Genomic DNA, 57334 nt, shown 5'->3' with positions numbered 1-57334 from the left:
GCGGATCAGGGCCTGATTTCCGAACGCTCGCGGCGATTGCTCGCCTCCGTCGCCCCAAATAGCCCCCAGGCGCAGAGCATAATCGACCTTTCGGGCGACGCAATTGCGCAGGACCCGCTTGTCCTGGTCGATGAAGCCCATTCGATTGGCCTTTTCGACGGGCCTTCCCGCGAAATCCGGGTTATGCTCGGTAGCAAATCCATTTTGCCCGCGCTCGAAATGATCGAGCGCTCCCCGCCTGCGTCAAGCACCATCGTACTCATCGCTGGCGAACTGAAGCGCGACGCCCAGATACGCAAATGGATTGAGAAGCAGCCTTTTGCGGCCTCGATCGAATGTTCGCCCGACGACGCCCGGGATATCCAGCGCCTGCTGGATGCCGAGCTAAAGCGGACGAACCTCACCATCGAGCCCGAGGCGCGGGAGATCCTGTCCGAAATACTGGGCGATGATCGGCTGTCGACCAGATCAGAGATCGACAAGCTGCTGCTCTACGCCAAGGATCAGAGCTCGGTCACCGTCGAACATGTCCATGACATTCTCCTCGACGCCACCGCGGTGAATCTCGACACGCTTCTCTCCGGAACCTTTTCCGGCCGCCCCGAGCGGATTATCGAGGCGTCGAGCAAATTGTCGCTCGCGGATATCGACGTAAACAGGCTTTTCGCGGCGGCATTACGCTATGCGCTCGCCGTTCATCGCGCCCGAACTGAGATCGATGGCGGCGCCTCGCCGGACGAGGCTCTTCAGATTCTGCTCCGTCTCATCAATGGTTTCAAAAGGAAATCAGAGGTGGCGGCTGAACTCCGGCAAGCGCAATCGGCAAAAACAGCCGACTTCGTCAATGCGATTTACGCCGCGATCAAAGACCTTCGTCAGAATAATATTCTCGGCGATGAGCGCTTTTCGCGCCTTATGCTTGCCATGGCCCGCTCGATGCAGAATGCGAACAAAAAAAGAGCCTGATCTGTTTCCAGCCTATGGCAAGTTTAATAAATCGTTAACCCTGCAGGCGTTTGCATAACAAGTCCAATTGCTCCATCGACTTGTAATGAATACGAACATCCCCGGCGTCATTTTTATGCGAAATCTTGACGCCGAGCCCGAGCAGGTCGCTCAATAACTTTTCCAGCGCCCGCGTATCCGAATCCTGTTCAGCCCTCGCCCTCGGCTTTTTCGGCGCTTCCCCAGCGTCATCCTGCGCGAGGCGCTCGACGTCCCGAACGGTAAGTCCTTCCTCAACGATCCGGGCCGCGACTTTCTCAGGATGTGAAACCGACAACAAGGCGCGCGCGTGGCCCGCTGAAATCTGTCCATTGACGAGATAGCCCTTAGCCTCTTCGGGCAGTTTGAGCAGTCGCAACGTATTCGCGACATGGCTCCGGCTCTTGCCGATGATCTTGGCGAGATCCTGCTGGCTATAGGAAAATTCCTCCGTCAGCCGTTCATAGCCTCGAGCTTCCTCCAAGGCGTTGAGATCGGCGCGCTGAACGTTTTCGACAATGGCGATTTCAAGTGATTGCTGATCATCGGCCTCGATGATGACGATCGGAACCTCATGCAACCCCGCCCGCTGCGCGGCGCGCCACCGTCGTTCGCCAGCGATAATCTCATATACATTGATGAGACCCTGAATCGTCCGGACAAGAATTGGCTGAACAATTCCGCGCTCACGGATCGAATCCGCCAGTTCCTGAAGATCGCCTTCATTGAAACTCTGGCGAGGATTTCGAGGGTTCGGCCGCAAGAATTCAATCGGCGCCTTGGCCGGTTTCTGCTGCTCTGCGATTTCGGCGTCAGTCGCTCCGACATCACCAATCAAGGCGGCCAAGCCACGGCCCAAACGCGATCTTGCTTCTTCAGCCATACAAACCCCCAACGAATTCTGCGCCCGATAACCAACGCCCTTACGCTGCCCGCAAATTCCGCTCGCGCTGAATGACCTCTGAAGCCAGCTTCAAATAGGCTTGCGACCCGCTGCATTTCAAATCGTAAAGCAGCACAGGCTTGCCATGAGACGGCGCTTCGGAAACGCGGACATTCCGCGGAATAACCGTCTCGTAGACCTTATCGCCGAGAAAGGCCCGCACGTCGGCGACGACCTGCGCCGCGAGATTATTCCTGGAATCGAACATTGTCAGGACGATCCCATGAATCGACAACTGGGGATTCAACCCTTTCTTGACCTGCTCGACAGTTGACAGGAGCTGCGACAAACCCTCGAGCGCAAAAAACTCACATTGCAACGGCACGAGAACCGCGTCGCTCGCCGCCAATGCGTTGATGGTCAGCAAATTCAGAGAGGGCGGGCAGTCGACCAGGACATAGGTAATCCGATCGCCATTGGGCAATGCGCCCCGGCCGGCCAAGGCCCGCAACGCATTTCGTAGCCTGAAATTGCGCTCTTTCTGATCTGCGATAGCAAGTTCGACGCCCAAGAGGTCCAAAGTCGAAGGCGCGACATATAGGCGCGGAACCGAAGTCGGCCGAATAGCGGCGTCCAGCGCACGCTCTCCCATCATCACATCGAAAGTCGAAATGGTCCGCTGTTTCCTGTCAATGCCGAGGCCGGTAGACGCATTGCCTTGCGGATCGAGATCAATGATCAGAACGGTTTCGCCGATGGCCGCCAGCGCCGTACCGAGATTAATGGCCGTCGTGGTCTTGCCGACCCCGCCTTTTTGATTGGCCAGTACAAGGACGCGCATCTGATCGTGATTTTCCATAGCCACACCCTTAAACGCGAATCGTTCGAGAGTCATGCGCCCGAACAACAACAATACTACCACCTGGTTCGGTGCGGCTTGCGACAATCTGGATATCCAAACTATTATTCGGGGGAAGTTCGGTCAATTCAGCCGACAGCGCTCTCCCCTTTAAAAACAACCCCGTCGCGCCTTTAACCAGCGCTGGCCGCGCATATTCGACAAGAAGGGGCAAGGGCGCCAAAGCCCGCGCGGAAATAACGTCGAAATCCACCTGTTCGCAAAGCTTTGGAAGGACGGATTCGATCCGGCCGACATGGATTTCAACTTCCGTCCCTGTTTCACGTGAAACTTCACGCAGGAAGGCGGCTTTTCGTTTGTCCGATTCGACGAGGTGAACCCGACCCGCGCTCGTCTTCGTCAGGGCAATCACGAGGCCCGGAAAACCACCGCCGGCCCCCAAATCAACCCATTCGGTCCATGCGCCCGCGAGTTCGGCCAGTTGATAGGAATCCTCGAAATGACGGGTCCACAGGTGGGGCAATGTAGAAGGACTAATCAGATTGATCTTAGCCTGCCACTTGCCGATCAAGGCGGCGTAGATATCGAGCTTGGATTTCATCTCTGGCGCAAGCAGAGCCAAGCCATTGGAGAGTGAAGCGGTCATGGCGTCAACCCGCAAGGACGGTCCCTGGCTGACCGCGCTTCCGCAGCCATGCCAGGATCAAGGTCAGCGCCGCAGGGGTAATCCCCTCAATTCTGGCCGCATGACCAAGACTTTCCGGCATTCCCGCCTTCAACTTCGCGCGCGCCTCGTTCGACAGCCCGACGACCGCATCATAGTCAATATCAGGCCCCAGCCGCACAGCCTCATCGCGCTTGAGCGCGGTGACGGCCGACGACTGTCGGTCGAGATAGACCGCGTATTTTGCGTCAGTCTCGACCTGTTCACGCACCTTCGGTCCATATTCACTCAGCTCCGGCCAGACCCGAATGAGGTGATCGAAGGTGACGTCGGGATAGGAAAGAATCGCGAAAGCGGCCCGGCGTACCCCGTCTCGATTCAATTTGACGCCATATTTCTCGGCATCAGTTGGCGACAGATCAAGAGACTTTAACTTGCCCGTCAGAGCCTCGAGTTCGCTCAGGCGCTTCCCAAAAAGGCTACGGCGAGCGGAACCGACGCAGCCGATATCCGCGCCTTTCGTCGTCAGCCGCAGATCCGCGTTATCGCAACGCAACGACAAGCGGAATTCCGCGCGCGAGGTAAACATGCGGTAGGGCTCGGATACGCCCTGCGTGACCAGATCGTCGATCATGACGCCAAGATAAGCTTCGGTGCGATCAAATATGACTTCTCTAGAGCCTGCCGCTAGGGCGGCCGCGTTGAGTCCGGCTACCAGTCCTTGTGCCGCAGCTTCTTCATATCCCGTCGTGCCGTTGATCTGGCCCGCCAGAAAGAGCCCCGGGAATTTTTTGACTTCGAGTGTCGATTTCAGTTCCCGCGGATCAACATAATCATATTCCACGGCATAGCCCGGCCGAATCACATCGACATTCTCAAGCCCTGGAATGGTCCGAAGAAATTCCGCCTGAACATCTACGGGGAGCGAGGTTGAAATGCCGTTCGGATAGATGGTGTCGTCATCGAGGCCCTCGGGTTCGAGAAAAATCTGATGGCTTTCCCGTTCTCCGAATCGAACGATCTTATCCTCGATCGATGGGCAATAACGCGGCCCACGCCCCGAAATTTGTCCGGAATAAATCGGCGCCCGATCGAGATTCCGGCGGATCACATCGTGGCCCGCCTGCGTGGTGTGGGTTATGGCGCAGCTGACCTGGCGATTTCGGCAAGATGTCGTGAAGGCAGAGAAGAATTCCGGATTAGGGTCGCCTTCTTGTTGCTCCAGATCATTCCATCGAATCGAACTGCGCTGCAATCGCGGCGGCGTGCCAGTCTTTAGGCGCCCTAGACGAATGCCCCGAGCGGCGAGGCCTTCGCTCAGATGCAAGGCCGGAGCATCCCCGATGCGTCCTGATGGCCTCGTCTCCGGCCCAATATGAATGCATCCGTTCAGGAAGGTTCCACTCGCGATCACGACGGCCTTTGTGAGAATTGTCTTTCCACCTTCCAGATGCAATTTGATCCATCCGGCGCTTCCCACCTCCTCAATCCCGATCGCAGCCCCTTCGGCTAGATCAAGATTGTCCGTCGCCTTAAGCAGGCGGCCGATAGCGGCTTTATAAAGTTTTCGATCAGCCTGGGCGCGGGGCCCGCGAACTGCCGGACCCTTCGACCGGTTCAGCAGCCGGAACTGAATGCCTGCTTCATCCGCTGCGCGCCCCATGATTCCGTCAAGCGCGTCGACCTCGCGAACAAGGTGGCCCTTCCCCAGACCCCCAATCGCCGGATTGCAGGACATTTCGCCAATGGTCGATAATTTATGCGTCAACAACAAGGTGTGAGCGCCGCAACGCGCGGCCGCCGCCGCCGCTTCGCATCCGGCGTGACCACCGCCGATAACGACGACATCATAATGCGAAGCATCGTGGATCATGACCACACTCATTCATTTTCCGATACAAAAGCGGGCGAATAAGCTGTCCAGTATATCTTCGACACCGACCTTGCCGATCAGTTCCTCAAGTGCAAAACACGCGCGCCGCAGATCCTCAGCAAGGATCTCGAGGGGCAAATTCTTCCGCTCGGCATCCGCCAAGGCGTCCAGTGCGCCATCGATCGCGTTCCTCTGCCTTGCATTCGCCACGACAAGGGAGCTGGCGACCGTCATATTTTCATTGGCGAAATCTTGCAAGCGATCCATCAGGAATTCAAGATTAAGGCCGGTCTTCACCGAGAGTTCTAATGACTTCTCGTCTCCCCCGCGCGCCGATTCGCATCCGACATGCCCCGACGACAAGTCCGCCTTGGTCCCAATGCGCCACAAGGGACGCCGTAACAATTCCTCGGGCGGCCCGCTCTCTTGCGAGCCCAGAGGAACCAACCAAAGCACGAGATCCGCGCTTCCGGATTTGGTCAGCGCGCGATGAATCCCCTCGCGTTCGATGGGATCTTCGCTTTCTCGAATGCCCGCCGTGTCAATAACATTGACCGGAAAGCCGCCGAGATCGAGTTTGACTTCGATCAGGTCACGCGTCGTTCCCGCATATTCCGACACAATGGCGGCTTCACGTCGTGCCAGAGCATTGAGCAAACTGGATTTTCCCGCATTAGGCGGACCAGCGATCAAGACCGAAAGCCCTTCCCGGATCAGCTCCGCGCGTTCGTGGCTGGATCTGAGTGATTCTAGCTCATGTTGGATTTCAGGAATACGACGCTGAATCTGGCGAGCAATGTCGTGGGGGGCATCGCCTTCATCAGAGAAATCCAGTTCCGTTTCAACGAGAGCCATGAGATCGAGCACCTGGGCACGCAACTGGCCGACTGTCTTCTGCAATGCTCCGGAGGCGGCGATTGTCGCCAGACGGCGCTGCTGCTCTGTCTCGGCGTCGATCAGGTCGGCCAAGGCCTCGACGCTTACCAGATCCAGCTTGCCATTCGCCAAGGCGCGGCGAGCAAATTCACCGGGCAGCGCCATCCTCGTTTCCGTAAATGTCGCCAAAACATCAAGAATGGCCCGCACCACCGCTCTGGAGCCGTGAATTTGCAATTCGGCACAATCTTCGCCCGTGAAACTCCGCGGCGCAGGAAACCAAAGAACCACGCCGCGATCTAGAATCTCCGCCGTCTTCGGATTTCGGATCGCAAGTAATGTCGCGACCCGCGCCGCAGGCAACGCTCCCGCGACGGAACGGAGGATAATGGAAGCCTTGGGACCAGAAATGCGAATGATGGCGACAGCCGATTTGCCTGCGCCTGACGCCAGAGCGTAAATGGTGGCGCCACCTTCGCATCCCGGATTCATAAAGAACCTCCAAAATCAAATCGACCATGTTTCACGTGAAACATGGTCGATCCAGTTCTTAATAGCGAAGTGGTCGCCTCAGGTATTCATCGACTCGAAGAAAGTCGTGTTGCCCTTCGGCGTTTCGCGCAACTTCCCGAGCAAGAACTCGATAGCGTCGACCGTACCCATCGGATTCAAGATGCGGCGCAGGACATACATCTTCTTGAGAATGTCGGCCGGCACCAGGAGCTCTTCCTTGCGCGTGCCGGACCGGGTGATGTCAATCGCCGGGAAGACGCGCTTATCGGCGACCTTGCGATCGAGAATGATCTCGGAATTGCCGGTGCCTTTGAATTCTTCGAAGATCACTTCGTCCATGCGCGATCCCGTCTCGATCAGAGCAGTCGCGATGATCGTCAGCGAACCGCCCTCTTCGATATTTCGGGCCGCGCCGAAAAACCGCTTCGGCCTCTGCAGGGCATTGGCGTCGACGCCGCCCGTCAGGACTTTGCCGGATGACGGGACAACGGTGTTGTAGGCACGGCCAAGACGCGTGATCGAATCGAGCAGGATCACAACGTCGCGCCCATGCTCCACCAGGCGCTTCGCCTTCTCGATCACCATTTCGGCAACCTGCACATGGCGAACCGCAGGCTCGTCGAAAGTAGACGATACCACCTCGCCCTTGACGGAACGCTGCATGTCGGTGACTTCCTCGGGGCGCTCATCGATCAACAGGACGATCAAATAGCATTCCGGATGATTGGTCGTGATCGACTGCGCAATATTCTGCAGAATAACCGTCTTACCGGTGCGTGGCGGAGCGACGATGAGCGCGCGCTGCCCCTTGCCGATGGGCGCGACAATATCAATGACCCGAGCGGAGAAATCCCTTTTCGTCGGATCCTCGATTTCAAGCTTCAAGCGCTGATTCGGATAGAGCGGCGTCAGGTTGTCGAAATGAACCTTGTGCCGAACCTTTTCCGGATCTTCAAAATTGATCAAGTTCACCTTGAGCAGAGCAAAATAGCGCTCGCCCTCCTTCGGACTGCGAATGAGTCCTTCGACGGTGTCGCCTGTGCGCAAACCGAACCTGCGGATTTGTGACGGCGAGACGTAAATATCGTCCGGCCCCGCCAGGTAATTGGCATCCGGCGCCCGTAAGAAGCCAAAGCCGTCTTGCAGGACTTCGACCACGCCCTCGCCGACGATCTCGATTTCCCGAGATGCAAGCTGCTTCAAAATGGCAAACATCAATTCCTGCTTGCGCATGATCGAAGCATTCTCGACCTCATGCTCTTCGGCAAAGGCGAGCAAATCCGTCGGGGATTTCGCTTTCAGATCCTGCAGCTTGATCTCACGCTTCCGGCTTTCGGCGCCGGTTTTTTCAATATCTGTCATGGCGCGATGCGCTCTTCTGATCGTGTTGGGAATATTCAATCATCGACGCGATCCGCGCCCCTTGTCATCGCGCTAATCGTGCGCTGCCGGACAAGTGATTGTTTTGAGGAGAGGAGGCAAGCCTATCCACTTTAGCCGTCCTCGTAAAGTCTATCTTCGAAACAATCCGAAAATATCCCTCGACTCCGGCGCCAAACCTTAGCCGGGGCCAGATACGTTCGGACGCCGAGAGGATTGGGTCAGTCTTTAGATTTCAGTACCAGGGGCAATCCGGCGGCGACGAAGGTGACTTGATCGCAAGCGGCCGCCAGAGTTTGATTCATGCGCCCATGACTGTCCCGGAACGCACGACCGAGCGATGTCTCGGGAACCAGACCCATTCCCAGCTCATTCGAAATGAAGACCAGCGGAAATGGCTTTTCTCTGACCCAAGCAGCGAGTCTCGCCACTTCGCTCGCATGATCCATTTCTTTCAGAAGCAAATTGGACAGCCAAATCGTCAGGCAATCGACCACAACAATGCGATCGGGTCTAGCAATCTCATCGAGGACAGCGGCAAGATCGATGGGCTCTTCCCAGACCCGCCAGGCTTCGTCACGCTCCGCGCGATGAAGTGCAATCCGTTGTTTCATTTCCGGATCAAAGGCTTCAGCGGTGGCGACCATGCATTTTTCGAGGTGGGAATCGCTTGCCAGCTTCAAGCCATAGGCCGTTTTGCCGGATCTTGCGCCGCCGAGCACCAGATGCGTTCGCCCTTCGATGGTGGTCTCAGCCATTGAGCGCAACTCTATGACGCGATTATCCGGACGTTTCAGTCGCTCAGCAGGCGCTTCAACAGTTCCAGTTCCTGATTAAGGCCGGAATCCTTCGAAACCAAATCCTCGATTTTGCGCACGGCATGCAGGACGGTTGTGTGATCGCGACCGCCAAAACGACGGCCGATCTCGGGCAAGGATCGCAGGGTCATGGTCTTGGCCAGATACATCGCAATTTGTCGGGGACGCACAACATTCGCCGTGCGCCGTGACGAGAGGATATCGGCGCGGCTGACATTAAAATGCGTCGCCACAAGTTTCTGAATATCCTCGATCTTGACGCGCTTGGGTTCGCGGACCCGTATCAGGTCGCGGATCGCCGCTTCAGCGGCCTCAATTGTCAAGGAGGCGCCCGCGAGAATCGTATGGGCAAGTAGGCGATTGACGGCGCCATCAAGGTCGCGGCCATTGGTGTCAATGGAACGCGCCACCATCGCCACGACGGCGTTTGTGACCTCAAATCCGGGTTGTGCCGTGCGCGCATTTTCGATCCGCGCTTCCAGAATGCGCATCCGCAAGCCTTCGTCGAGAGCCTGCATTTCGACGCAGAGGCCGCCCGAAAAGCGCGACCGCACGCGCTCGTCAAGATTTTCCAACTCGTTCGGCGCCCGATCGCCGGCGATGACGACCTGCTTGCCGGAATCAATCAGCGCGTTCAGCGTATGGCAGAATTCATGCTGGATGGTCTTCCCCTGTAGGAACTGAACGTCATCGATCACCAGCAGATCGATTGACCGCAACTTTTCCTTAAAGCCTATTGAATTTTGGGATTTCAGCGCCGACACGAAGCCATACATGAACTTCTCGGCGGTCAGGTAGATCACCCTGCGGCCCGCTTCCAAGCCAGCATGTCCGATCGCCTGGATTAAATGAGTTTTTCCAAGTCCCACGTTTGAAAAGATGTAGAGCGGGTTGAACATGGCGCCCACGCCCGGATTAATGGTCGCGACCTGTTGCGCCGCCGCATAAGCCAGCTGGTTCGAAGGACCCACCAGGAAATTCGCGAAATTAAGCCGACGATCGAGACTGGAGCCCTCGATCCCTTCGACGCCCCTGCGAACAGCACTCAACCCATCCGGTCGCGCATCGCCGGTTGAATTTTCCTGCCCAGCTCCCGCACGGGCGCCTTCGAGAGCCTGACGCTCGCTTGCGGCGCGCGTAGCGTTCCGCGCCGCCGCCCTCAGGTTCAGGACAATATCGCGAACGTCAGGAACTTCCTGGACCACGATAGCGCGCAATTTTTCGAGATAATGGGCGTGAATCCAGCTCTTCAGGAATTTGGTCGGGACCGACAGATAGGCGACGCCGTTCACGACCTCATCAAGCTCAAGGCATTTGAACCAAGAGGAATAGACGGCGTCGCCGACCTCCGATTTAAAGCGGGCGCAAAATCTAACCCAAATTTCTGACGTTGGCTTGGCATTCCGCTCTTCGGGGATGTTCGTCTGAATTTGGGCCTTCGACATTTTTTCTCTTCTTCAGGCAAAGATTCGCCCTTTCGCGCTGGTGCGAAAGACGCGACGTCCGATATGGCTGGATGTATTGAATGAGCGAAGTGATATTGATTCTAACCGAACATCAAGCGACCCGGAGGCGCTGCTCGATCAAGAATAATGGTCACCATTCTTTGAGGCGCCTAACTGCAGTTATAACGCGCTGGGAGTGTCACACTGACGAAAAGTTGAATCTGAAATATCATCACGCCCCCCATTCCGGTCGATTTCCTGCGTGTCGCGTAATAAGATGATAGAATATCTACATCCATCACTGAATATAGATTCCATTATTACTTAATACTAATAACGCTTATTTCATTATTTGCTATCTCAGATCCAGTTATACTTTATGCCAGATCATTTATTATGCTTTCGACATCAAGTTTTCCGTGACAGCCAGGAAACCATACACAGGGCGTCCGAGCTAGGCAATGCCTCCAGCGCCAGATTCATGATTCCAAATCGACCTCTCGCCGAGCCCGCGGCCACGGAAAACGCGTTTCGCTTGAGAACAAGGCGAGTCCGAGCAAAGCTGTGCATGCGATGCAAAATCCACCCGAAAAAAACCATTATCAAATTCGCGATTCGGACCAAATGCTACGGCTTGTCAAGATCGCGCTGAGGCGGCGTTGCGACGGCTTTGCAAATAACCTTTTGTTTTTTTTAAAGCTTCTCTGACCGGCCCGGAAACTGTCATAAATTTTTATCGTTCGGTTTCCACGGCCGCCAAAGTTGCACCGCTTTGCCGAACCTTCGCCATCATTCGCGATAACGTCGCCAAATTGGGTTCGCGCCCAGGCTCTCGACCAGGGTCAAATGGCTCAGCACGCCGCGCTCCGTCACGCCGGACGGCAATGGGCGCGGTCTCTCCGTCATGGCGCCCGTGAACACGGTTTTTCGGATCTCTTTTCGAACCTGCAAGGACAAGGAGGTCTGGCGGCCGCCGCGGAGTTCAATATAGACCTCGGCAAGAATCTCGGCGTCGATGAGCGCGCCATGTTTGACTCGGCGGCTCCGGTCGACGCCATAGCGCGTGCAAAGCGCATCCAGAGAATTCGACGCCCCGGGATGTTTTTTCCGCGCGAGAGCCAAAGTGTCGATGACCCTCTCGCCCGAGATTGGCGGACGGCCGATTTTCTGCAATTCGCAATTAATGAACTTCAGGTCGAATTCCGCATTATGGGCGACGATCGGGTCGTCGCCGACGAAATCGATGAATTGGTCGACGATTCCCGCAAATATCGGCTTATCAGCGACCATATCAAAAGATATGCCATGAACTCGGAAGGCTGAATCGGGAATGTCTCTTTCCGGATTAATGTAACAATGAAAACTATTCGTCGTCATGGAGCCGTTGATGAGCTCAACTGCTGCAATTTCAATTATTCTGTCCCCACCCTGGGCGTCTAGCCCCGTGGTTTCCGTGTCCAAAATGATCTCTCGTGTCATGCCGTTCTGACCATCCTGTGATAAGAACCTTCGATTTTATCGATCTGTCTGCCGAAGAGAAGCAATCAACAGATGCGTCTGCCGTCTCGCCGACTCAATTCCGTCATCCGACTTTATCGTGAAATGCGACCGTCTACGCTTTTCCGCGTCAGGGAGTTGGCGATGCAAGATGGCAGAAAATTTTTCCTCATTCATCGTCGGGCGCGACAGAACGCGGCGCCTTTGTTCATCGAACGAAGCGGAGACGACGACAACCGCGTCCACATCGCGCCACGCCTTCGTTTCAAATAAAAGGGGAATGTCGACCACGACCAGAGCTGAGCCTTTTTCTTGCTCCCGGCGTAGAAAATCGGTCCGGGCGGAAACGACCAGCGGATGGATGATCCGCTCCAAATCCGCCATGGCGTCAGGATCGTTCAGCACGAGGCGGCCAAGAATGTCTCTTTGGATCGCGCCATCGCGGACGGCTTTGGGAAAGCGCGCGCTTACGGCCTCAAAAGCGCCGCTGTGATAGAGCTCGTGCACAGATTGATCGGCATCGAAAACCGCAATGCCCTGTTCGCGAAACAGCTCGGCCGTGGTGGATTTACCCATCCCGATAGAGCCAGTTAGCCCCAGCACAATCATGAATGCGCCTGCTGCAAGTCGTCGATGATCAGATTGCGCAGCTCCGGCGTCACTTCGGGTCGAACCCCGAACCAGCGTTCAAATCCCGGCGCCGCCTGATGCAATAGCATTCCCAGGCCGGACGATATCCGATGACCCCGTCGTCTTGCATCGGCCAGCAGATCCGTTTCAAGCGGCGAATAAACAATGTCGCTAACGACGGCCGTCTGCCGCAATCCATCGAGATTGATTGAAAGCTTCGGTTGTCCGGTCATCCCCAAGGATGTTGTATTGACCAGCAGAGCCTCGCCGTCGAGCGCTCCGCGATCGTCATTCAACAATTGGGTCCTGATGCGGCGAAAACCCCAACTTTCCGCTTCTTCCGCCAATTTCAGCATCCGATCGGACGATCGATTCAATAATTTGACTTCGGGAATCCCGCGGCTCGCCAGACCGACCAGAATAGCCCGGGCCGCGCCGCCGGCGCCAATAACCGCGGCCCTGTCGCAATCGACATTCCAATCCGGCGATTCGGCGGCCAGATTGGCCAGAAATCCGCCGACGTCCGTGTTATCGCCGCAGAGACGGTCGCCCTCGCGCCAAAGCGTGTTCACAGCGCCAATCCGGCGCGCCATTTCCGTGACCGTCGCGCATGCCGCAAAAACCCGCTCTTTATAGGGCAAGGTGACATTGCCGCCGCAATAGCCGGCACGGTCCATTTCGGACAGAAACGCGTCGAGCCGATCAGGCGGGACTTCCAATTTCTCATAGGAGCCCGGGATATCGTATTTCGACAGCCAATAATTATGAATGAGGGGCGATCTGCTATGTTTTATCGGATATCCGATGACAAAAGCTCTTTTCGCGCTCATAGCAATCCCCGTTGCTTCAAGAGTTGGCTATGAATTTCATTGAATGAACGCGGTAGAGATCCATGATCGCCGCTGCTGTTTCTTCGATCGAGCGCCGGGATACGTCGATTGTCGGCCAACCGCGTTCCGAAAAAAGCCTCCGCGATCGACTGATCTCGTCAGCGACCGAAGACCTGTCGACATAGGAAGAGTCCTGGGTCGCGTTGAGCGCCAGAAGCCTGTTCTGCCGAATTTGCACGATCCGCTCGGGCGAGGCGAAAAGGCCGATGACCAGCGGTTTTCGCACGTTTTCCATCACGGATGGCAGCGGCACTCCGGGAACGAGCGGAATATTCGCGGTTTTTACGCCACGATTCGCCAAATAAATACTCGTCGGAGTTTTAGAAGTGCGGCTGACTCCAAGCAGAACGACGTCGGCGCTTTCCAGATCTTCCGCCATCTGGCCATCGTCATGCATCATGGTGTAATTCAAAGCTTCAATGCGTTTGAAATATTCAGAGTTCAACACATGTTGGGCGCCCGGTCGCGGGGCCGAGGCCGGACCGAGATAGGACTGAAAAAGCCCCAAGATTGGAGCAAGGACGGAAAGCGCCGGCGAACCAGCGTCCGCACAGGCCTTTTCGAGCCTTTCGGCAAGTTCGGAATCCACCAGGGTGAAAAGCACGATCCCCGGCGAGGACTGAATTCCGGCTATGACTCGCTCCAACTGCTCGTGATTGCGGATCAACGGATAAATATGTTCGATCGACGCAATCCCCTGGTATTGCGCAGCGGCGGCCCGGCTTACGGCGATCAGCGTCTCGCCGGTCGAATCGGAGACCAGATGGAGGTGAAAATAGTTTCGGGTCACGGCGCGCCTGGGTCGTTATCAACGAGACACAATCCGTAATCCGACCCTCCGTCGCAGGCAAGGCTTGTTAAAGCCTGTGAATATCCGTTCAAAAGCGACTAAAAAGCCGTAGGCCGCCTTCCGACGACGCCATTCCTTTAGAATTTATTAACCGGCGTCAGCCTGTCGTCAAAAATCCCTACCCCTGTCCGAAATAATGGGAATTACGGGTATAACTCCAGCCGAACGCCCCGTGGTCTCCCTAAGGAGGCAGAGAAATTATCGTTAAAAAAGGCTTAACGCGAAACCTTGTCGCGCCTGAATTCCGCCTGAAAAATTCTGGCCCGCTGGGGATCCATTGTGTGCGGTCGTGAATAAGGCTATTCCCTCGCCTAATAACAAAAAAAGAGATTCTAGAAAGATATAGGATTATTCCGTGACCTCCCCGGTAGCCAGCGGCCTCCCAAGCAAGACAGACAAAGCCTTTTTGTCCATTCTCGATGGACAGCAGCTTAAGACGCCACCGATCTGGCTGATGCGCCAAGCTGGGCGATACCTGCCCGAATATCGCGAACTGCGCGCTACCGCGAAAAACTTTCTGGATTTCTGCTATTCGCCCGCTCTGGCCGCTGAAGCGACGCTTCAGCCAATTCGGCGCTTCGGTTTCGACGCCGCCATTCTTTTCAGCGATATTTTAGTCATACCTGACGCCTTGGGCCAGTTGGTGACTTTCGAGGCTGGCGAAGGACCTCGTCTCAATCCATTGACGTCCACCGAAGACATAGAACGGCTTCCCGAATTGTCTCTCGATCGGCTATCCGCCGTTTTCGAGACTATCGACCGGGTCAAGCCCCAGCTGCCTCCCGAAACGGCCTTCATCGGCTTCTGTGGCGCTCCCTGGACCGTCGCAAGCTATATGATCGCTGGACGCGGCACGCCGGATCAGGCGCCCGCTCGACTCTTCGCTTATCGAAATCCAGCCGCGTTTCAATTGCTCATCGATAAATTGGTCGATGCCTCGATCGCCTATCTGAGCGAACAGATCCGGGCAGGCGTCGAAGCGGTCCAGATTTTCGATTCCTGGGCCGGGATTTTGCCGCCCTCCGAATTTCAGCGCTGGAGCCTCGCGCCGATCGCCCGCATCATTTCCGGCGTCCGCGCCAGCCATCCTGCGGCGCGCATCATTGCCTTTCCGCGCGGCGCCACGACCCATCTGCCGGATTTCATTCGCCAGACCGGCGCGCAAGCTATTGGCCTCGACACGGCCGTCGATCCGAATTGGGCCGTGAAGGCCATTCCCGAACAGGTGGTGGTGCAGGGCCATCTCGATCCGCTCGCGCTGCTGGCCGGCGGACAAGCCCAGATCGAGGCTGTCGACGCCCTTCTCACGGCTTATCGGGGCCGCCGCCACATCTTCAATCTCGGCCACGGGATTTTGCCGGAGACCCCGATCGATCATGTCGCGGCGCTGGTCGAGCAGGTTCGGTCATTCGAGGGCTGAAATGTATCTTTGGATCAAAGCGCTGCATGTCGTTTCGATCATCTCATGGATGGCCGGGCTGCTCTATCTTCCTCGACTTTTTGTCTATCATTCGGACGCCGAACTTAAATCTGTTCAGTCTGAAACGTTTAAAGTGATGGAAAAAAGATTATCCTATGCGATCATGACGCCGGCGATGGTCATGAGTTGGATTTCTGGCCTAATTATCGCAGTACAATCTGGATTTTATTCAGATAATTGGTTCAAGATAAAATTAATATTTGTTATATTAATGACAATATTTCATTTTTATCTATTGAATTTACAAGGTAAATTCAATTTCGATAATAATATTCACTCCAATAAGTTTTACCGTCTCATCAATGAAATTCCGACTGTCCTCATGTTGCTGATCGTCGGCCTTGTCATTCTGAAGCCGTGAGCTAGCGCGGCGCTCTCTTGGCGAGAATTCTCTGCAAGGTACGCCGGTGCATGTTGAGGCGACGGGCGGTCTCGGAGACATTTCGCTCGCAAAGCTCATAGATCCGCTGGATGTGCTCCCAGCGCACACGTTCCGCCGACATCGGGTTTTCAGGAGCTGTTCCTACTGGCGAGTCGCTCGACTTCATGAGCGCAAGGAAAATTTCGTCGGCGTCGGCGGGCTTGGCCAGATAATCGAATGCGCCGAGTTTGATCGCGATGACGGCGGACGAAATATTTCCATAGCCCGTCAGGATGATTCCGCGAGCCTCGGGACGCCGAGTCTTGAGTTCGGTGATCACGTCTATGCCGTTGCCGTCGGTCAGGCGCATGTCGATGATTGCGAAAGCCGGAGGGAATTCCCGCAATCTGGCGAGCGCCTCCGCGACCGATTCCGCAGTCGAGACGATAAAGCCTCGCGCCGTCATCGCCTTGGCGAGGCGGTTCAAAAAGGGCTTGTCATCATCGAGAATCAGGAGAGTCTTGTCTTTCTCGAACAGAAGCAGGGCCTCATTCAATGCCGAGGCTTCCTGGTTTTCAGACGACTCATCCATGGCAAGTCTCATTCTTGTTCGGACCATTTGCAGCAAATTAAGCGAATTTATCGCTCGTTTGTCCAATTTTGTTCCGGATCGTCACGAGCGATCAGCGGCGCCGGTTCTATTTTCCAGGCGTGTCCGATTCCATATCATCTGGACCGAAGCGCCGCCGCTGTCGAGATTGGAGAAGCGCATGGCAGCACCCGTTCGCTCCAGCAGGGTCTTGGAGATGAAAATGCCCAGGCCCAGTCCGGCACTGTTTTCGGATTTCAGGCGCCGCGCCGCTCGGGCTCTCAGATAGGGCTCGCCGATCTGGTTGAGGATTTCGTTGGGAAAACCGGGGCCATCGTCACGGATATCGATGGTGACGTCCTTGCTCGTCCACGTGGCCGACAAAAGGACCTTTTCCTTGGCGAAATCGACGGCGTTTTCGAAAAAATTGCCAACGCCATAGGTCAAGGCGGCGTCATTGAGGACGATCGGCTCGTCCCCTTCGCCCTGGAGGCTGATTTCGATTTCCACGGGATATTGCCGGAACGGCGCGGCGATATTCTCCAGCAGATGCCGCAAACGAATATGATCCAGCGGAGGTTGCCTCTCGTCCGCGAGGGACGAAAGCTGGCCCAGGATCGCGCGGCAACGTTGCGCCTCCTGAGTCAATAATTCGATATCTTCTGAAAATTCGGCGGGCAGCTTGGCTTTGCTTAGCTCCCGGCTGACCAGCGCGATCGTCGCCAGCGGCGTTCCCAGCTCGTGAGCCGCCGCGGCGGCAAGACCATCGAGCCTGGATAGATGATTTTGCCGCTCGAGAACGATTTCGGCCGTGGAAAGCGCCAGTTGCAGATCTCTCTTTTCGCCTGCGACCCGCGCCGCATAAAGGCAAATGAAGGTCGTCGCGACCAGAAGCGCGCTCCAGAGCGCGAGACGATAAAGCGGCGCAAGCTCGAAGGTTTCCGTGCGATACCAGGGCAGCGGCCAATGGAAGGCGGTCAGGAAACTGGCAGAAAGGACAACCAGCGCAGCAATGATCAGAATCTGGCTCGAACGAAGGGAAACGGCCGCGATTGTTACCGGAGCCAGCAGAAGGATCGCGAAAGGATTTTCAATACCGCCAGCGAGGTAAAGCAGAGCGGAGAGCTGCAACACATCGAAGGCCAGAAGCGCGGTGGCAGGCTGCTCTTCAAGTCGAAGATTTTTCGGGACAAAAATCTCGACAAGGACGTTCAGGACGGCGGATGTTGCGATAACGGCCAGGCACAAGGCGACCGGGGCCGAAAATTGCAGACCGTGGGCCACGAACAAGACAGTCGCAAGCTGACCGAAAATGGCGAGCCAGCGCAGCCGCGTCAGGGTCTCGATCCGGAGGTGACGACCCTCCGAGCCGAAAGTCAGGGAAAAGGGTCTTGTCTCCATCGGAACCGCGACCTTGATGAACGGAAGCCCCGATCCGCGCCGGGTCCGGGGCTTCCGCGCAAAGGATTAACTCAGACCACTTGTTCCTTGGACCGTACCGCGCGCTTGCGGTCGTTGGGATCGAGGATCGCCTTGCGCAGACGAATGGACTTGGGCGTGACTTCGACCAGTTCATCGTCCTCGATATAGGCGAGGGCCTTTTCAAGGGTCATCCGGATTGGAGGCGTCAGCTTGACCGCTTCATCCTTGCCGGCGGCGCGAACATTGGTGAGTTTCTTGCCCTTGAGCACGTTCACTTCGAGGTCGTTTTCGCGGGTGTGCTGACCGACGATCATGCCTTGATAAACCTTCCAGCCGGGCTCGATCATCATCGGACCGCGATCTTCGAGGTTCCACATCGCATAGGCGACCGCTTCGCCGGAGTCATTCGACATCAGAACGCCGTTGCGACGGCCCTGGATGTCGCCCTTATAGGGCGAATATTCATGAAACAGGCGGTTCATGATCGCGGTGCCGCGCGTATCCGTCAGCAACTCGCCCTGATAGCCGATCAGGCCGCGCGTCGGGGCATGGAACACCAGACGTAGACGATTGCCGCCGGACGGCCTCATCTCGATCATGTCGGCCTTGCGTTCCGACATTTTCTGCACGACGACGCCGGAATATTCTTCGTCGACGTCGACGACCACTTCCTCGATCGGCTCAAGCCGAGAGCCGTCCTCGGCCTTCTGGAAGACCACGCGGGGTCTGGAAATGCCGAGTTCGAAACCTTCACGGCGCATGGTCTCGATCAGAATTGCGAGCTGCAATTCGCCACGGCCGGAGACGATATAGGAATCGGATCCGGGGGAATCCTCGATCTTCAGCGCGACATTGCCTTCGGCCTCCTTATAGAGGCGGTCGCGGATGACGCGGCTGGTGACCTTGTCGCCCTCGGTGCCTGCGAGCGGAGAATCATTGACCAGGAAGGTCATGGACAGGGTCGGCGGATCGATGGGCTGGGCCTGCAAGGGCTCGGCGACGTCGGGCGCGCACAATGTGTCGGCGACGTTAAACTTCTCAAGACCCGCGATGGCGATGATGTCGCCCGCCTCGGCTTCTTCGATCGGCTGGCGCTCGATGCCGCGGAATGCAAGGATTTTCGAGACGCGTCCCTGTTCGACGACATTGCCCTTGCGGTCGAGGACCTTCACCGCCTGATTAGGCTTGATCGAACCGGCGAAGACACGGCCGGTGACGATGCGGCCGAGATAGGGGTTCGATTCGAGCAAGGTGCCGAGCATGCGGAAATTACCCTCCTCGACCTTGGGCTCCGGGACGTGATCGAGGACGAGATCGAACAGGGTCGCCATGTCCTCCGTCGGCTTGTCAGGGCTGTCAGCCATCCAGCCCTGCTTCGAAGAACCATAAAGGATTGGGAAGTCGAGCTGCTCGTCGTCGGCGTCCAGCGCCGCGAACAGGTCGAAGACCTCATTAATGACTTCAGAGGGACGGGCGTCGGACTTGTCCACCTTGTTGATCGCGACGATGGGCTTCAGGCCGATCTTGAGCGCCTTGCCGACGACGAATTTCGTCTGGGGCATGGGTCCTTCGGCGGCGTCGACGAGTACGATGGCGCCATCGACCATCGACAGGATGCGTTCGACCTCGCCGCCGAAATCGGCGTGGCCGGGGGTGTCGACGATGTTGATCCGCGTGTTCTTCCAGACGATCGAGGTCGCCTTGGCGAGGATGGTGATGCCGCGCTCCCGCTCGAGGTCATTGGAGTCCATCACGCGTTCGGCGACGCGCTGGTTGTCGCGGAAAGCGCCCGACTGGCGGAGCAATTGATCGACGAGCGTGGTCTTGCCGTGATCGACGTGGGCGATGATCGCAATGTTTCGCAGTTTCATGGGAGCCTGGCTATTGGGCCGGCCCCGGCCAAGGGCAAGGGCAAGCGTTGATAAGATGAACAGGAGCCATCCCCGTGGACCTGGGCCAGGACCTGGGAAGAGCCGCCCGTTTCGCATGCGCGACAGGAAAGACGTCACCGAATTTTCGGTTCCGGCCCGGTAAAGAATTACGGGACGATGACACTGCTGTGAGCGTAAATCGCGCAAGCTTTTACAAGTTTGCGCCTGCTCTACCGGAAAATGGACAGATTGGAAACCCGCGATGCACGCGGTATCCGATCGAAAATTTTTCAATCATCGCAGGGAGAGAATATTACTGGGCGGACTAGACGGACGAAGCGTCAATTCCGATCGGCGTTCGGAGATCGCCAGACGCGCTTGCTGGACCGCAAGCGTCAGCGCGGCGAGCTGATGTCCGTCAAGCTTGGGCATTTCTCCGGCGGCGAGCGATTGCGTCAGAATCTCGTCGATCTGGATCTCCAGTTTTGAGAGAGTCTCCAGATCGGCGGCTTCGCGGCCCGCCTTCAAGATCGTCAATGCATCTTCCATCAGGCGATCGAACCGCGCATATCCCGTGACCGCCATTCGGCTGGCCAGCGTCGCTAATCCCGAAATCAGGACGCTCCCAACCATTGCGCTGATGTAGATGAGGTCGCTGTATTTCTCGAAAAAGCTTTCTTCCTCACCGTCGAAAAAGGCGGCGGCGCCGGGATGGGTGGGCAGAACCTCGCCCTTGTCCGTGCTTGGCGCCTCGATATGGTTGGCGACAGCGGTCGTCGCGGCGGCGACCCCGCGATAGGCCAGGATCAATCGAGTGACCTCGCCAACCGTAGCATTGTCTAAATCATTTTCGGCGACGAGACGCACGGTGGCGCCGATCGTTTCGATATTTTCCGCTGGCCGCGAGGGCGAGCCGCCAAACGCGCCGCGCAGGATTTCATTTTCCTCAAGACCCGGGAATTTCTCGGCGATCGCCTTTGCTTCCCGGATCGGGATGAAGATTGGCGCTCCTGCAACGGGCCCTTCCTTTGAAACGGTGCTGACGATCTCGGAAATATGCGGTGCGTCGAAAAGCCCGACCGCGAAAACGGCGTCGATTTCGCCGGATCGTAACAATCTTGGCAATTCGCTGAGGCTGACGACGGATTTCCTGATCGCTTCCGGCCCAAGGGAATATTGCGATTCAATGGTCGCCAGCAGATGGCGGTTCGCGTCGCCGGAATGCTCTGTTTCGACAACGGCGATCCGCTTGCCGTTCAATTCGGAGAAGTTTGCGAAGGGGACGCCAGGCGGAGCGACGACGACCGCGGAAACATGCGCCAGGATCAATGCCGTCTGCGCATTGGTCGGCATGGAAATGTCCGAACGGACGACGGCAAGATCGGCTGAGCCCGCTTCGATCGCCTTAGCCGAGGCGCGCTCGTCGGATGTTGGAACGAGCTTCAGCCTGATATCCGAATGGGTGTGGACGAATTGCTGATTCAGGGTCGTGAGCAGTTTTTGAAATTCACTTCCACGCGAAACCGCGACGCGCAGCGACGTCGGCTTCTCGTAGAAGTAAATCCCGATAGTGGCCAGGGCGACAAGGGCGGCGCCCGAGGCCAGGATCAAGGAATAAATGCGCCGCATTGCCCCGCCAGCGTGAAAATTCTTCTACCGAAGAAGATCAGCAAGTCGCGTCAAATTTGCGGCGCGGGCCGGCCCAACTTGGCGCCGACCCGTCAAAATCAGATTTTCGCCGTTTTGCGTTCGCGTTTCGCCAGAGTCCGCAGGCGAAGGGCGTTGAGCTTGATGAAGCCCGCGGCGTCGCGGTGGTCATAGGCGACGGCGCCTTCCTCGAAGGTCACCAGCTCCTGATCATAGAGCGAATAGGGGCTTTCGCGTCCAACGACGGTGGCGTTGCCCTTGTAGAGCTTCAGCCGGACACGGCCCGTGACCTTGTCCTGGCTCTTGTCGATCAGGCCCTGCAGCAGTTCGCGCTCTGGCGCGAACCAGAAGCCGTTGTAAATCAACTCGGCATATTTCGGCATCAATTCGTCTTTGAGATGCGCGGCGCCGCGGTCGAGCGTGATCGATTCAATGCCGCGATGGGCGAAATAGAGGATCGTGCCGCCGGGCGTTTCGTACATGCCGCGCGATTTCATGCCGACGAAGCGGTTTTCGACCAGATCGAGACGGCCGATGCCGTTCTCGCGGCCCAGATCGTTCAGTTTCGTCAGCAGTCGCGCTGGCGAGAGCGCCTCGCCGTCGATGGCGACAGGATCGCCCTTTTCAAAATCAATGGTGATATAGGTCGGCTTGTCGGGCGCGTTTTCGGGATCCACGGTGCGGGAATAGACGTAATCGGGCGTCTCCTGCGCGGGATCTTCGAGCACCTTGCCCTCGGATGAGGTGTGCAGAAGATTCGCGTCGGTCGAAAAGGGCGAATCGCCGCGCTTGTCCTTGGCGATCGGAATCTGGTGTTTCTCGGCGAATTCGATCAGGGCCGTGCGCGATGTCAGATCCCACTCGCGCCACGGCGCGATGACCTTGATGTCGGGCTCAAGCGCGTAATAGGAAAGCTCGAACCTCACCTGGTCGTTGCCCTTGCCGGTCGCGCCGTGGCAGACGGCGTCCGCGCCGACCTGTCGGGCGATCTCGATCTGCTTCTTGGAGATCAGTGGCCGGGCGATGGAAGTGCCGAGCAAGTAGAGGCCTTCATATTGCGCATTGGCCCGGAACATCGGGAAGACGTAGTCCCGGACGAATTCCTCGCGCAAATCCTCGATGAAGATGTTTTCGGGCTTGATGCCGAGAAGCTCCGCCTTCGCGCGGGCCGGCTCAAGTTCTTCGCCCTGGCCGAGATCGGCGGTGAAGGTGACGACTTCACATCCATAGGTGGTTTGCAGCCATTTCAGGATGATGGACGTATCCAGGCCGCCGGAATAGGCGAGGACGACCTTTTTGATTTCTTTGCTGGGCTTGGACATGAATTTCGATCCGGGTAGAAAATTTGGCGCGACTATAGGCGCGCCGACGGCGGGCGCAAGCCCGCCATCGCGCGTCGCGATCGCCGATAAATCAGGGTTCGGCGTTGAAAGCGGCGAGCGCCGCCATGTTGACGATGTCTGAATCCTTGCCGCCGAGCTGAACGATCTGAACGGACTTGTCGAAACCGACGAGCATCGGCCCGATCACGGTGGCGCCGCCAAGTTCCTGTAGCATCTTGGTGGAGATGGAGGCGGCGTGAAAAGCGGGCATGATCAGCACATTGGCCGTGTCCGTGAGGCGGCAGAAGGGATAAAGCGCCATGGCTTCCTTGTTCAAGGCGACGTCCGCCGCCATTTCGCCATCATATTCGAAATCGACGCGACGGTGGTCAAGGATGCGGACTGCTTCCTTGACGCGCGTCGAACGCTCGCCCGGCGGATGGCCAAAATTCGAAAAGGCGAGCAAGGCGACTCGCGGCTCATAGCCGAGGCGCCGCGCGAAACCGGCGGCCTCGACCGCGATATCCGCAATTTCGTCGGCTTCCGGCAGCTCGGTGATCGCCGTATCCGCGACGATGACCGGACGGCCGCGCGCGAGCACCAGCGAGACGCCGATCAGCCTGTGCCCGGGCTTGGAATCGATCACGCGCTGAACTTCTTCCAGAGCGATCGAGAAATTGCGGGTGACGCCCGTGACCATCGCGTCCGCGTCGCCCGAGGCGACCATCGTCGCCGCGAAATGGTTGCGGTCATTGTTGATGATGCGCTGGCAGTCGCGCATCAGGAAGCCTTTGCGTTGCAAGCGCTCGTAGAGCATTTGCGCATAGGCGGCGTTGCGCTGGGAAATCCGTGCGTTATGGATTTCAATCAGCTTTTCATCGAGTTCGATGCCGGTTTTCTCGGCGACTTCGGCGATTCGTTCCTCACGGCCGACGAGGATGGCGGTGCCTAGCCCCTGGTTGACGAAAGTCGTCGCGGCGCGAATGACCTGCTCTTCCTCGCCTTCCGCGAAGACCACCCGCTTCGGGTTGCGCTTGATGCGATCCATGATGCCCTGCATCATGCCTGCGACCGGGTCGCGACGCGCGGAAAGCTCGGCGCGATAGGCGCCCATGTCGATGATCGGTTTTTGCGCGACGCCCGTGTCCATCGCCGCCTGGGCGACCGCCGGAGGAACGATCGAGATCAGGCGGGGGTCGAAAGGCGCCGGAATGAGATAGTCGCGGCCAAAGCGCGGCCTCGCGCCCTGATAGGCGCGCGCCACGTCGTCCGGCACGTCCTCGCGCGCAAGCTGGGCCAGCGCTTCGACGGCGGCGATCTTCATCTCCATATTGATGGTTCGCGCGCGGACATCCAGCGCGCCCCGGAAGATGTAGGGAAATCCGAGCACATTATTGACCTGGTTCGGATAATCCGACCGGCCGGTCGCGACGATGGCGTCGGGACGCACGGAATGGGCGTCTTCGGGCGTGATTTCCGGATCTGGATTGGCCATCGCGAAGATGATCGGGTTCGGCGCCATGGACTTGACCATGTCCGGGGTCAGGGCGCCCTTGGCGGAGAGACCGAAAAAGATGTCGGCCCCAGCCATGGCTTGTTCGAGCGTGCGATTTTCGGTCACCACGGCATGGGCTGATTTCCACTGGTTCATGCCAGCGGTCCGGCCCCGGTAGACCACGCCCTTGGTGTCGCACAGGGTGACGTTTTCAGGCGCGAAGCCGATGGCCTTGATCAGGTCGAGACAGGCGATGCCGGCCGCGCCCGCGCCATTGCAGACCAGCTTGGTCTTCTTGATGTCGCGGCCGGTCAGGTGCATGGCGTTGATCATGCCGGCGGCGGCGATGATCGCGGTGCCGTGCTGGTCGTCGTGAAACACGGGAATGTCCATCAATTCCCGCAGGCGGGCCTCAATGATGAAACATTCCGGCGCCTTGATGTCTTCGAGATTGATGCCGCCGAAAGTCGGGCCGAGGAAACGAACGGCATTGATGAATTCGTCCGGATCTTCCGTCCCGATTTCCAGGTCGATCGAATCGACGTCCGCAAAGCGCTTGAACAGGACGGATTTGCCTTCCATCACTGGCTTGGAGGCGAGGGCGCCCAGATTTCCAAGCCCGAGAATGGCCGTACCATTGGTAATGACCGCGACCAGATTGCCCTTGGTCGTATAATCATAAGCCTTCGACGGGTCTTCCGCGATCGCAAGAACCGGCACGGCGACGCCGGGGGAATAGGCGAGCGAAAGATCGCGCGCCGTCGCCATTGGCTTGGTCGGCGAAATCTGGAACTTTCCGGGCCTGCCCCGGGAGTGAAACAGCAACGCTTCCTGCTCGGTGAAGGTCGGCCGCTTCCCGCGGCTCGGCTTTGTCTCGGACATTCGTTAACTCTGGTCGGCGCTGAAAGAGCGGCGAACTTAGCGGCGCCGCGCCCGGGATGCCAAGCAATCCTTTCGGCATAGGCGTTTTTTTGGTCAAATTTCCTCTATGGGAGCGGCATCGAGAATTCTCTTTGGGAAAGTCCGGGCCGGTAGGGCTAATCGAGGTGCGGCGCGCGCGCGCCTTTGTTAGCTTCGCGTGCGGGAAAGCGTCGAGGACGGCATGAGTGTTGATGAAGGACAGGTTGCCGCCGAGGCGGCGCTGACGCGCGGAGCGGGGGCCCGCGAAGGCGCGACCGGCAAGGGCGGCCGGGAGGCCGTCGAGCGGGTCACGCCGATGATGGCGCAATTCCTTGAAATCAAGGCTGCAAACCCCGATTGCCTTCTGTTTTACCGGATGGGCGATTTCTATGAGTTGTTTTTCGAGGACGCCGAACTCGCCTCTCGGACTCTGGGCATCGTACTGACCAAACGGGGCAAGCATCTCGGCGAAGACATTCCGATGTGCGGCGTGCCGATCGAAAGGTCGGAGGATTATTTGCAGCGGCTGATCACCGCGGGACATCGCGTCGCCGTCTGCGAGCAGATCGAGGATCCCGCCGAGGCGCGCAAGCGCGGGGGCAAATCGGTGGTCCGCCGGGCGGTCGTCCGACTGGTGACGCCGGGCACCCTGACCGAGGACCAATTGCTCGAGCCCGGCCGGGCGAATCTCTTCGCGTCGCTGGTCCGTCAGCGTCTCAATGATGCGGAATGGCTGTTCGGGGTCGCGGCCGTGGATATCTCGACTGGCGCCTTCGAAGTGTTCGAGACGGACTATCCGGGGCTTCCCGCGCTGATTGCGCGGCTGGATCCCCGGGAAATCGTCGCGTCCGACGCGATCCTTGGCGACGAGGGGCTCAAGCGCCTATTACAGGATTTCGGGGCGGCATTGGCGCCTTCGGATCGTTCGGCGGGCGGAGGCGCGCTCGCCGAACGCCGACTCAAGGAATATTTCGGCGTTTCGACCCTCGACGGCTTTGGGCCCCTGTCGCAAGCCGAGATCAACGCCGCCGCCGCTGCGGTCGCCTATGTCGAGCGGACCCAGTTTTCCGCGCGCCCCCGTCTGTCCTATCCTGTACGCGCCGAAACCAGAGCCTGCCTGCAGATCGACGCCTCGACGCGGGCGAATCTGGAACTCAGCCGAACGCTCGGCGGTCAGCGGTCGGGTTCCCTGCTCTCTGTTCTCGATCGCACGACGACGCCGGCCGGGGCGCGTCTCCTCTCCGACTGGATCGCGGCGCCCCTGTGCGATTGCGCGAAGATTATCGCCCGTCAGGACGCCGTCGGGTTTTTCGCCGCAGATCCGCTGTTGCGGAAAGACACGAGGGAGCGGTTGAAGGGGGTTCCCGACATGATGCGCGCGCTTGGCCGGCTGGCTCTGGATCGCGGCGGCCCGCGCGATCTCGCGGCTTTGCGCGATGGCTATCTTGCTGCGCGCGATTGCGGCAGGCGCCTACTGGTGGAAACGCCGCCAGAATTGCTTGCGGGCGCGGCGGCTTTCCTGTCCCAAGTCGATCTGGCTCTGGCCGAGGATCTTGGCGCGGCGCTGGCGGATGAATTGCCGCTTGACCGGCGGGACGGTCATTTCATTCGCGGCGGATATAGTTCGGCGCTTGACGAGACGCGCGGCCTTCGCGACGAAAGCCGGCGCGTCGTCGCGGCCTTGCAGGGCCGCTATTGCGATCTGGCCGAAACCAAACAGCTGAAAATCAAGCACAATAATTTTCTCGGCTATTTCATCGAGGTCTCGCAGGCGCAGGGCGAAAAGCTTTTGCGCGCGCCGTTCAACGCGACATTCATTCATCGCCAGACCATGGCGGGCGCCATGCGTTTTTCGACCAATGAACTGGCGGAGCTGGAAGGACGAATCGCCAGCGCGGCGGATGAGGCGCTCGCGATCGAAAAGGGAATTTTCGAGCGCTTCGCGGCGCAGGCGCAGCGCAATTCCGCCGAGATCGAGACGGCGGCCAAGGCGCTTGCCGCCGTCGACGCGATCGCGGCGCTCGCGGAAATCGCCGTGGACGCGGACTGGGTGCGGCCCCGGGTCGATGAGAGCCTCGATTTCGAAATCATGGGCGGCCGCCATCCCGTTGTCGAGGCCGCACTGCGCGCGCGGGGGGAAGCCTTCGTGCCCAATGATTGCGATCTGAGCGGAATCGCCCGCAGGAAGTCCGCCGCGTCGGGCGGCAAGGTCGCCGTCGTCACCGGCCCCAACATGGCGGGCAAATCGACCTTTCTCCGCCAGAACGCCTTGATCGTCGTACTCGCGCAGATCGGCTCCTTCGTTCCGGCCAGGGAGGCGAAAATCGGGGTCGTGGATCGGCTCTTTTCCCGTGTCGGCGCCTCCGACGATCTGGCGCGCGGCCGCTCGACCTTCATGGTGGAAATGGTCGAAACCGCCGCAATTCTCAATCAGGCGACCCAAAACTCTTTGGTCATCCTCGATGAGATCGGCCGCGGCACCGCAACCTACGACGGCCTTTCCATCGCATGGGCGGTAATGGAGCATCTTCATGAGTCCAATCGCGCCCGGGCGCTTTTCGCGACGCATTTCCATGAATTGACCCATCTGGGCCAGCGCCTGCCGCGCCTGGTCAATCTCTGCATGCGCGTCACGGACTGGAATGGAGACGTCGTCTTCTTGCACGAAGTCGCCCGCGGCGCGGCGGATCGGTCCTATGGCGTTCAGGTCGCCAAATTGGCGGGGCTTCCGAAATCGGTGGTCGAACGCGCCCGGAATATTCTGGCGGAGCTGGAAAAGACGGATCGCCATGGCCCGGTCGAAAGGCTGGTCGCCGATTTGCCCCTGTTCGCCGGCCTCGATTCCCCTGCGCTACAGCCTGCGGCGCCGGATAGGCTTCGCTCGGCGCTCGACGCGCTCAGTCCGGACGAAATGACTCCGCGAGAGGCGCTGGAGGCGCTCTACGCGCTCAAGAAAGCCGCCAGCGCCTGAGCGGCGGCGTCAATTCGGGTTTTCGAGGCTGAACATTTCCGACATTTCGTCATAGGCGAAAAGCTCGGCGTAACGCGCCCAGGAAACGACAGTATCCAAGGTCTCTTCCGCGTAGTCTTCCGACATATAATCCTCCAGCTCATTGCGGAAGCGCGCGGCTGGCGCCGAATGGCTGGGGCGCTCGTCAAGAACGCGCCGGATCAGGCTGATGATCGGTACGTAATTGATGAGGTGCTGGGAAAACAGCCTCTTGCGTTCGTCTGTGTCGAGGTCGGCGAAGGCGCGGCCGGCGTCCGAGAGCAGAAAGTCGCCCTCGCTGAGCATGCCGAAACGCAGCAGCTGGATCGCTTCCGCGATATGGAACAATTCGTCAGCTTCCATCTGGAGCTTGTCGGCGAGCACCGGCAGATCGGCTCGTCCATAAAAGGGCTCGGCTGCGACGGCTTCGATCAGACCCGCGAGAACATTGGTCGAAATGGGGTGTAGGACCATGCCGACTCCCGTGCCCGGGATGCCGTCCACGGACGAGGGGCGCGGCTCGGCCCGCTGCGTCATGCGGGCGTAAATGCTATCGACGAGCGCCCGGAACTGTGGATTGAGACGATTGCGCGGATGCGGCAGCTCGACCTTGATCTCGGAAGCGATCCGGCCGGGGTTGGACGAAAAGACGAGGATGCGGTCGCACATCAGGACCGCTTCTTCGATGTTATGCGTGACCATCAAGACCGATTCCATCGGTAGACGGCCTTCGACCCAAAGGTCGATGATGTCGGTGCGCAGCGTTTCCGCAGTCAGGACGTCGAGCGCAGAGAAGGGCTCGTCCATCAGGAGAAGATCGGGATGGACGACAAGCGCGCGCGCGAATCCGACGCGTTGGCGCATGCCGCCGGACAATTCCTTTGGATAGGCGGATTCGAAACCGTCGAGACCGATCAGATCGATCGCGGCGAGGGCGCGCTTGCGCTGTTCCGCCTTCGCGACGCCGAGCGCGTCGAGGCCGAGCTCGACATTTTCCAGCACGGTGAGCCACGGGAAAAGCGCGAAGGACTGGAACACCATCGCGATGCCGCGCGGCGGTCCGTCGATCGGCTTGCCGCGGCAGGCGGCTTGGCCTGACGACGGCTTCACCAGTCCCGCGATGATGCGAAGCAAGGTGGATTTGCCGGAGCCGGAGCGTCCGAGCAGTCCGACAATCTCGCCCGATTTGATCGTCAGATCGACCTTTTCGAGCACGACGAGTTCGTCGCCGTTCGCCTTGGCGAAACTGCGATTGACGCTTTTCAGATCGATCAGAGCGGATTCGGGTCCGGCATTGACGACATCGAGCATGGCGATCTCCGATAGATCCATTTAACCGAGGCGAAGGCGGCTTTCAGCGAAGCCGTAAAGCGGACGCCAAAGCAAGCGATTGAACAAGGTGACAAAAATACACATCACCACGATGCCGAGAACGACGCGGTGGAAGTCGCCTGCCTCGGTCGCGTTGGCGATATAGGAGCCGAGACCCACCGCGGTCAGCTTCTGGTCGCCCCAACTCGCCACTTCGGCGACGATGGCGGCGTTCCAGGAGCCGCCCGACGCCGTGATCGCCCCCGTTATATAATAGGGAAATACGCCCGGAAGAATGACGAAGCGCCACCATTTCCACCCCGTGAGGTGGAAACTTTGCGCGGCTTCCTTCAGGTCGCCCGGAAAGGCGCTGGCGCCGGCGACGACATTGAACAGAATGTACCATTGCGTGCCAAGGATCATCAGCGGACTGAGCCAGATATTCGGGTTCAGCTGGAAATGGATGATCAGCACGACGGCGGCGGGGAACAGGATATTAGCCGGAAAGGCCGCAAGGAACTGGGCGAGCGGCTGAACCTTTTCCGCGATCGACGGACGCAGCCCGATCCAGACGCCGATGGGAACCCAGATCAGCGTGGCCAGGGCGATGAGCACCACGACGCGGATCAGGGTGTAGAAGCCGTCGGTGAAGGCGGTCAGCACGTCGGACCAGTTCAGGGTGGCGAAGACATATGCGACCACACGCCAGCCGATCAGGAGGGCGCCGCCAAAGATGACCGTGATCCAGATGGCGTCGACAAGACGCGCCGGGACGTTCAGCTGAAATTTCAGCTTTGACAGGTTGGGCGCGGGCAGGCGAATGCGCGTCGTCGATTCGACGACGTCGGAAACGGCCCCGGCGAAAGCCCGCAGGAAGCGGGTCTGACGAAAGAGATCGAGCAGCCAGGAGCTTGGCGCTTCGGCCGAGGCGGTTTGCTCGAAGCGAAACTTGTCGGCCCAGGCGACAATTGGCCGGAACAGCAGCTGGTCGTAAATGATGATGACCGCGAGCATGGTGAGCACGGCATAGCCTACCGCCGGAAGATTCTGGTCCTTGATCGCGGTGGCCACATAGGCGCCGACGCCGGGCAGGGTCACGGTGGTGTCCCCGACGGTGATCGCTTCCGAGGCGACAACGAAGAACCAGCCGCCCGACATGGACATCATCGCGTTCCATACCAGACCGGGCATGGCGAAGGGCACGTCCAGCCGCCAGAACCGGCGCCACCAGGAGAGGTGAAAGCTTTTCGAGGCCTCGTCGAGGTCTTTCGGCACGTTGCGCAACGACTGGTACATGCTGAAGGTCATGTTCCAGGCCTGGCTGGTGAAAATGGCGAAAACAGAAGCCAGCTCCGCGCCCAACACCCGTCCCGGGAACAAATTCATGAAAAAGACGACCGTGAAGGTCAGAAATCCGAGAATCGGCACTGATTGAAGGATGTCGAGAATGGGAATCAGCACCATTTCCGCCCGTCGGCTTTTCGCTGCGAGCGTGGCGTAAATGAAGGTGAAGACAAGCGACGCGACCATCGCCGCCAGCATGCGCAGGGTCGTCCGAAGCGCATATTCAGGCAGATTGGCGGGGTCGAGGCTGATCGGCGTCGCATCCAGCAAGGTCAGCGGAACGTCGGTCTGGCTGGCGCCGTGGACAATCATGACCAGCGCGCCGGCGACGAGCGCAAGGGCTGCGAGGTCGAAGAGATTGGGGGCCAGGGCGCGGCCCAGGCCAGTCGGCGGCGCGGGATTTTTCACTGGCGCTGTTCCTTGTGCGCTCGATCGGAAACAACAGGCTTGAAACGGAGGAGACGAACTCGCCGCATTTATTCGTTACCCCAATGTGAATGACAAAACTGTGACATTTTTGCCCTTCGGCGCGAGTCTTCAGACGTCCTCCATCAGTCACACGGTTATCGTCAAGAAAAATTAATTAAAACAAGCAGTTCAATGGTTTGCCGCGCGTGCGGCGGGCCAAAGCCATGTTCGATAAATGTTCTTGCCAAGCCACAGGTGATTCGCTAGCGTTCAGCCATTCCGGGGAAGGCTCATGGTTGTTCGCGTATCGACGGTGGCGTTCGAGGGTGTAGAAGCGCGTCCTGTCGATGTACAGGTTCAATTGTCCAACGGCAGCGTCGTCTTCAATGTCGTCGGCCTTGGCGATAAAGCCGTCGCGGAATCCCGGGAACGGGTTCGGTCCGCTTTGGTCGCCTCCGGGCTGGCGCTGCCGGCGAAGCGGATTACGGTCAATCTCGCCCCGGCCGACCTGCCCAAGGAAGGCAGCCATTACGACCTGCCGATCGCACTGGGCGTGATGGCGGCGATTGGCGCGATCCCTTTCGACGCCCTCGAAGGCTACACTGTCCTCGGCGAATTGGCTCTCGACGGCTCGATCAGTCCGGTCGCCGGCGTCCTGCCAGCGGCGGTCGCGGCCGGCGCGCGCGGGCGGGGGCTGATCTGTCCCGCGGATTGCGGGTCGGAAGCGGCTTGGGCCTCCGCCGACATCAAGATCATCGCGCCGCGCTCGCTCATTCAGCTGGCCAATCATTTCAAGGGGTCTCAGGTCATTTCACGGCCGGCCCCCGCCATTCGCGCCCCAGGCGGGATTCTGCCGGATCTTCGAGAGATCAAGGGCCAGGAGAGCGCCAAACGCGCGCTGGAAATCGCAGCGGCGGGCGGGCACAACCTCCTCTTCAACGGACCGCCCGGAGCGGGAAAGAGCATGTTGGCGGCAAGATTGCCGTCGATCCTGCCGCCCCTGACGCCCCGTGAACTGCTCGAGGTTTCGATGATCCATTCCGTCGCCGGCGCGCTGGCCGGCGGCGAACTGACCGACCGGCGGCCGTTTCGCGCGCCGCATCATTCAGCATCGATGCCGGCTCTAGTCGGCGGCGGGTCCGGGGCGCGGCCCGGCGAGATTTCGCTGGCCCATAACGGTGTGCTGTTTCTTGACGAATTGCCCGAATTCCAGCCGCAGGCCCTCGACGCGCTGCGTCAGCCTCTGGAAACGGGAGAGGTCGCGATCTCGCGGGCCAATCACCGCTGCGTCTATCCGGCGCGGTTCCAATTGGTGGCGGCGATGAACCCCTGCCGTTGCGGCCACGCGCTGGAGCCGGGCTATTCCTGCCGCCGCGGCGAGCCGAAACGTTGCGCCCAGTCCTATCAGACGCGTCTCTCGGGGCCGCTGCTGGACCGCATCGATCTTCATCTCGAAGTGGCGGCGATCCGGGCCTCGGATGTGAAACACAAAAGTCAGCCGGATTCTCAGAAGTTTGTAGGACTCGCGACGTGAGCTACTCCTAATCTGTTGGGCTTACGTGCGCCGGCTTCGCTCGTTTTTTGCTCTAAGAAGCCGCCGGCGAGTCGTCATCCTCGAGCACGGCGTTGGGCGCAATCAACCCTGAGTTCGCCGCAAAAATTTTGGCAATGTTGGATACCGGCGTGAAGACCTTGCCGTCAAAACACAGCCAGACCGCCATTGCCGCGATGAAGGCGCTTTGTCCGCCTGTCGATGGCTCCACCGGTCCCTTGTGGCGGACGTCACCAAGTGGGCGTCGAAGGCGCTTCGCAATATGCGGCGGATCGATATTGTCCAATCGTCCATCGTTGAGCGGAATTTCGTCTGGGCGATCGCAAAGGTCTAGGTCGAGTGGCGATAGTGCCGCAGGCTTGTTAATAGCTTGAGAAGCTTATTGATTATCTTTCTGGGCGTTCAGGATTTTGGTTCGCCACGCTGGATTAACGATCATTCGGACTATTTTGTGCATGCATAAGGCGTCGCCGCCGGCGCGATGCGGCCGGGGCATATGGTCGGCGGCGCGGATGATGGCGACGACTTCGTCGCGGTCCACGCCGGCGAACTGGCAGAGCGTCGCGAAGATGACGTCGAGTTCGACCATTTGCCAGGGCGAGCGTCGGTTGAGCTCGGCATAGACCTGCGCGACCCAGTTTTGGTCGAACTGTGGATTGTCGGAAACCAGGATTGCGCCGGCCCAGGCCTTGTCGAGGCAGCCTGGAATATCGAGGAGATGGACGCCTTTGGCGACAAGATCGACGTATGGAATTCCGTGGCAGGCTTTACCCGCCTGATAGGCGTCGGTGCTATCCCAGCCTGGCGCCGGCTTGATGAGAAAGGACGGCGGGTCTCGTTCGTCGTCTACCGACCAGCCGATTTCAATCGGGAATGTGTCTGTGTCGAGGGTTGAGGCTTCAACGTCGACGAAAATGACGGGCGATCCGCGATAGGTTATCTTCAAGTGGATTTCCTTTTCGGCGGATGTGCGGTGCTGGGCATTGGTCAGTTAGCTGTAGCTGTTCTGCCAAAACAGGTACAAAAGCTGAATTTATGACGCCTGGTCCTCGATGAGGTTGCGATTTGCCGAGTGCGGCAGGATTGGCGACGAAACTGAGCGTGATGGCCGTGGGAAGAAAGCTGCAATTTTAAAGGTGGTTATTCAGTTTAATCAGTAATTCCGTTGCGTTTATTTTTTGATCGGCGTGGTATTGAGGGCCGACGGTATTGCGAAGCTGCCTTCGCGTTCGACTCGATAAGTTTAGCAATAGCTGACGTTTCAGCTCTGCCAATTCCAGCGTCGTCTGCATAAGTTTTCCAAGAGGAGGTTGCTTTCGTGACGCACTCGGTGATGTTGCGCGCAGTCGCGCTTGGGATATCAGCAGTTGCCGCGACTTTAGAGAAATGATCTTGGCTTGGCGCCTTGCCTTCGCCGGCGATTGTCATGTTGTGCTCGCCCCCAAGGCCGTCTGAAGGCGTGACGTCATAAGCTGGCGATAGCCTCCATCGACCGTCCTTGCTCATCAGGAAGGCATGGTTCTTTGCATGGTCGTCGCGATTGCCGGCGATCACATTGAATACCATCCGTCGGAATGCCTCTTCGACTTGGGCTTGGTCGCGGCTTAGGATCCTGGTGGCCCTGAGCAAATCGCTGTAATCGAGCGAAGGGACTCGGAAGTCTGCATGGAGCAGGCCGGCGAGGGTATGGGCGTGATGTCGGCCTGCATTGGTTCTATCGAATCGGCGTACTGCGAAGTGAGCTGTGCCCTGATTATCTGTGATCAGGACAGTCTCGGGAAAATCAATTCCAGCTGCTTTAGCCATCTGAGCATAGGCGTATTCGATCCGGCCTATGTCGATTCCTTCTTTTCGGTGCTTCAGTTTGATGAGCCAATGCTCGTGCATCGGGTCGTCATTGTTTCCATGGTCAATGTGGAATTCATTCGAAGAAGGATTTCTTAGGGCCATGATTTTTGGCCTGGCGCCAGCCGAGCCGCCGCTGGCTTCGAGCAGGCGGGAGATTCCTTCGTCGGACTGGCCTTGCAAGATCATTTCAGCCTGGTGGGCGAACCAGTCGATTTTCAGAGTATCGTCGTTTGTGGAGATGGCGATCGGATTTTCGGGGGCATAGGTGAGCGCTCCCATCCCGCGTGAACCGACGATGGCGAGGCGGTCGACTGGAGTCAGAATGGCGGGATTGCCTCCATTGCTAGTGATTTGACGGTCGACGAGAAGGCGACCCCATCCATCGGGGAGGCTGTCCGCGAAAATTCCGTGGAGGCCGTCGAATGGAAATCTCGCGCCCATGATCACGCCGGGTGCAAGCTTTGCTTTAAACGGAGATATTTCCAGACCGGCCTCGATTGCGGCCGGGTCGTATTCGAACGCGGCCAATCTGTCGTCTCGTGACCACATGAGGTCACCGATCGGTAGGGAACAGCCTTCGATTTCCAGCTTTACTGTGAGTTTGACGGCTGTCGGTTGTTTCAAGACGTTCTCCTGTGGGCCCTGGCGCGTATGCGTTGTATACGGCGCCCCTCGCTGTCGAGATCGGCGAGGGAACGTAGTGGCGGCCGTGGTATTGAGCCGATGATGTCGGTGTCGATGCCCAGTTCGATTGCGATCGCCATCACATCGCGGAGCGAGCCGAGTCCTCCAGATTCAATTCTTTTCAGAGTGCTTTGGGAGACGGAGGTTCGTTTTGCCATTTCCAGTTGCGTGATATTCTTGGCAATGCGGTGCTGTTTGATTTTTTCTCCGATTTCGGCGGCTGCTCGGTCGGGCGTGGTCAGTGAAAATTCCCAGGTCATAGCCTAAAATCCCTTCATAAAAGATCATATATGGTCTATTATTGGTAATTCAAGGGCGTTTTTTTGCGGTTTTTGATTTTGGGAGAGACACAGATGTTTTTTTGGGTTTCAGAGGTTGCGCTTTAGACTGACGTCGAAGTGCGTTCAGGCGGTTAACTGAATAATGAGCAGAAACATTACGATTGATCCGACGGCTCAGACGCCGGCGGTTTTAGATCCGGAGGTTCCGGAAGTTCGGTCGACAAAGTCCGGGCGTCTTTTGTTGGCGCGGCGGTTCATTTCGAAATTTCGCTATGACCGTTTTGTTCGCGCCAGGGCTGAGGTGCGCAGCTCTGTCCGTCGCGATACGCCACGGTTCGTTTGCCCGCTTTGTGGCAAAGGCCTTTATCTGTCAGGTGATTTGAGCAAGGCCGGACATTTCCGTCATCGGGCAGGTGATGGCGAGGCTTGCCAGGAGCGTGTGCGCGGCCTTCCAGAGGGCGTTATCAGGGCGATGAAATATCGCGGCGCCCAGGAAAGCGAGGCGCATCTCAGGGCGAAAGCGCTGATTGTCGCCTCGTTGGAGGCGGATGCGCGATTTTCGGACGTGCTGGTTGAAAAAACCTGGCGTGGCGAGGTCGACCCGAAGTCCCTGCGCCGGCCTGACGTGAGCGCTAGGTTCGAAGGTCTACGGATTGCTTTCGAGGCGCAGCTGTCGACCACTTTTCTGGATGTTGTCCTCGACCGGCGTGAGTTTTATAGCCAGGAGGGTGGCCTGCTCGTCTGGGTGATGCCGTTTTTCGATCCAGAAAATCGGAGGATGACGGCCGACGATATTTTCTTCCCGAATAACTCCAACGTCTTGTTGGTCGATAGCGAGACTGTGGCGCTTTCTCAAGCGTTGGGGAGGCTGACGTTTCGGTGCTGGATTGCCCATCGGGTGATTGGAGATGACGGGCGGATCTCTACGAAATGGGAGAGCCGACTGGTTGCCTGGGATGATCTGACCCTGGACTTACGGGGGCAACGGATTTTTGCCGTTGATGTCGACCGCGAGGAAAAGGCTGCTCGAGAGCGTCATTCTGCGGCGGAGGTCGATCGCGAAGCGGCTGACAAAGATGCTGTTCGGCGGGGATGGCTCGACTATTTCAGTTATGCCGATGGCGATATTGATTTCACGACGCATGAGAAGTTACGCGAATCGCTACGAAGTGAAGGCCTTCGGCTTCAGATTCCGATGAGCGGGGCGCGCTATATCACCTTGGAGGTGCGAAGCGCGGTTCGGGCGGTGCTTAGCGCCCATACCGGCAAACCGATCGGCTTCAAGTTCGTAACGTTGGTCCAGGTCGCGCATCATTTGCATGACAAGGCGAAAGGGGCCTTGTTGCCGTTTGGTTGCGCTATCAGGGCGTTCGGCCGGACCGGCTTGATCGCAGAAGCCGACAAGAGCGGTAAATGGGGCGGCCGGGCCGTGCTCGTTCGAGAGGGCATGGCAATTGGCGAAAGCTGCTATTTGCTCGAGGAAGAGGAACACGCTTTCCTTTGTTTTTTGTTCCCGGGCCTTGCTGGTTTTATGGATCGGGCGCGGGGGGTGGTTTTCGCCGCCGGGGCCCATCGAATCGCGGAGATCAAAGCTGGACGGGTGTTTTGAATTTTGCCGCGATTAGGGTCCCCTCTCGGCCGAAAAAATTTCGAGCTGACAAACCGCCACGCGCTGGGCTGATCTGACGCTGGCGTGTTTCATTGCTACCGCGATCAGCGCGTTCGCGAGCCTGTTGATGCCTTGGCCTCCGCAGTTTGCCACCGTCTGCTTGCGGCGATAATCTTGGCCACGAATCATAGTCATTAAGGCGTGTTCGCGGCAAAGGTTCGAGGCACCCGATTCGGCCTATTGCGCTCCGACCTATTTTTGTCTCGCGGAAAGCGGGACGCAGCGTTTGAACCAAGCATTTTCAGGAGGTCCCGATTGCGAGAGCAAGTAGACTTGCGCAGCGCCGTCAACGCTGTTTCCGATGTCGTTCAAAACCGGCCGCGTCCACTTCGGGAATTCGATCAAATTCACATGAAAACGGGCGATATGGTCTTCCAGACCGAGATCGTCGCCGATTGGGCGGACGGGAAGCGGCTTGCCTTCATTGGAGACGGAGACGCGATCAGCGTCTGCGTGGCCTATCTGCAGAAGCGGGGCGTGCTGAATTTCGGTCCGACCAAAATCATGGTTTTCGATTTTGATGAACGGACGGTTCAAGCCGTCAAGCGTTTCGCGGACCGGGAGCGGATCGAGCATCTCGATGCCGAACTTTACAACTGCCTAGAAGCATTCCCGCAGGCGCCCAAGTATGACTGCTTTTATACGAATCCGCCTTGGGGCGCTTCCAATAACGGCGAAAGCGTCAATTTGTTCGCCCAACGCGGGATTGAGGCTGTCGGATTCGAAGGCGAAGGCATGATCGTTATTGCCGACGATGATGAAATCGCTTGGCCCAAGGAGGTGCTTGCTAGCGTTCAGGGGTTTTCGCGGGACCGCGGCTTCTATGTTTCGCGGATGCAGAGAAAGCTGCATGCCTACCATCTTGACGACAATCCCGACCTGAAATCGTGCAACCTTTTTGTCAGCTCTTTACCTGGCAATTCCGCAAATGCAGCGCCGAGCGAACCGGCGTCACGTGAACGGCTGATCAATTTTTATGGGAAGTCCAAGGAGCCGAAAGTCAGGTACGTCAGAGAACGCAAGAGACTCGATTACGGCAAGGCTCATGAAGACGAGTATAAGTTGGACCTGCTGGAGGGCTTTGAATGAGCGCGATCATCCAACCGGGGGCGGGAATCCTATTCATGAAGGTGGGAACTCATGCCCAGGAGGGCTTGGAGGACATCATCAATCGCAAGTCTAAGGAGATCGAGCAGGCTGGCTTTGCAATGTGGGGCTATGGGGGCAACACCTGTCATCCCCGCTCCATGGTGCAGCCTTTCGCTGAGATATTCGAAGCGAAAGGGCAGCCTATCCACCTTGTCATGCAGGAAATGAATTCCAAGCATTTTGCGGAACAGGTCAGGGCAAGCGACTATTCGGAAGACGGGCTGACCTGGAAGGAAATCCCAAAGCCCATCAACGTGCTCGGTTCGAGGTTTGCATTGGTTATCAAGAGCCTGGAACGCAAAGAGGTCATGTTGCCTTTGAACCAAACAAGAGTTCCGGTCGGGCCGAGCATGGGACGGTTGGGTAGCCGCTATCTACGTGGGCAAGTCGACAAAGCATGCCTGGAGGTCATGGATCATTCCGAAAATACGAATGAGGACGATCCAAAGGAAGTTCAGATAAATTTGGTCGCGGAACTGCAAGCGCCTTATGCCGTCTTTTTAAAGAACACCGATTAGGTCATCGCCTGGAAACAGGACAGTGGCGGCATCTCGTCGCAGAGCCTCGGTATAGCTCCTGAGGCCTTCGAAAACAGATTCCACCGCGACAACGGCCGAGGAGCAAGCGAAGCTGATAGATACAGCCCGGTCTGTCGTCGGGGTTCGGCAGACGCTTTCGCGGACTGCGGTGAAGTCTGCTTCTCTCAGTATAGATGCGACAACTTGCTCGAAACAAACCAGGCGCGCCGAATCCAACTGATCGGAGGCGATTTGCTCGATGGCGCAAATTGCCCGCTTGTCGCCAGTGAGCATCAGTTTGTGACCGCGAACGATGAGCGCCGCCAAGAGTTGGCTTTCGCCTGAGTCGAGCTCGAGGTACTTTTTTTGCGCTTTGGCTTCAAAATCGGCCGCAAGTTCAAGCTCGTGGTCGCTTGGCTCGATCCTGGCGACGGCCCCCAGGAACTCGATCAAAGCGGCCTCGTCGTTTTCGTGCCCATTTAGCTTTGATCTCTGGATCCGTCCCCGAATCATGAATTCGGCCACTTTCAAAATGGCCGGCGGGTCTCCTGATTTAGTGGCGACAGAAAGAAGCTCCACTTCGATTCCAAATCGGAGCGCTTTCAAAATGATATCGTTATCGAGAAGAACGGGATTACGCATCGACGCCGAACATGACGTTTTTGAGGAAAGTGCTCGACTCGTCGCTGAGTTCATCCCATTGCAGCTGCGATGAAGCTAGGCGGTTGATGTCGTTCCAGATCGTGCGCGGCTCATCGTAGATATGGCGCAACGCGGCGTTTGCCGCTGCCCAGTTTTTCTGGATATAGCCGAGGCAAAGCGCCAAGGTGCCTGGCTCTATGCCGCGAGACGGCCCGGCGAGTATCGCAGCTTCCGCTAGGCTTCTTGCGCCGTAGCTTTGCGTATTCGTCGTGATGGCGGGTTTTGGCGACCCGGTGAGAAGCTCGAGACCATAGCGGTCAGCTTCTTCTTCTTCGGGATCGCCGCCATCAAAATCGGGATCGGCGACATCCACCAACGCGTTGCCGCCTTGTGCGTGACCGAGAGCGGCATGGCCGAGTTCATGCGCCAATGTGAAGGCCAAAGGGGCGGGATATTGTGACTCTCGTCCCAACAAAACGGCGTGCCGCCCTTCGACACCGATCACCATCGCCCTCATTGATTTGGCGTTCAGAGGAAAGACACGGAGAAAGATGACCGGAATCCCCAGCCCCCAGCAGGTGGTCAACAAGCTGAGCAAGTCGACGACTTGACGCCCGCGTAGAATCGCTGCTCGCAGCTGTTCTGCTGGGATTCCCTCGATCGACTGGCCTGGGGGCGTTGCACGAACCAATAGACGTCCGACAGACACACCGAAGGATGCAAGCGCGGCGAGTTCGTCAGCATCGACGGCGGCGAGGTTCTTGAAGCGAGCGTCATTTTTCCAAACAAATTCGACGCGTTCGCCAAGAAGTGATTTAGGCGAAAGTCCAAGCTTGCGGGCGAGGGCAAAACGCAGTTCTGCTTTGCCCGACTTGGAGGCCGCAGCGTCATCGTCCCACCATGAAGGCCAAGCGGCGCGAATGGCATGATCGCTCAGCCCTGCGCGCTTCAAGGCGCTGATCAGCTCTCTAGTGTCGTCCAAAACTCCTTGATCCGTCTGCTAAGGACGCGGGTGTTGGGTGCAGTCTGACGATGCTGGGCCGTTAGAACAATCGGGACTTTGCGTTGTCGCTGGAATCGAGGGCGGCGTCGCCCTTTCGGAGCCGGGTGACGAGATCAATCCAGTCGTTGCCGGACGAAGTTGCCACGGCGATTTCCCGGAGCTCCGCGGTAGAGAGTTCGACCGGATCGGTCAAGCGAACCCAACAGCTTCCGACGAGGCTCGCATGCAGATTGATCTCGTAAGGAGTGTCGCCCATCGTCGCCGCGGTTCGCCGCAGCAAAGCCGTGACTTGGGAGGCGCCGACCGGCGCGCCCGTGCCGCCGGCATTTCGGTATGAATTCGGGTCGAAAGCGGTCCCGGCTGATAAGGCCAAAGGGGACACCGAGAAACAGATCAGCGCGAAATGCCTTGTCTTCGGACCGAGCCCACTATCGCCCCGGCTCGTCACGAGAGCGTGCGCAGGAAGCGGCCGTTCGTTGCCGTGGACGTCAATGTATTGCCGCCAGACCACCGTCCGTCCCGGCTCAAGATCGACGGCTTTGGGCCTTCCCTTCATTTTGGAAAACACGACCGGAATAGCTCGTTCCATCCGGGCCAAGGCATTAATCAAGACCGAGGGGGCGTTGCCGACGCCCCAGAAAAACACTCCGTTTCCAGCCTGCCGCTCGCGCTCCTTCCTCTCGATGATGGCCTCGAGCTGTTGGCCAGCCTCGGCCTGCATCCGGGACCAGCACACATATTCGTCTGCATGACTTGTTCCCATTTCAGGCCGCATTCGAAATGATGCCGCTGAGCGTTCGAGCATAGAACTCCCCAATCTCACGACTTTTGACGCTTATGCGCGCAAAATGTGCCAAAATCCTAATTAATTTCTATACCATAATCCTAATCCTTCCAATCTGGCTGGTCAAAGCCGATTGTTTCTTTTACCCATATTGTCCCATGAAAACCGGCCGGCCGACTTCCTGGAATCCTGTGGCGTCCTTTGCAAAGGGCGTCTGGACTGATGTCGTGGCCTTGGCGTCAAAGGATCGGGTCGTTCTCCCGATTAACGTCCGAAGCCAGCTAAAGTGGCTCAGCGCCCCAAATTCTAATGCCCTAGCTGTGGTGGAGGCCGAAAGCGTTGTCGAGCTGCGCAGTTGGGACTCAGCCGGTCGCGAAGCGATGGACGCGATTCAGCGAATATTGGGTGAAGCAAGTGAGGCTGAACGGGGCGAGCTCGCAATTGCCGCGATGGACCGTTATTCGCGGCTCAGCTTTGACTCTGCTGGCCGAGCAGTGCTGCCGACTTGCTTAGTCGCTCATCTCGAAGCAGCTAAAACAGGGATGATCCGAGTCGTTTTGCGCGACCAAAGACTTTGGTTGTGGTCGGAGCGCAAATGGTGCGACCAACGCAGCGCGCGAACTTCGGCGCTGCAGGCAAAGGCGGCTTCCTCGCAATAACTCCGGTTGCTGTGGCCCAACTCGCCCATTGCCCTCACGTGGGTGCGCAGGAAGAAGCCGAGGTGTGTGTGACCTACTTCTGTCAGGCTGGTCAATTTTAGCGGAGGTAGGTCAGTGCCGTAGCGAGAGATGCATTTTGCGGAGCGGAGTCAAATCTCCTTGCGGTGCGGAGTCATATCTCCAGATCGACGTCCGGCGGCATCGTACCTTTTTGCTCGAGCAGCCGGCGGCCGAAGTCGTCCTCGAGCGAGGCGTCCAGATGATCATGCCGAGGGTCCATTTTGGTGTTCTTGATCGCCTCGACCTGCTCTTCGGAGAGCTCGAACGTTGAGAAGCTGTGTCGGCGGTCAGCAGGCGGGGCCAAGTCTTCTAGAACAGCCCGCGATTTCGGACCATAATCCGCGTCGGCTTCATATGGTGCCTGTAGCCCTTCGAGAGCGAGAGCGCGCGGATCATCCGGCATTTCTGACGTCGGGCCTGCCCGGCGCGGGTCGTCGATCTCGAGTGCGACATCCGCTGGGATCGAGCCTTTCTGCGAGAGCAGGCGACGGCCAAAGCTGTCTACCTCAATTCCATCTGCTGCCTCGGACTCGAGGTATTCCCGTACTCGCTCGACGCCGCTGGCTTCGCTCATAATGTCTAGCGCCGCCTGACCGCCGAAAACATCATTTCGTGTCTTGAGCCAGGCGTTGGCGCGGTCTGCGTCGCGGAATATGAAACGCAAGGCGACGTTTATGCGTGCCTCATCCGACATGTCCGGCGTTATGAAATAGTCCGGCCGCCGTCGTGCCGGAGCCAGCGCCGCGAGCACGGCAATCGAGTCCGGTCCATATTCCGCCCCGGCAATGCGGCTGCTTTTGGCGACCGTTGCCGATCGCATCTTCCCGCGAATCCGGCGCATGCGGCGTTTTGACGTCATTTCGGCAGGTCTTTCTCCGGCAATTATAGCGATCTTACCCAATCGTATCGAAATCCGATAGATTCTCACGCTGGAAGCTGGAAGGCCGTTCGATCGACGACGGACATCGCTTAGGCGGCGCCCTCGGCATTCGGGGAATAGTATTGCTTGAGCCTGTCGTGGTTTTCCAACGCCTTGGGGCGATATGGCCCCGAACCCGCGGCGTTAACGACGGAAGCCAGCTTAAAGCGCTCCTCGACCGAGGGGTGAACAGGGGCGTCGTGTGTGATTTCCCGAACCTTCACCGGCCAGGTCGGCGGCGTCCAAATTCTGAGAATCCACTTCGGCAATCTGCTGGCGATGGTGTCCTGCATCGCGACCACCTCGCAGTGTTGAGCGCCATCGGCTGAAGGGAAAACCCGAAGGTTCGGATTGTTGCTTGCGTCGCCCGGCGCCTTCTGTCCCGCGACGATCAAGCCGCCCGGAACGCCCGTCGCCTGCTGGACCATCCATTCAAGGGAAGTGTCCGAAAGGCGCGATTCGGTGTCGTCGTAGCTTCCGCCGACGTCGGAATGGTTGCCGGCGAACCAGAGTTGGATCAGCCGGTCGTGCCCCTCGACCACCGACGGCACCCCGTCCTGAACGCCGCCCCACCCGACGCGGGCGAAATCCGCCCGGGTCTCGTCAATGGCGTTGGCCGCTCTGGCGTAGCTCACGTACTTGCTCAGCAGTCGGTCGAAGTTCTTGCCCTTCCACGTCGCGAAGTGCCAACGGGGGGCGGCGCCCTTGGTGGGAAAGTCGTGGATGATCTTCAGGCTGGACCTGACCTGATGATAAAGAAGGCCGCCCGCCGCCGCTACGATCGACAAGCCCACTATCGACAGCGCAACCGTCCAGAATGACCATCCCTTGAGCAGATGAAGCAGCCCGGCGATCGCCGCTGCCGGGACCGCCGAGATCAAGGCGGCGCCGGCGACGACGCCGAGCGTGAGGCCGCCGACGATTAGCCACCACTTCAACCCGCTGGCGCCTAGGGCCGCGACCGTGTCGAACACGCCGATGAAATGGGGCGCGGCATTGGAGCGTCCGTCTTCGCCTCCTTCGTGGTTCGAGCCGTATTTTTCGCGGAAACGCCGGGCGAGTTCGAAACGCTCGGCCTCGAACTGCTCCCGAGGATGGCCTGCGCCATGTTCGAACACAGTCTCGACGGCCTCCGTCGCGATGTCATGGATTGCCGACCGCAACAGCGGCAACGGACCGGATGGCGTCTTGGTCGGGACGCCGCAGAGCATGATCAGGTTCGCGATGCACCGAACCGTGTAGGCGCCACGGCTGAAGCCGATCAGGAGGATGCGGTCGCCGGGCTGGTAGTGGTTGATGATGAACTCGTAGCAGTCGGCGATGTTTTTCTTGATGCCGCTGCCGATCACCGAGCCGAGGAGCTTCTGGACGAACCGGACGGGCGCCGTCAGAGCGGTCGCGCCGATGTCGGTGCCGAGCCCGGGATCGTAGAAGGCCACCTGCTGGCTGGGGTCGATGCAGTTTTCCGGGCCGACGCGACAGGCGTGGTAGAGCTTGTACACATTGCTCAGGCGTTGTTCAGGGCGGACGCCGCCGTCCTGTCCGGTGCCGTCTGAGAAGATCACGATGTTCTTGGGCATTTTCGAAATTCCTTATCGAGGGGTAATGATTTCGGCCTCGTTGCCGAGGAAAATGACTGACAAAACGAGAGAGCGTCCCACCGCGCCTCTCACATCATGATCGGCTGGTAGGGCACGACCTTGTCGCCGAGGAACATCTCGTTGACGCGGTGGCCGGCGCCTTCGACAAGCGACCGCGCCATGTTGGGAAGCTCGGCCAGCGCGCGTCCCACATCGTCCATCGCGATGGGATTGGGCGACTCGGGGGCGTCGAGGCGAACCACCCGGTCCTTTCCGACGAGCAGGAAGGCCTGACCCAGAGCGTTCCGGGATTGCGCGCGCATGGCCCCGCGAATGGCGTTTCGCCATTGAAGCTCGCCGCCGTCAACCTGAGAATCGCTCGCGTGGAACGAATTCTCGCCGCAGCCCAAGGTGAGAATTTGCACCTGTTCGCGGTCGATGTCGAAGCACGCCAAGGCGTCAACCAGACCGATCATCACCGGGTTGTTGGCCCATAAGCCGCCATCGACCATCCGGTATCCGAAGGTGTCGAGGGGCTTGAAGTAGGTGGGCGCAGCCGACGTTGCCCTGCCGACGGTGAACATCCTCTCGTGGCGGTCCTTCTTGTAGTCCGGATGGTGGGGCGTCTTGTAAATCCAAGGCTCCCCGTGCGTCCCCTCGAAGGAAGGGACGCAAAGCCGGAGTTTCGAATCGCCGAAGAAGCGCTGTTCGAAGACCCTCATCAATTCGGCCTCCAGCGGCGCCACGTCGTAAAGAGTGCGGACCTTCTGTTTCGCCCATTTCAGCATCCCGCGCGCCTTGCCGGTGACGCCGTCGCTCGATGGGAAGATGTTGGGACCCCGCTCGATGTAGAATTGCTTCAGTTGCGCGCCGGACATGCCGGCCCCCAGGCCGAGGGCGATGAGGCCGCCGGTCGAAGTCCCCGCCACGAGATCAAAATAGTCGGAGACCGGCGCGCCGCCGAGGAAGCGTTGCTCGATCTCGGCGAGGACGGCGGCGGGAAGCAGTCCGCAGATGCCACCGCCGTCGATCGACAGGATTCGAAACGGGCGGTCTTTCGGCCAGGGCTGCATCTCGCGGCGGAATTGAATCGTTCCGTCCGAACGGCGGGTGGGCACGTGGTTCACGATTCGCGTTCCTTCTTGCTTGCGGCGCCGACATGGCGACCACCGCCGGTCCATTCGCCAGTTGCGCGCCAGCCCTCGTAGCAGGCGAGCCAGTCCACGGTCCAAGGCACCGTGGTCGCGGCGAGCAGGTCGCAAGGCGACCACTGGCCCGCCTCCGCGTCGAAGAGACAGAGCATGGGCCGGTCTGGATCGTCCCAATACACGTGCGGCAGCGCTCCTTCGGCGCTGCGAGGCATCTTCTTGAGAAGGGGCTGCGCGACGCGCACCTGCGGCTGCTGCTGCATCGGATTGATCAGTTCGATCACGAGGGGGGCGCGATAGAAAATCTCAACCTCATGGGTCATCAGAAGTGGGCGCAAAGGACCGCGCCAAACAGCGGTTCGGCTATCGATTCGCGTTTCGCGGAGCGACGGCCACGACTGCCGCATGGCATGAATCTGGACGTCTATGGTTGGAAAACAGATCACTGGCGGCGCCCACCCATGAAGGTGTGGGCCTTCGCGACGGACGGCATGGATGCCGCAGAAGCCGCTCCGACCCCCATCAGCTTCGGAGCACTCGGGACGTAAATGCCGCCCTTGGGGGTATAGGACTGAGTAGCGGCCAGCACAGCCCTGCCCATGCGTTCATTGATCTGCTGGATAGAGCGTGAAACGACATGGCTGCCGAATTGGTCGCGAAGCCAAACCTGGAGATCCTCCAACGAGGTATCGTTGCGCTTCAGGTATTCTAGCCCGGTCGCGAATTCATTCAACTTTTGGGCGAATTCATTCTGTTGGTCGATTCTCTCAGGCCAGCGGTCCGTAAAGCAGTCATGGACGTAGACCGGATTCACGACCTTGATCCTCTCCCGCCTGCCGCTCGCCGCCCAAATATGCTTTGCAATCATGCGCGCCTGACGGATCACCATATCGGTGAGCGAAGTGTTCGGCGCAGCGGCGTGACCGGCGAAACACGACATCATCACCGAAGGAGGAATGCGGCAACCCGCCTCAGCATAGGCGATGTTGCGGAACCGCTTAAGCAACTGAAGGGCGACAGTAGCGGTGTTTTTCACATGAACGGGCGTCGGGTCTGGAACCTCGTCGACCTCGGCAGCCGCCTTGATCATGATTCCATAGGCTTCGAAAAGGCGCCGATTGAACGCCTTTGCGAAGCGATCCTCGATGGGGGTGCGCTGGCGATACCATTCCACGAAACCATAGGCGTTCATCGGCACGTGGTAATGCTCGGACGCCGCCTTTTCAGGGTGGGCGTGGAAGATGTGGCTTTCGCGCTCCGCAGTGTATGGCAGCCTTACCGCGGGCGTGACATCAAGGTGCATGCCGTCGGCATAGCGGACCGTGACACATCGCGTCTGGCGTTCGATCCTCTTGCTGGTCGGATAGCCCCTCAACGCCTCGGCGAGCTGATCCAACGCCCAGTTCGGGTCTGCCATGTGGGCAACGTTGAGTTCCGCCACGATGTCGATGTCGAATTCGTCGTCGGTGCCGCGGGTCGAAATCGTGGCGTCGATCGCCATAGATCCCTGCGGGTAGAAACGGAGGATATGGCCTTTCAGGGGGCTGCCATCGCGCTCCGCGTAAGTCCGCACTGCTTCGTAACGCTCTGTCGCCTTGTCGTGAAAGCTCGGCGGGAGCTGCAGGTTGACGGCGACATCCGCCAGGATTGCGTCAAGGGGATTGAGAAACGGATCATCGTTAGTCGGAAGATTCATGCGGCTCATTTTTTACTCCTAAGGCCGGGCGTGGGCACGTTGGCGGATACCTCGCCTCCTTCTTGGGCAGCCCTCGAAGTTTCATCTGAACTCGGTTGATTTTGCCGCGCCAGCTGGCATCCTGTTAAGCTATGCCGGCGACGACCCGGCTTTCGGACTCCATGCCCACATGTCCGAAAAAGAAAATTCACGGGCATAGTGAGATGGAGGCCAGAAAGGCATGGGCTCAACGAGCGATGCCGACGCCGTCGAGCAACCTGACGATGCCGTGGAATATCTCGACGTCCAGGAGGCGCTCGCGATGATTCATGCGCTTTCGGCGGACGAAAAGGCGAAGCTGATCGCGATGGATAAAGGACAGATTGGGGGGACTGGACGTCAGGCGGGCGAATTATTTCGCGAGGCGCTGTGTCGAACAATTCTAGGCAAGAGGCGTTGTCCCCGCGACGTGCCGTTCATCGCCTTCTTGATCCAAACGATGCGGAGCATTGCCTCGCATGACCGCGAATACCAGAAACGGCATGTGGCCTTCGACGACGATCGGGCCAATCCGGAACCTGTAGTCCTCGGCACCGGCGCCCTGGCTTCGAGTTCGCTAAATCCTGAACAGCTCCTTTTGGATGCCGAGGAGCCGGAAGCTAAGACGGCATTGGAGACGATCAACAGCCACTTTGATGGCGACGAGGATTGTCAAATGATGATCATGGGGTTGGCTGAAGGTCTTCGCGGCAGGGATTTGCGGGAATTCGTCGGAGCCGATCAATCCCGCATCGACTATCTTTACAAGAAGATCAGACGCAAAATGTTGAAGCTTTATCCCTACGGGTGGCAACAATGAGCGCCTCCAAAAAGACACAGGACATCGACGGGATGCGCCGGATCGAGGACGCCTTGATCGAGAGCTTTATCGCCGCCAAGCCGGATGAAATCCGTGAGGATATCAAGGAAGCCGGCGGCGACTTCGACGCTTATGTAATCCTCGCTAATAAAATGATCGCAGAGGCAGAGGAAATGTGCGCCAAGGTGCGATTGGATGAGGCGAAAGCTGCCGCCGCTTCCTTTCGAGCGTCTACCGCGAACGTTTCGGCGATCCCCTTCAATCGCGAAAAGGCTAAGGTAAAGCTTGGGGCGATGAAATCTCGCGACCCGGCCCTTCCAATGATGCTCGCTGCGCGGAAAGGCAACGGCCTGTCGGACCACGACGAGGACGCGCTCCTGAGGGCCTTGGCAGACCTTGAAAAGCTCGAATCCGAGGATGAGACGGAATGAGTGACGATGTCACTCCGGCGGAACGGATGCTGCTCGGACTCGGAATTCGGCGCCCAAAGGACATCGATCTTGAAGCCATCGCTGCAAGCCGAGGTGCTTTCGTCAAATATCAGCCATTGGACAAGTGCGAGGCGATGATCGCTGGCTCGTCTAAAAAGGCGATCATTCTGGTGAATAGCGGAAGTTGCGAACAGCGTCAGCGCTTCTCGTTGGCGCATGAGGTCGGCCATTGGCACCATCATCGCGGCAAGGTGCTGTTCTGCAACTCGAAAGATATCGAGGACATCAAGCCAGGGCCGCTCAATCCTGAGCGGCAAGCCGATGGGTTCGCATCGGACCTTGTGCTCCCAAATTTTATGTTTCGACCTGTGCTGGCGAAACTCAATAAATTCAGGATTCAGGACGTGGCGGAAATCGCCGCAGAATTCAACGTCAGCTTAACCGCGACGCTTATTAAGGCGGTTGAGTCGAATCGAATTCCAATTGTTCTCGCCTGCTACAATAGGCAAGGCTACCACTGGGCAAGAGCAGCAAAGATGGTGCCGACATGGTGGCGACTGCAACGTACGCTTGACCGGGAGACGTTTGCCGGTCGGATGCTTTTCGAAGGAGCGGCTGCCGAGACGCGTCCGCGCCTGATGCCGGCGGACGCATGGTTCGATTTCAAGGATGCGGGGCGATATGAGGTTTCGGAGCAGTCGGTGATGCTACCTGGACCGGAAGTTCTCACGGTTCTCAAGATACCGGAGAAGGGTTTGGGATAGTCCGCCGGACGGTCGCTCTGAAGGCGAGGGCCGTGTCACCACTTTTCTTCGCAAAGTTCCCCGGCCTTGCGCCAGTACTCCCATATCGCCGACTGGGCATCCTCAAGCGCGATCTTGCCCTGACAGACCAGCGAGGACAGGCACACCTCGATGGCGTCCTTCTCCCGCGCCTCGTCGGTGGGCTAGATGTGAGTTTTCATTAGGTTGTCCATCCGGTCCTGATCGGGGATGCTGAGGTTGCGAAGCTTCAGAAAGACCCGGAGGACCGGATGAACATCCACAAGAATGCCCGTTTGACGCCGCACGGTCGAGCGCCAGATCGAGAGCGGGCAGACGCCGGAGGCCGCCGCACGAGCCACAGGCGTCTGCCCGCGGACCGCGCGCAAATGGTGGAAGCGTTTCAAGGCCGAAGGGGTCGCGGGCCTGCAAGATCGATCGTCGCGGCCGCATAAGCTCAACCGGCCGACGCCGGACGCGGTTGTCACGCAGGTCGAGGCCATGCGCCGCCAGCGCCGGACCGGGGCGCAGATCGCCGCCGAAACCGGCGTCTCGCCAGCGACCGTCAGCCGCATCCTGCAGCGTCTCGGCCTCAACCGGCTTGCTGCGCTGGAGCCGGCCGAACCCGTCCGCCGCTACGAGCGCGAGAACCCCGGCGAGTTGATCCATATCGATATCAAGAAACTTGGCCGCTTCGACCGTGTTGGTCACCGCATAACCGGCGACCGCGCGGGCCAAAGCAAGTCACGCGGCGTCGGCTGGGAATTTGTCCATGTCTGCATCGACGACGCCTCCCGCGTCGCCTTCAGCCAGATCTTTCCCGACGAGAAAAAGGAAAGCGCCGTCGCGTTCCTCCAAGCGAGCGTGGCCTACTACGCCAGGCTCGGCGTCGCCGTGCAGCGGGTCATGACCGACAACGGCTCGTGCTACAAATCATTCGCCTTCCGGCAGGCCTGCCGGGAACTCGGCCTCAGGCACGTCAGGACCAAGCGCTATACGCCGAAGACCAACGGCAAGGCCGAGCGCTTCATCCAGACGGCGCTGCGCGAATGGGCTTACGCTCAAGCCTATCCGACCTCAACTCGTCGGGCCGAAGAGCTGCCGATCTGGCTCCACAATACAACTGGCGTCGACCGCACGGCGGAATAAAATCAAACACGCCAATCAGCCGCCTCGCTCTGTCCGAGGACAACCTGTTGAGGCTCCACAGCTAGAGCGCGAGGTTCCGCCGGTCGATCAAGGCGCCGCCGAGGGCGAGCGGCACGAGGTGGTCGAGTTCGTAGCGGTTCCGGCGCTCGATCGGCTCCCCAATGGTCGCCAGCATTTCCGCCTCGATCCGCTTCATGTCTGCAACATAAGGCCGCACCGTTCGCGTCCAGCCCGCCGTGCAAATTGTGGCGCCGATGGTCTCCTGCGTGACAGCCGGGTTCAAGGCCGGGCAGTCTGGTCCGGCGCCCGCCGGCGATGGCAGGCCGAGGGCGAATAATGCGAGGACGGCAAGATACCGGTGGCTAGGCATCGTCATTGGATGGCCCGACCGTTTCCCGGCGCCTCGACCTCCACCTCAATGTCGCGCGCCCCACAGGTCGGGCACATCATGAGCGCCGCAACCTTTTCCAGCGTCGTCGCCGATGGCAGGAATGAGATCGGCGACCGCCAGGACTCGCCGCATCTTGGGCAGAAGGCATCGACCGCGTCGATTTCGAGTTCAAGCAGGTCGGCGACAGTGCGCTCGGGCATCACGGCTCCTCAAATAACGGGTCGCCGTGTCGGCGTCCTTTGCGGGCTGGAGGCAGCGGATGGCAAAGCGAACCCTGTCCCAATGGTCGGGCGTCCGGTCAGGATCGACGACCTTGTGCAGGCGGTATTCCAGCGCCCGGCTGCGGGCGACGTGGTAGGCCGCGTCACCGCGCTCGGCGATCAACACGCGGGCCTCGGCGTTGATCCGAGCCCGCAATTCCTTCCGCCGACGCCACCAGCCGATGATCATGAGCCGTCTTCCTACTGAGAGGCGGCCAAAGTCGCATACTCGCTGTCGCGGTCAAGGCTGCCACGCACACTCCTGCGCCAGTCAAGCCTCCGCCATTGACAAGGGACTCCGTTCTCGCGTGTCCTGGCGGCACGAGGGAAGGCAGGGAATGGCGCTCGCGTCGGCAGGATCGAACTGGACGGACGCGGAGAACGACCTGCTCGTCGCCGACTATTTCACCATGCTCGGCGAAGAGTTGGCCGGTCGGCCTTATGTGAAGTCTCACCACAATGCCGGGATCGCGACGGCGACCAGGCGCAGCAAGGGATCGATCGAGTTCAAATATCGGAACGTCAGCGCCGTGCTGTCGAAACTTGGGCTTCCGATCATCAAGGGCTACCTCCCAGCCTACAACGCCCAGTTCGGGGCGCTGTCCGAGGCAATCGAGCGCTACCTCTCCCGGACCCCGGCGGCGCTGGAGCCAGAGGTGCAATCCCGCAACCCGTTCGCCGGAGCAGACCCCTTTGTTCTTCCACCAGTCTTCGATCCGTCCGCAGCGAAGACGCCTGGGCCCATCCGACTGCTGGCGCGGAAATTCGATCCGGTCGCCCGCGACGCGCGCAACAGGTCGCTGGGCAAGAAGGGCGAGGCCTTCGTCATGGAGGTGGAGGAGCGGCATCTGTTCGAGGCCGGGCGGCGCGATCTGATTCGCGACCTACGATGGGTTTCAGATATCGACGGCGACGGCGCCGGATACGACATCCTGTCCTTCTACCCGACGTCTGGCGCGCGGAAACTGATCGAGGTGAAGACGACCTGCGGCGACGCCCAGACGCCGTTCTTCGTGACGCGGACTGAAAAGTCCCTCGCAGACCGGAGTCCGTCCGAGTTCAACCTCTACCGGGTCTTCGATTTCGCGGCGTCGCCGAGAATTTTCACGCTGCGCCCGCCGCTGGAGGACGCCGTGCACCTTGAGGCCGAGACGTGGAGGGCGGCGTTCCGTCCACTGACATGTGACTAGCGATATCTAAAAAGGTCTAGCGATTTTCAATAGACTTCCCTATATTCCGCTAGACTGGGCAGTCACCCGTGGAGAACCGATGGACCCTTATCGCAACCCATTCGCGCCCGGAGCAGGCAGTCGCCCGCCGGAACTCGCAGGTCGAGACAACATCCTTGAGGCGGGAAAAATTTCTTGTGGAAGAGCCGTGCAGGGAAGAAGCGCGCGCTCGATAATGCTACTGGGCCTTCGCGGGACCGGGAAAACCGTGCTGCTCAACGAAATTGGTCGGAACGCCGAGCAAGCAAGCTTACTGGTTTCCAAGGTCGAGGCTCCGGAAGGGGAATCTCTCGCCCGCCTCTTATATCCAGAGATGCGAAAAGTCATGAGATCGCTCTCCGGGGTGGAAGCAGCCAAGCAATTGGCTACCCGCGGCCTCAGCGGGCTGAGGAGCTTTGCCTCAATCTTCAAGATTGAAATGGCTGGTGTGGAAGTCGGTGTGGAGCCTGAGCCTGGACTAGCCGACTCGGGCGACCTCCAATACGATCTTCCAGACCTTTTCGCCCTAATCGGGAAGGCTGCTAAGGCCGCAGGACGTGGCTGGATACTCCTGATCGATGAAGTACAGTACCTGTCTGAAGCTGACCTTTCGGCGCTGATTGTTTCACTGCACCGGATGTCACAGGAGGGACTGCCCGTTCTATTGGTTGGTGCAGGTCTCCCACAAGTTGCGCGTTTGGCGGGAGAAGCTAAATCTTATGCAGAACGGCTGTTCCAATATCCGGGCGTGGGAGCGCTTGATTCCACTTCGGCCATGCAGGCGGTTGAAAAGCCAATGACCGATGAAGAGGCCACCATTACACCGGACGCACTTGAACTTATCGTTGAGCGCACTAAAGGATATCCATTTTTTCTTCAAGAATGGGCCTCAATAATATGGAACAACGCGGAGGGGCCTGAGGTTACATTTACCGACGCCGACAATTCCTATGCTGAAACGCTAGCGACGCTGGACGAAGGGTTTTTCAAGGTGCGGATGGATCGTCTGACGAAGGCGGAGGTCCAGTTCGTAAAAGCTATGGCGAAACTCGGCGATGGGCCATATGCGATGGCGGACATCGCACAGGAGCTGACGCGCACCCAGAAATCTTTGGGGCCCGTGCGGGCAAGCATCATATCAAAGGGCATGATCTACAGCACCGACCACGGATATCTGGACTTCACGGTGCCGCTCTTTGCTGAGTTCATGCGGCGTCAGGATTAACTGGAACGCAGTGTCGCCTCGCGATCCGCTGTCCGCGCGGTCGCCCCTCGCCCGACCTTGACAGTTCTCGCGCCAGTGCCGTCCTTGTGGTGGCTGATGAAGCCGCTCGGCCCGACGATGACCTTCTCGATGAGGTGGGTAAGGTTCTCCCGCATCTCCGCCCGCGCTGGGAACCGCTGCACGGACGTCAGGTCGGCGAGTGCGCGGTATATCGCGCCAATGTCGTCCACGTCCGACCCGGGGTCAGCCACGCCGGTCTCCGCCCGATCCCGTTTGAGAAGTTCGGCCGCCCTTTTGAGGGCGGCGACCTCGTCGCCGAGCAGGCGCATGCGGTCGACGACCTGAGGCACGGCCACTCCCTGCTGGACAAGGTCGATGAGCCTCGACAGTTCGGCTTCCTTCCCTTCGAGCTTGAGCACGGCGCCGTTGAGGGCGTCCTCGGTGGCCTTCGCGGTGATGCTGGCCGCCATGGAGAGCTGCGCGCGATGCTCGCCGAGGCCGTGGATCACCCCCATCTCGACGATTCTGTAGTCGTACATGTCGCGGTGCGAGCATCCGGCAGACTGGTGGGCGCTGCCGCACCTGAGCTTCAGCCCCTTCGACCTGCTCCCCCTGTCGAGGATGACCATGTTGGCTTACCCAAGGCGCCTTGAAAGTGGTGGCGCAGTCACGCCGAAAGCAGATCGTCGCGACAGAAAAATAGCCGCTTGCGAGGTTTCGCGAGCGGCTACGGTTGAGCCAGACAGATTATTCAGCCGCGGATTCTGTGGCCGTCTTTTTTCGACCCGGCTTTTTCACGGCGACTTTCTTCGAGGCTGCCGATGCAGCAGGTTTGCGACCAAGCCCCGTGGATCTGGCCAAAGTGGAGCGCTGGGCTGAATAGCTCGGAGCAACAGTCGGATAATCCGCTTTCAGTCCAAAAGCGGCGCGATATTCATCGGGCGAAAGACCGTGTTCCGATTGAAGGTGGCGCTTGAGAGATTTGAACGGCTTCCCGCAGCAGAGACATACAAGCGCGTCAGGCGTTATAGACTTTTTGACCGAAACGGCTGGTTCCATTTTCTTCGGCTCGTCAACGGTGGGAACCGTAGTTTGACCGATCGAAATACCAAACGCGGCTTTAACTGTCTGAATCACCGAGCCGAGATCAGCAGGGGATACCGTGTTGTTGGACAAGTAGGCCGAAAGGATCTCGGCGACAAATGAGGTATTGTCATTCTCTGACATGTTAATTCTCCGAAGCATTTGTTTTTGTTGAATCGGCGTAGCGCGCGGTTTCGTCGAAAGTCAAATATTTATTGGGACTGTCAAAACATGGACACATCACCGCTCCGCATCGCTGTTCCGACATAGGTTGTCCAAAAACGACTTTGGTCACGGACCAAATGACCAGGACCGTCACCTGTTTTGATAATTTGAATTAAAATCTCTTCTGCAACTGGCGTTCTCGAGCAGTTAGATGTCGCGTTTCATGCTGTTGTAAGCGCGGGAATCGATAGCGTCATTCCGAGCTCCTCCTGGGGTCTGAGCGTAAAATAACGCCGTCGAATGCTCAGTGTGATCCAGCCGGCCGACCCACCGTTCTGAAACCTTGGCCTCGGCGAAATTTCCATTGATTACGCCGATGATGCTGTCGAAACCGTCTACCTGGCCGTCCACCACGACGCGCGCGCTAGGCGGGCACTCCTGAAGCGCGGCGATCAATTCAACAATCACTAAGGTTGGCTGGCGGGAAAGTCCGCCTAGCCGCTATTTTTTGGTATTACGATAGCAAATCGTGTAACTATAATACTAACCTCAAGGAGGTAGACATGAAAACTCTTACTGTTTTGGATCCTGATGGCTATACGGAGTATCGCTGTCCAATAATTGATCTATCTTCTCACGGAGAGCCGCCAATTGGCTTCGGTCAACAGAAAACTCCAAATCCCCAGCGCCGTAGAGAGACGCTTTTAATACGCAAAACGGAATGTTTCGGTCGACACGGTATTCAACGTCGAGATTCGAAACGGGAATAATCCGCGCGGATTCGTTGCCGTGGGTTACTTGTGCATCTTTCAATGCCAATGCGGCTGCGCCAATTAAGTCGGTGATTTGAGGCGATGGGAATGCAACAATGAAGTCTTCGGCTTCCTTCGTCTCGAACTTTATCAGCGCTACTGGCTGATTCCACACTTAAAACCGGAATCCATTTTCTTCCATCGGCTCCATTTCCCCATTCAAAAACGGTAAGCCGATTTTCGACTGGTTTCGGAGACGACGGGAACGGGCAGGCAGGACGCACGTGCTCGATTGACGCGGCGCGCTCGGAATCAGCCAAATGTAATCGTCGAATGAACTATTCCGCCCATCACCGATGCTCAAGGTAGCGCGTCGCCGTGTCTGATCTCGCGGGACATCCAATCCGTCGCCGCACTTCCGCTCGAACGCGAGCCCAGTGTCCGGGAGGACGATCGGCGTCGATAACCTTGTGATTCAATTCGGCGATGACCCACCGCCGGGCTTCGGTATAGGCGGCGGGGCCGAATTCCTCGATCATGGCCGCAGCGTCGCTGTCAATCAGCGCTCGCTCTTTCCGGCGCATCTCCAGCCAAGCGAAAAACATCTGAGCCGCCCGCATCTATATTCAATGCAAGATTTTTCGCATGAATTTTCCCTGCCGCGCGAGCAAAATCGTTCTGCGCAGGATCGGACACCTCTGCCTGGCGCGGCCCCACCATCGAACCAAGGCCTTTGCGCAAGCTCGCGACGATCTCCATGACGAAAGTCTGCCTGCTGGGCGCTTGTCGCTTGGGCTTAGCTGCTGCATTTTCACTCAGCATCGCTTGGCGAAGGATTGTGATCATGAAATCATTTGTCGCTGCGCTTTTGGCATTCTCCGCGATCGTTCTGACGCCGATTGCCTTATCCGCTCGTGCCGAGGCTGGATGGGGCCACCGGCATTACGGCTATCATCATCGCGGCGAAACATGCTGGCGGACGAACCGCCATACCGGCGCTCATTTCCGCATCTGTTGATAAAAAAATTCGGTGCAGCCGGAGCCCAACCCGATGTTTTTCGTGGGTTCCGGTTTTCGAATTTCAACCGGCATCCGTTTCCATAGGCGATGATCTGATGCGCTGTTTCGCTCGATCCAATATGATATTCGCCGCGTTCGCTTTTCTGACGCTCAATTCCATCGCCATGGCCTGCGATGGCTGTGGATGTAGAGGCGGCCCAGGATACCGGCTTCCAAATGGGAATTGCGTCAGCTGGGCACAACACGAAAAGCACAAAGCTTCAGGTGACTTCCCTCAAGGCGCGAAATGCGAGCATCCCCAGGGCTGCAGCCTTGAAACGCGCCAGGGCGTCAAATTGCTCGAACCAGGCTCCGTCAAGAATTAGCCAGCGTTCGCTGAATTACAGGCCTCCGCACAATTCGCCGGCTTTGCGCCAATCTGTTGATTTCCGTTTGGAACTGACCCGGGATTTTCACTGAGAAGTGACCCGCCTTTTTATGTTCCTGCGGTCAGGTTTTGGTCAAGGCATTGGCTTTCTCCTTTCGTCCTTTTGCGGTTGCGGCGCTGGCCTTGAAGCG

Annotated in this window: 54 protein-coding genes and 1 pseudogene (1 of these 55 cut by a window edge); 15 read left to right on the top strand and 40 right to left on the bottom strand. The window is 58.5% G+C overall.

The genetic code is table 11. The annotated features are described in order from the left end of the window. Positions 1-966: the 3' portion of a DNA polymerase III subunit delta gene (gene holA / locus QZ409_RS11655; RefSeq protein ID WP_296711109.1), read on the top strand. The gene continues 81 nt to the left of window position 1, outside the view; the window shows 966 of its 1047 coding nt (coding positions 82-1047); its start codon lies off the left edge, out of view; the stop codon is at positions 964-966. A gap of 34 nt (positions 967-1000) precedes the next feature. Here holA and QZ409_RS11650 read toward each other — a convergent pair whose 3' ends face one another. From QZ409_RS11650 to QZ409_RS11595, 12 genes are all read right to left on the bottom strand, one after another. Further along, on the bottom strand, positions 1001-1867 hold the full coding sequence (locus QZ409_RS11650) for a ParB/RepB/Spo0J family partition protein (protein WP_296711099.1): 867 nt from the start codon (positions 1865-1867) through the stop codon (positions 1001-1003). A 40-nt stretch (positions 1868-1907) separates the two neighbouring features. Continuing rightward, positions 1908-2726, bottom strand: a complete 819-nt coding sequence (locus tag QZ409_RS11645; protein WP_296711095.1) for a ParA family protein — start codon at positions 2724-2726, stop codon at positions 1908-1910. 10 nt (positions 2727-2736) lie between these two features. Next, on the bottom strand, positions 2737-3372 hold the full coding sequence (gene rsmG, locus QZ409_RS11640) for a 16S rRNA (guanine(527)-N(7))-methyltransferase RsmG (protein ID WP_296711093.1): 636 nt from the start codon (positions 3370-3372) through the stop codon (positions 2737-2739). Between the two features lie 4 nt (positions 3373-3376). Next, the gene (gene mnmG / locus QZ409_RS11635) at positions 3377-5275 is read right to left on the bottom strand and encodes a tRNA uridine-5-carboxymethylaminomethyl(34) synthesis enzyme MnmG (RefSeq protein ID WP_296711089.1); all 1899 of its coding nucleotides are present in this window, start codon (positions 5273-5275) and stop codon (positions 3377-3379) included. Further along, positions 5276-6631: a tRNA uridine-5-carboxymethylaminomethyl(34) synthesis GTPase MnmE gene (gene mnmE, locus QZ409_RS11630; protein ID WP_296711085.1), complete on the bottom strand. Its 1356-nt coding sequence runs from the start codon at positions 6629-6631 to the stop codon at positions 5276-5278. A gap of 78 nt (positions 6632-6709) precedes the next feature. Next, positions 6710-8014, bottom strand: coding sequence for a transcription termination factor Rho (gene rho / locus QZ409_RS11625; protein ID WP_296711082.1), 1305 nt, complete (start codon positions 8012-8014; stop codon positions 6710-6712). A gap of 239 nt (positions 8015-8253) precedes the next feature. Then, on the bottom strand, positions 8254-8790 hold the full coding sequence (gene cobU, locus QZ409_RS11620) for a bifunctional adenosylcobinamide kinase/adenosylcobinamide-phosphate guanylyltransferase (RefSeq protein WP_296711079.1): 537 nt from the start codon (positions 8788-8790) through the stop codon (positions 8254-8256). 35 nt (positions 8791-8825) lie between these two features. Next, on the bottom strand, positions 8826-10295 hold the full coding sequence (gene dnaA, locus QZ409_RS11615; protein WP_296711074.1) for a chromosomal replication initiator protein DnaA: 1470 nt from the start codon (positions 10293-10295) through the stop codon (positions 8826-8828). Positions 10296-11084: 789 nt separating this feature from the next. Next, positions 11085-11774: a DNA polymerase III subunit epsilon gene (gene dnaQ, locus QZ409_RS11610; RefSeq protein ID WP_296711071.1), complete on the bottom strand. Its 690-nt coding sequence runs from the start codon at positions 11772-11774 to the stop codon at positions 11085-11087. A 36-nt stretch (positions 11775-11810) separates the two neighbouring features. Then, positions 11811-12401, bottom strand: a complete 591-nt coding sequence (gene coaE / locus QZ409_RS11605) for a dephospho-CoA kinase (protein ID WP_296711065.1) — start codon at positions 12399-12401, stop codon at positions 11811-11813. Then, positions 12398-13252, bottom strand: a complete 855-nt coding sequence (locus QZ409_RS11600; protein ID WP_296711060.1) for a shikimate dehydrogenase — start codon at positions 13250-13252, stop codon at positions 12398-12400. The genes coaE and QZ409_RS11600 overlap by 4 nt, the downstream gene beginning before the upstream one ends. 16 nt (positions 13253-13268) lie before the next feature. Continuing rightward, positions 13269-14102: a pyruvate, water dikinase regulatory protein gene (locus QZ409_RS11595; RefSeq protein WP_296711057.1), complete on the bottom strand. Its 834-nt coding sequence runs from the start codon at positions 14100-14102 to the stop codon at positions 13269-13271. Positions 14103-14517: 415 nt separating this feature from the next. On the opposite strand from QZ409_RS11595, the gene hemE reads away from it, so the two are divergent. Next, positions 14518-15582, top strand: a complete 1065-nt coding sequence (hemE, locus tag QZ409_RS11590; protein WP_296711055.1) for a uroporphyrinogen decarboxylase — start codon at positions 14518-14520, stop codon at positions 15580-15582. 1 nt (position 15583) lies between these two features. After that, positions 15584-16003, top strand: a complete 420-nt coding sequence (hemJ, locus tag QZ409_RS11585) for a protoporphyrinogen oxidase HemJ (protein ID WP_296711052.1) — start codon at positions 15584-15586, stop codon at positions 16001-16003. Between the two features lies 1 nt (position 16004). Here the strand turns inward: hemJ and QZ409_RS11580 are convergent, their stop codons facing one another. The 6 genes from QZ409_RS11580 to QZ409_RS11555 all read right to left on the bottom strand — a co-directional run bounded on the left by QZ409_RS11580 (position 16005) and on the right by QZ409_RS11555 (position 25231). Beyond that, the gene (locus QZ409_RS11580) at positions 16005-16595 is read right to left on the bottom strand and encodes an ActR/PrrA/RegA family redox response regulator transcription factor (RefSeq protein ID WP_296711050.1); all 591 of its coding nucleotides are present in this window, start codon (positions 16593-16595) and stop codon (positions 16005-16007) included. A gap of 81 nt (positions 16596-16676) precedes the next feature. Further along, on the bottom strand, positions 16677-17993 hold the full coding sequence (locus QZ409_RS11575) for an ActS/PrrB/RegB family redox-sensitive histidine kinase (RefSeq protein ID WP_296711047.1): 1317 nt from the start codon (positions 17991-17993) through the stop codon (positions 16677-16679). A 71-nt stretch (positions 17994-18064) separates the two neighbouring features. Beyond that, positions 18065-19885, bottom strand: coding sequence for a translational GTPase TypA (gene typA / locus QZ409_RS11570; protein WP_296711044.1), 1821 nt, complete (start codon positions 19883-19885; stop codon positions 18065-18067). 294 nt (positions 19886-20179) lie between these two features. Further along, entirely contained in the window at positions 20180-21514 is a 1335-nt protein-coding gene (locus QZ409_RS11565) for a TAXI family TRAP transporter solute-binding subunit (RefSeq protein ID WP_296711043.1), read from the bottom strand. Between the two features lie 98 nt (positions 21515-21612). Continuing rightward, a complete protein-coding gene (locus QZ409_RS11560; RefSeq protein ID WP_296711039.1) occupies positions 21613-22854 on the bottom strand; it encodes an argininosuccinate synthase in 1242 nt (413 codons plus the stop codon). A gap of 91 nt (positions 22855-22945) precedes the next feature. Then, positions 22946-25231, bottom strand: coding sequence for an NADP-dependent malic enzyme (locus QZ409_RS11555; RefSeq protein ID WP_296711036.1), 2286 nt, complete (start codon positions 25229-25231; stop codon positions 22946-22948). Between the two features lie 334 nt (positions 25232-25565). On the opposite strand from QZ409_RS11555, the gene mutS reads away from it, so the two are divergent. After that, positions 25566-28220 (top strand): DNA mismatch repair protein MutS, encoded by a 2655-nt coding sequence (gene mutS, locus QZ409_RS11550; RefSeq protein ID WP_296711123.1) that lies wholly within the window; start codon positions 25566-25568, stop codon positions 28218-28220. 9 nt (positions 28221-28229) lie between these two features. On the opposite strand, the gene QZ409_RS11545 is transcribed toward mutS, so the two are convergent. Both QZ409_RS11545 and QZ409_RS11540 read right to left on the bottom strand, forming a co-directional pair. Continuing rightward, complete coding sequence (locus QZ409_RS11545; protein WP_296711031.1) at positions 28230-29549, bottom strand: nitrate/sulfonate/bicarbonate ABC transporter ATP-binding protein; 1320 nt, start codon at positions 29547-29549, stop codon at positions 28230-28232. Between the two features lie 21 nt (positions 29550-29570). Beyond that, complete coding sequence (locus tag QZ409_RS11540) at positions 29571-31205, bottom strand: ABC transporter permease subunit (RefSeq protein ID WP_296711121.1); 1635 nt, start codon at positions 31203-31205, stop codon at positions 29571-29573. Between the two features lie 388 nt (positions 31206-31593). On the opposite strand from QZ409_RS11540, the gene QZ409_RS11535 reads away from it, so the two are divergent. After that, positions 31594-32835 (top strand): YifB family Mg chelatase-like AAA ATPase, encoded by a 1242-nt coding sequence (locus tag QZ409_RS11535; protein WP_296711027.1) that lies wholly within the window; start codon positions 31594-31596, stop codon positions 32833-32835. Between the two features lie 52 nt (positions 32836-32887). On the opposite strand, the gene QZ409_RS11530 is transcribed toward QZ409_RS11535, so the two are convergent. The 4 genes from QZ409_RS11530 to QZ409_RS11515 form a co-directional block, all read right to left on the bottom strand. Next, the gene (locus QZ409_RS11530) at positions 32888-33139 is read right to left on the bottom strand and encodes a hypothetical protein (RefSeq protein WP_296711021.1); all 252 of its coding nucleotides are present in this window, start codon (positions 33137-33139) and stop codon (positions 32888-32890) included. A 93-nt stretch (positions 33140-33232) separates the two neighbouring features. Next, entirely contained in the window at positions 33233-33799 is a 567-nt protein-coding gene (locus QZ409_RS11525; protein ID WP_296711018.1) for a hypothetical protein, read from the bottom strand. A 203-nt stretch (positions 33800-34002) separates the two neighbouring features. After that, complete coding sequence (locus QZ409_RS11520; protein WP_296711014.1) at positions 34003-35325, bottom strand: type II toxin-antitoxin system HipA family toxin; 1323 nt, start codon at positions 35323-35325, stop codon at positions 34003-34005. After that, on the bottom strand, positions 35322-35645 hold the full coding sequence (locus QZ409_RS11515; RefSeq protein ID WP_296711011.1) for a helix-turn-helix transcriptional regulator: 324 nt from the start codon (positions 35643-35645) through the stop codon (positions 35322-35324). The genes QZ409_RS11520 and QZ409_RS11515 overlap by 4 nt, the downstream gene beginning before the upstream one ends. Before the next feature lie 163 nt (positions 35646-35808). On the opposite strand from QZ409_RS11515, the gene QZ409_RS11510 reads away from it, so the two are divergent. The 3 genes from QZ409_RS11510 (at position 35809) to QZ409_RS11500 (ending at position 39002) form a co-directional block, all read left to right on the top strand. Next, positions 35809-37275, top strand: coding sequence for a DUF6035 family protein (locus tag QZ409_RS11510; protein ID WP_296711008.1), 1467 nt, complete (start codon positions 35809-35811; stop codon positions 37273-37275). A gap of 333 nt (positions 37276-37608) precedes the next feature. Next, positions 37609-38424 carry a bis-aminopropyl spermidine synthase family protein gene (locus QZ409_RS11505; protein WP_296711004.1) on the top strand — a complete coding sequence of 272 codons (816 nt, stop codon included), beginning with the start codon at positions 37609-37611 and terminating at the stop codon, positions 38422-38424. Further along, the gene (locus tag QZ409_RS11500) at positions 38421-39002 is read left to right on the top strand and encodes a hypothetical protein (RefSeq protein WP_296710999.1); all 582 of its coding nucleotides are present in this window, start codon (positions 38421-38423) and stop codon (positions 39000-39002) included. Before QZ409_RS11505 ends, QZ409_RS11500 begins: the two co-directional genes overlap by 4 nt. On the opposite strand, the gene QZ409_RS11495 is transcribed toward QZ409_RS11500, so the two are convergent. From QZ409_RS11495 to QZ409_RS11460, 8 genes are all read right to left on the bottom strand, one after another. Then, on the bottom strand, positions 38985-39644 hold the full coding sequence (locus QZ409_RS11495; protein ID WP_296710997.1) for a hypothetical protein: 660 nt from the start codon (positions 39642-39644) through the stop codon (positions 38985-38987). The two genes, QZ409_RS11500 and QZ409_RS11495, sit on opposite strands and share 18 nt — an antisense overlap. After that, positions 39637-40626, bottom strand: a complete 990-nt coding sequence (locus QZ409_RS11490; protein ID WP_296710994.1) for an ImmA/IrrE family metallo-endopeptidase — start codon at positions 40624-40626, stop codon at positions 39637-39639. The genes QZ409_RS11495 and QZ409_RS11490 overlap by 8 nt, the downstream gene beginning before the upstream one ends. 61 nt (positions 40627-40687) lie before the next feature. Continuing rightward, entirely contained in the window at positions 40688-41452 is a 765-nt protein-coding gene (locus tag QZ409_RS11485; RefSeq protein WP_296710991.1) for a hypothetical protein, read from the bottom strand. An 810-nt stretch (positions 41453-42262) separates the two neighbouring features. Then, positions 42263-43009 carry an MbcA/ParS/Xre antitoxin family protein gene (locus tag QZ409_RS11480; RefSeq protein ID WP_296710987.1) on the bottom strand — a complete coding sequence of 249 codons (747 nt, stop codon included), beginning with the start codon at positions 43007-43009 and terminating at the stop codon, positions 42263-42265. 110 nt (positions 43010-43119) lie between these two features. Then, the gene (locus tag QZ409_RS11475; protein ID WP_296710985.1) at positions 43120-44649 is read right to left on the bottom strand and encodes a DUF2235 domain-containing protein; all 1530 of its coding nucleotides are present in this window, start codon (positions 44647-44649) and stop codon (positions 43120-43122) included. An 89-nt stretch (positions 44650-44738) separates the two neighbouring features. Next, positions 44739-45776: a CBASS cGAMP-activated phospholipase gene (locus tag QZ409_RS11470; protein WP_296710983.1), complete on the bottom strand. Its 1038-nt coding sequence runs from the start codon at positions 45774-45776 to the stop codon at positions 44739-44741. Next, complete coding sequence (locus tag QZ409_RS11465) at positions 45773-46135, bottom strand: hypothetical protein (protein WP_296710981.1); 363 nt, start codon at positions 46133-46135, stop codon at positions 45773-45775. Before QZ409_RS11465 ends, QZ409_RS11470 begins: the two co-directional genes overlap by 4 nt. A gap of 104 nt (positions 46136-46239) precedes the next feature. After that, positions 46240-47502: a nucleotidyltransferase gene (locus QZ409_RS11460; RefSeq protein ID WP_296710979.1), complete on the bottom strand. Its 1263-nt coding sequence runs from the start codon at positions 47500-47502 to the stop codon at positions 46240-46242. A gap of 211 nt (positions 47503-47713) precedes the next feature. Here QZ409_RS11460 and QZ409_RS11455 point away from each other — a divergent pair, with 211 nt between their 5' ends. The 4 genes and pseudogenes from QZ409_RS11455 (at position 47714) to QZ409_RS11440 (ending at position 50737) form a co-directional block, all read left to right on the top strand. Continuing rightward, positions 47714-48331, top strand: coding sequence for a hypothetical protein (locus QZ409_RS11455; protein ID WP_296710976.1), 618 nt, complete (start codon positions 47714-47716; stop codon positions 48329-48331). Positions 48332-48384: 53 nt separating this feature from the next. Next, entirely contained in the window at positions 48385-48762 is a 378-nt protein-coding gene (locus tag QZ409_RS11450; protein WP_296710973.1) for a hypothetical protein, read from the top strand. After that, positions 48759-49526, top strand: a complete 768-nt coding sequence (locus tag QZ409_RS11445; protein WP_296710970.1) for an ImmA/IrrE family metallo-endopeptidase — start codon at positions 48759-48761, stop codon at positions 49524-49526. Before QZ409_RS11450 ends, QZ409_RS11445 begins: the two co-directional genes overlap by 4 nt. A gap of 269 nt (positions 49527-49795) precedes the next feature. After that, positions 49796-50737, top strand: a pseudogene (locus QZ409_RS11440) (IS481 family transposase). On the opposite strand, the gene QZ409_RS11435 reads toward QZ409_RS11440, so the two are convergent. The 3 genes from QZ409_RS11435 to QZ409_RS11425 are packed head-to-tail and all read right to left on the bottom strand — an operon-like array spanning position 50734 to position 51513. Next, positions 50734-51048 (bottom strand): hypothetical protein, encoded by a 315-nt coding sequence (locus QZ409_RS11435; protein WP_296710966.1) that lies wholly within the window; start codon positions 51046-51048, stop codon positions 50734-50736. The pseudogene QZ409_RS11440 and the gene QZ409_RS11435 overlap by 4 nt on opposite strands. After that, positions 51045-51263 (bottom strand): hypothetical protein, encoded by a 219-nt coding sequence (locus QZ409_RS11430; protein ID WP_296710963.1) that lies wholly within the window; start codon positions 51261-51263, stop codon positions 51045-51047. The genes QZ409_RS11435 and QZ409_RS11430 overlap by 4 nt, the downstream gene beginning before the upstream one ends. Continuing rightward, on the bottom strand, positions 51232-51513 hold the full coding sequence (locus tag QZ409_RS11425) for a hypothetical protein (protein ID WP_296710959.1): 282 nt from the start codon (positions 51511-51513) through the stop codon (positions 51232-51234). The genes QZ409_RS11430 and QZ409_RS11425 overlap by 32 nt, the downstream gene beginning before the upstream one ends. 148 nt (positions 51514-51661) lie before the next feature. Between QZ409_RS11425 and QZ409_RS11420 the strand changes: the two genes are divergently transcribed. Together QZ409_RS11420 and QZ409_RS11415 are read left to right on the top strand one after the other, a co-directional pair. Beyond that, complete coding sequence (locus QZ409_RS11420) at positions 51662-52513, top strand: DUF3883 domain-containing protein (RefSeq protein ID WP_296710958.1); 852 nt, start codon at positions 51662-51664, stop codon at positions 52511-52513. A gap of 79 nt (positions 52514-52592) precedes the next feature. Then, the gene (locus tag QZ409_RS11415; RefSeq protein WP_296710955.1) at positions 52593-53756 is read left to right on the top strand and encodes an ATP-binding protein; all 1164 of its coding nucleotides are present in this window, start codon (positions 52593-52595) and stop codon (positions 53754-53756) included. Here the strand turns inward: QZ409_RS11415 and QZ409_RS11410 are convergent. The 5 genes from QZ409_RS11410 to QZ409_RS11390 all read right to left on the bottom strand — a co-directional run bounded on the left by QZ409_RS11410 (position 53753) and on the right by QZ409_RS11390 (position 56602). Beyond that, entirely contained in the window at positions 53753-54385 is a 633-nt protein-coding gene (locus tag QZ409_RS11410; RefSeq protein ID WP_296710953.1) for a hypothetical protein, read from the bottom strand. The genes QZ409_RS11415 and QZ409_RS11410 overlap by 4 nt on opposite strands. A gap of 118 nt (positions 54386-54503) precedes the next feature. After that, a complete protein-coding gene (locus QZ409_RS11405) occupies positions 54504-54983 on the bottom strand; it encodes a MucR family transcriptional regulator (protein ID WP_296710951.1) in 480 nt (159 codons plus the stop codon). A gap of 228 nt (positions 54984-55211) precedes the next feature. Continuing rightward, entirely contained in the window at positions 55212-55460 is a 249-nt protein-coding gene (locus tag QZ409_RS11400) for a hypothetical protein (RefSeq protein ID WP_296710949.1), read from the bottom strand. Positions 55461-55577: 117 nt separating this feature from the next. Then, positions 55578-55931 (bottom strand): hypothetical protein, encoded by a 354-nt coding sequence (locus QZ409_RS11395; RefSeq protein ID WP_296710947.1) that lies wholly within the window; start codon positions 55929-55931, stop codon positions 55578-55580. A gap of 380 nt (positions 55932-56311) precedes the next feature. Next, positions 56312-56602 carry a hypothetical protein gene (locus tag QZ409_RS11390; RefSeq protein WP_296710945.1) on the bottom strand — a complete coding sequence of 97 codons (291 nt, stop codon included), beginning with the start codon at positions 56600-56602 and terminating at the stop codon, positions 56312-56314. Between QZ409_RS11390 and QZ409_RS11385 the strand changes: the two genes are divergently transcribed. Further along, positions 56601-56774, top strand: a complete 174-nt coding sequence (locus QZ409_RS11385; RefSeq protein ID WP_296710942.1) for a hypothetical protein — start codon at positions 56601-56603, stop codon at positions 56772-56774. The genes QZ409_RS11390 and QZ409_RS11385 overlap by 2 nt on opposite strands. Positions 56775-57334: the final 560 nt, after the last annotated feature.

The organism is Rhodoblastus sp. (genome assembly GCF_019449565.1).
Taxonomy (GTDB): domain Bacteria; phylum Pseudomonadota; class Alphaproteobacteria; order Rhizobiales; family Beijerinckiaceae; genus Rhodoblastus.
The sequence above is the reverse complement of the archived record's forward strand: the minus strand, read 5'-3'. Positions and strand labels throughout refer to the sequence as shown.

Bases quoted from the DNA above. Each gene is read 5' to 3' on its own strand.
- dnaA (WP_296711074.1), bottom strand. From the start codon at position 10,295: ATGTCGAAGGCCCAAATTCAGACGAACATCCCCGAAGAGCGGAATGCC.
- rsmG (WP_296711093.1), bottom strand. From the start codon at position 3,372: ATGACCGCTTCACTCTCCAATGGCTTGGCTCTGCTTGCGCCAGAGATG.
- QZ409_RS11580 (WP_296711050.1), bottom strand. From the start codon at position 16,595: ATGGATGAGTCGTCTGAAAACCAGGAAGCCTCGGCATTGAATGAGGCC.
- QZ409_RS11515 (WP_296711011.1), bottom strand. From the start codon at position 35,645: ATGACCTGGGAATTTTCACTGACCACGCCCGACCGAGCAGCCGCCGAA.
- QZ409_RS11475 (WP_296710985.1), bottom strand. From the start codon at position 44,649: ATGCCCAAGAACATCGTGATCTTCTCAGACGGCACCGGACAGGACGGC.
- QZ409_RS11390 (WP_296710945.1), bottom strand. From the start codon at position 56,602: ATGATCACAATCCTTCGCCAAGCGATGCTGAGTGAAAATGCAGCAGCT.
- QZ409_RS11460 (WP_296710979.1), bottom strand. From the start codon at position 47,502: ATGAGCCGCATGAATCTTCCGACTAACGATGATCCGTTTCTCAATCCC.
- hemJ (WP_296711052.1), top strand. From the start codon at position 15,584: ATGTATCTTTGGATCAAAGCGCTGCATGTCGTTTCGATCATCTCATGG.
- dnaQ (WP_296711071.1), bottom strand. From the start codon at position 11,774: ATGACACGAGAGATCATTTTGGACACGGAAACCACGGGGCTAGACGCC.
- QZ409_RS11560 (WP_296711039.1), bottom strand. From the start codon at position 22,854: ATGTCCAAGCCCAGCAAAGAAATCAAAAAGGTCGTCCTCGCCTATTCC.
- QZ409_RS11600 (WP_296711060.1), bottom strand. From the start codon at position 13,252: ATGAGCGCGAAAAGAGCTTTTGTCATCGGATATCCGATAAAACATAGC.
- QZ409_RS11645 (WP_296711095.1), bottom strand. From the start codon at position 2,726: ATGGAAAATCACGATCAGATGCGCGTCCTTGTACTGGCCAATCAAAAA.
- mnmG (WP_296711089.1), bottom strand. From the start codon at position 5,275: ATGAGTGTGGTCATGATCCACGATGCTTCGCATTATGATGTCGTCGTT.
- QZ409_RS11455 (WP_296710976.1), top strand. From the start codon at position 47,714: ATGGGCTCAACGAGCGATGCCGACGCCGTCGAGCAACCTGACGATGCC.
- QZ409_RS11510 (WP_296711008.1), top strand. From the start codon at position 35,809: ATGAGCAGAAACATTACGATTGATCCGACGGCTCAGACGCCGGCGGTT.
- QZ409_RS11545 (WP_296711031.1), bottom strand. From the start codon at position 29,549: ATGCTCGATGTCGTCAATGCCGGACCCGAATCCGCTCTGATCGATCTG.
- QZ409_RS11535 (WP_296711027.1), top strand. From the start codon at position 31,594: ATGGTTGTTCGCGTATCGACGGTGGCGTTCGAGGGTGTAGAAGCGCGT.
- QZ409_RS11385 (WP_296710942.1), top strand. From the start codon at position 56,601: ATGAAATCATTTGTCGCTGCGCTTTTGGCATTCTCCGCGATCGTTCTG.
- QZ409_RS11500 (WP_296710999.1), top strand. From the start codon at position 38,421: ATGAGCGCGATCATCCAACCGGGGGCGGGAATCCTATTCATGAAGGTG.
- QZ409_RS11405 (WP_296710951.1), bottom strand. From the start codon at position 54,983: ATGTCAGAGAATGACAATACCTCATTTGTCGCCGAGATCCTTTCGGCC.
- QZ409_RS11565 (WP_296711043.1), bottom strand. From the start codon at position 21,514: ATGCGGCGCATTTATTCCTTGATCCTGGCCTCGGGCGCCGCCCTTGTC.
- QZ409_RS11430 (WP_296710963.1), bottom strand. From the start codon at position 51,263: ATGCCCGAGCGCACTGTCGCCGACCTGCTTGAACTCGAAATCGACGCG.
- QZ409_RS11415 (WP_296710955.1), top strand. From the start codon at position 52,593: ATGGACCCTTATCGCAACCCATTCGCGCCCGGAGCAGGCAGTCGCCCG.
- cobU (WP_296711079.1), bottom strand. From the start codon at position 8,790: ATGGCTGAGACCACCATCGAAGGGCGAACGCATCTGGTGCTCGGCGGC.
- coaE (WP_296711065.1), bottom strand. From the start codon at position 12,401: ATGATTGTGCTGGGGCTAACTGGCTCTATCGGGATGGGTAAATCCACC.
- QZ409_RS11495 (WP_296710997.1), bottom strand. From the start codon at position 39,644: ATGCGTAATCCCGTTCTTCTCGATAACGATATCATTTTGAAAGCGCTC.
- QZ409_RS11425 (WP_296710959.1), bottom strand. From the start codon at position 51,513: ATGATCATCGGCTGGTGGCGTCGGCGGAAGGAATTGCGGGCTCGGATC.
- QZ409_RS11410 (WP_296710953.1), bottom strand. From the start codon at position 54,385: ATGGTCATCCTCGACAGGGGGAGCAGGTCGAAGGGGCTGAAGCTCAGG.
- QZ409_RS11480 (WP_296710987.1), bottom strand. From the start codon at position 43,009: ATGACGTCAAAACGCCGCATGCGCCGGATTCGCGGGAAGATGCGATCG.
- QZ409_RS11445 (WP_296710970.1), top strand. From the start codon at position 48,759: ATGAGTGACGATGTCACTCCGGCGGAACGGATGCTGCTCGGACTCGGA.
- mnmE (WP_296711085.1), bottom strand. From the start codon at position 6,631: ATGAATCCGGGATGCGAAGGTGGCGCCACCATTTACGCTCTGGCGTCA.
- QZ409_RS11485 (WP_296710991.1), bottom strand. From the start codon at position 41,452: ATGCTCGAACGCTCAGCGGCATCATTTCGAATGCGGCCTGAAATGGGA.
- QZ409_RS11540 (WP_296711121.1), bottom strand. From the start codon at position 31,205: ATGATTGTCCACGGCGCCAGCCAGACCGACGTTCCGCTGACCTTGCTG.
- QZ409_RS11555 (WP_296711036.1), bottom strand. From the start codon at position 25,231: ATGTCCGAGACAAAGCCGAGCCGCGGGAAGCGGCCGACCTTCACCGAG.
- QZ409_RS11650 (WP_296711099.1), bottom strand. From the start codon at position 1,867: ATGGCTGAAGAAGCAAGATCGCGTTTGGGCCGTGGCTTGGCCGCCTTG.
- QZ409_RS11420 (WP_296710958.1), top strand. From the start codon at position 51,662: ATGGCGCTCGCGTCGGCAGGATCGAACTGGACGGACGCGGAGAACGAC.
- typA (WP_296711044.1), bottom strand. From the start codon at position 19,885: ATGAAACTGCGAAACATTGCGATCATCGCCCACGTCGATCACGGCAAG.
- rho (WP_296711082.1), bottom strand. From the start codon at position 8,014: ATGACAGATATTGAAAAAACCGGCGCCGAAAGCCGGAAGCGTGAGATC.
- QZ409_RS11575 (WP_296711047.1), bottom strand. From the start codon at position 17,993: ATGGAGACAAGACCCTTTTCCCTGACTTTCGGCTCGGAGGGTCGTCAC.
- mutS (WP_296711123.1), top strand. From the start codon at position 25,566: ATGATGGCGCAATTCCTTGAAATCAAGGCTGCAAACCCCGATTGCCTT.
- QZ409_RS11435 (WP_296710966.1), bottom strand. From the start codon at position 51,048: ATGACGATGCCTAGCCACCGGTATCTTGCCGTCCTCGCATTATTCGCC.